Below are 54074 nucleotides of genomic sequence, written 5' to 3'. Positions count from 1 at the left end.
ATTTCGCCCACAGTCCTTCCACCCGCGCCAGGTGGTCGACCTTATCGCACCAGAATTCATCCGCAAAGGCCCAATCCATACATGCCTGCCACTGGGCCACGGTGGGGGCGTTCTCGCCGGCCAGCATCCGCCGGGCTATGGTCAGCTGCTTTAAGTGCCAGTCGGCGGGGTATTTGGTCACTCCAGCCTGGGTCAATTTGGCTTTCAGGTGCTTCATTAGGGCCTTCTCATCCTCCGTGTACGGCCTGTTCTTTTTGGCTGCCATCGTCTTGACCTCCCCGGACTAGCTCAATGGACTTGTTGTTCTTTATGAGATGTTTCTTCAGGCTTATAAACGACGTCCAGTAGAAGCGGTAATAAGTGTGCTTCGTATCCGGATCAGGCAGTCCCACACTCTTGCGCAGCTTTTTGGAGAACTTTTTAAGTCCTTCTCGCTGTTTCTTGGAGTATACGTATATTTCCATTGGACATAAGAAGCGGCGCCGCTCCTCGCAGTCTTCAAGCAGCCACCTTAATTCAAATACACCATTCACAAAGACCACTATGCCGTTTTTCATTTGACTGATGCGCCTTAAAACAAAAGTAACCTCGTATCCATCGCACTTGAGACTGACAGGTGACCAGAAATTTTCCAGGCTCTTTTCAACCTCTTTCCATTCTTGTGGATTCATAGATCAACCCCCATCAGGCCCGTTTTTTGCCATTGCGCAGTTCCTCCAGCTTATAGGCTGTGGAATAGATCAGCTTGGTGCTCTCCTGGTCGATAAGCTTGTTCAAAGCGTCCAGTTCCGCCTCGATGCCGTCCGACCGGGCCACCAGCTGCCGGCGCAAGGCCTGCTTTTCCTTAATCTTGCTCTCCAGACTTTTAATCTCCTGGTCCAGCGCTTCCGCTTCGGCCTTAATGGCCGCCTGGCACTGTAAGGCGCTTTCCGTTTTTTCGTGTAGCTCCTGCCGCAGCGCCCGCACCTTTTCCAGTAGATGCTGCACGATCTGGCGGTTCATATCTTCGTCGAAGCCGTAGTCGCTTTTAACCACGGTCACCACCGTCTGGCCGGCCGCCACTAGTAGGAATAAATCCATTAGGCGGTATTCCTTGCCGTCCTTCACCATGATAAGTTCCGCTTCGTCCAGCATGTTCAGCACTGCCTTTTCCACCTGGGCGCTATTCTCTTCCAGGTAGGCCTTTATCTCCTCCGGAGGAATGCCCAGCACCCGTTCACAATAGCGCTCCCGGGAATGAAGACTTGTCTGCACCCTATAAACCCACCTCCTTTTTTGGCCTGCCGCCGGACTGTCCCGGCCCGCTCTCGCGGTCATCAGGCGGGGGAGGCCATTCCCCGCGAACCCCGGGGCACCCCCGGGGGGTTCGGCTTTAGTTGGCTTTCAATTTTTCCCTGTTAATCTCGTACCAGAACGCATCCTCCACCTTCTTGGTGGCCCCGACGGAGACAATCATGTCCTCCGGGTAGTCTTTCAGCTTATCTTTCAGGATGGATTCCGTTATTTTCAGGCAGTCTGTCATGCCCTTGGCCTTCAAGGCGGCTATGGTGGACTTGATGTTCTTAATTAGGATTTTGGTGCTGCGCCTGAAGCCGGTAAAGCCGAAGTTCAATTCCTTGGTCTTGCCCTTGATTTCGTCCCGGTGCATCTCCACGAAGTCTTTAATCTGCAGCCCCAGGCGCTCGATCCGCTCCTGCAGGGGCTTGGCCTCCTTCTCGGCGGCCGCCTTGATGTCGTTGATCCGGCCATTCATCTCATTTTCAATGTCTTCCAGTGTCATTTGACACTCGCCAATTTCCCGCATACAGGCGTTTACATCGTCCCAGTTGTTCAGCCTGTTTTCTATGCGCACCCTTGCCATAGAATCAACCTCCTTTTTTAATGTCTTGCTTTTTCATCATCTTACAAGGAAAGCCTATCGGACATCTCCCTTTTAGGGTATCGAAGTAAAGATAATCTTCGTCTTGCGCCTCGATGGTAATTTCCTGCTCCGGCTCAAGTTTATATTCCTTTTGTCCACAACAAAACTCAATGGTGCTTAAAAGCTGGTTTTTAATATAAAGTTTCATTCACGACCCTCCATTATTTAAGCGTTCAGACTTAACACTGACCTGGCCAGAGCCTCGGACAGGACGTGCTCCTCGGTGATCTGGCCGCCGCCCACTGCACCCAGCAGGATGGCCATAACCTTTCTTAATACGCGGATGCCGCCCCGGCGCTTGTTCCTGGCGATGTTGATCAGCTGCTCCTTGGCCTTGGGTGTCAGGTTGTACCCTTCCAGCAGCTGCTCGGCCTCCTGGCGGCTCGGCATGTCCAGTTTCTGGTGCGCCCCGAACCGGTTGTGAATGCGGGACAGCTCTTCCCGGTCCACGGCGGCCTGGAGGATGAACCTGGAAAGATCTTCGTTGCCTATCAGCACGATGCCGATGGGGGAGCCGGCGCCGTCGCATTCGTCGTAAACGCTCCGCAGCAGCTCAAACTTGGCGATACTCTTCAGCTGGTCGGCCTCGTCGATGATAATCAGGCGCGGGTGGGTGGTCAGTTCGTCCCTCACAATCTCAATCAGTGTGTCGGTGTCGCCATATGAACGAATCTCCAGGGCCTTGGCAATGCGCTTGACAATCGCCTTGCAGGCCATGCGCCCGTTGGCGGTGATAAGTACCGCCCGGCCCGGATTGTCCTGCATCCATTGTTTGACGGCGTAGGTTTTCCCGCAGCCGCTGGGTCCGCAAATCATACCGAAGTCCTTCATTTCCATGGAGTTATTCATTACAAACCATGCCCGGCGGGCCGACTCAGTCTCAATGAAAGCCATCTCCTGTATGCTGGTCTTGTATTCCGCCGGCTCTTCGGAGCCGTCTTCCTCTTCCCAAAACCCGACGCCGATGAGGTATTCCCGGAGCTTGGCCAGGAATTCGGGCGATGCCTTATATCCCGGTTCATTCAGGTACCGCCGCACGGCGGAGCCGTCGTAACCTATCGCCCTGCCGATGGTGGTGGACTTGGTGCCGTTTTCCTTCGTCAACTTCCACAACATTCTCCGTTCCATCGCCCAGCCGGCCATGTCCGGCTGCTGGTCTTCGGTCCTTATAAGGGCCAGTTGTTCTGCCATCAAAAACCCCTCCTTATAGTTTGGTGAGAATTTTTGTTATCCGGCCTGTGTTAGGCCCTCGCCCCCTTGCGAAGGATGTATTCGTCTATGGGGTCGTGTTTTTTTGGCGCCGGCCGCATCTCGGTCACGTTGCTTTTGGCCGCCTTCTCCCTGAACTTCGCCACCTGCCTTGCCGCCTGGTCCAGGCCGGTAATGGCCGGCATCATGCCCTCCGCGGCGCCGGTGGGGGCGGATATGATGCTTTCCCCGGCGGCCCTGCGTTTTGCCGCGATTTCTTCCAGGGTCAGGCTGTTTTTCTGTAGTTTTTCCTTAATCGCTTTCCTCGCCATGCTCTGCTGCTTGGCCAGCTTGCGGTAATCGTCCCGGGTGGCGTTCCACGACATCAGGTTTTCGTCGGTGACGGTGCAGACATAGCCGTCCTCCAGGGTGAACACGTGCAGTTCTCCGATTTGCGCCGGGTCGTAGCGAATAATCACGTCACGGCCCACTAGCGGCCGGAGTTTGTCATGCCACCAGTACCGCGGCTTTGCCTTGGTGCCGAACTTCTTGATTCCCTGGTGGTAGACGTGGACCACTTCCTTGGTGGTGCGCAGGATGTCCAGGGTGCGCTGGTCCGGCCAGCCTTCCCGCAGCTTGGGACCGGCGAAGAACTTCTCCAGCGGCGCCATGCCGATGCCGCTATGAAAGGTATTGTGGTATTGGTGTACATACTCCGCGAAGGACTGGGCCAATGTTGTCATGGTATGTAGCAATCCCTTCGCCATGAGCTTGTGTTCATTGAACCCTGCCGGCCTTTCGTCCGGATTTGCGCCGCACCAGCCCGGCTGCTCCCGGCTGAACTGCTTGGCCACGGTGCCGAAAAACCTTTCAATATGCGCTTTGGAAGAAGGGCGGTAGGGCAGGGCGAAGGTTGTGTCCACGCCCAGCTTTTCGCAGATGTCCGTGGCCTCCTGGGATAGCTTGAATTCCGGGCGCTGCTGGCGCTTCTTCAGGGCTGATTTATAGTCTTCGCCGTTGTCGATGTAGAGCAGGCCCGGGATTCCACCCAGTTCAATGGTTTCCTCGGCCACACTGCCGTCCTCCCTGGTGACCGTCACTTTCTTGGGTGTCATCATGTTGACCAGGGCCAGGTTGATGGTCTGGCTGTTGGGCTGCAGGGATATGGTATAACCCACCAGGCAGCGGCTCATTACGTCCAGCCATCCCGTCACCCAGGGCCGCACCGGTTTCCCGTCGTGCTCAATGAAAAGGTCGAACTGATGGTGGTCGCCCATGACCACTTGCATGGCCATTTCAGGCTCTTCACGGACGGCGTGGGGGGCGTATTTCTCAAACCAGGCTTTTTCCCCTCTCCTGGCGTAACAGCACAGGTCAGGCTCCGTCTTTTCCATATACTCGGCATACCGGTAAATGGTCTGCCTTGACGGTGCCGCCAGTCCAAGCCTGGCGCATTCCTTTTCAGTTTTGCGGTAGCAGGAGGCCACTGTGGGTTCTCCCAGCTTCAGATAGAACTCTCTAAAGATCACTTTCACTTCTGGGGAAAGGGAGGTGAATTCTTTCCCCCGGGTCACCGTCGGGCGCTTGCGCAATTGTCCAAAGGCACCTCCTTTCTTACTCTTGGCGATCATCCGGTAGAGGGTCTTGTCTGACATCCCGTTTGCCTCGGCCAGTGCTTTCAGGCGCTGGGTGACGTTGTGCTTGCTCATCTGGATTTGAATGGCCTGGTTGACCAGGTCGTGCTTGCTCCTGGCCTTGGCCAGCTCTTCCTCGTAGACTTCCGCGCCCACCGCGTCCCGGTAAGCCGCCGGGTTGAGCACGTCTTCCTCGCCTTCAAGGGCGGTACCGGTCCGCTTCGCTTTCTCGGCCTCCGCGGGCGCCGACGCCTGGACAGCTGCCGCCTGCTCCTTGAAGGCTTCCTTTAGGAGGGCCGCCTGCTGCTTTTTCAACAGCCTTGCCCTGGCCGGAGCGGAGAGGGTGGAGGGGTCGATCAGCCATTGGCTGCCGGCAGCGCCGCCGCCGTTTTGGGACTTTACTTTTTTCGCCTTAACTTCCTTGGCCTTGATTTTTTCGCGCATGGTGCGTTCGGCAATACCTTCCGCCTCGGCCGCCTGGGCCACCGTCAGCCAGTCTGATGGGCCGCCCATTTTCTCCCTCCCCTCCGGATGTGTTTGATTCCCTTATCCCGCTTCTTTCCCGGTATACCGCTCAATCAAGTCCCGCACGACTTTTTCCTGCTTGAGCAGGTCCCGCTTGGCCTGGTCGATCCGGCCCAGTTCCGCCAGTAAAGCCTCTTCGCTCTCTAGTAGGTGACACTGGACCAGCCGCGCCATAATCCGCAGCGGCTCCTTGTGGCCGGTGGCCGCGCAGAATGCCGGAAGGTACTCCGCCGGGAACCGGTGGTACTCCTTGGACTCAGCCGTCCAACTGTCCAGCTGTGACTTGGTTATTTCGGTATCCATTAATTCCGACATCCGGCCGGCCACCTCATACCTGGAAAGGCCGGATTTCCTCAGTCCTTCCGACAGTTCCGCCCTTAATTGGTTTGAGATGTTGAAGCTTCCCGGCACGGGCGTCACCTCTTTCTGTGCCTCTGATTCTTTGATGAAGTCAAACAAACTTTGCTGTCCGGGTATAGGCACGTCTTTTTTCTTTTTAGCCAATTAAACCCGCCTCCGAAAACAGGAATCTTTTTCTTTATATAGGATTTTCCTCCCCCGGGTCGAATTTAGAGGTTACCAGCCAAACTAAACCGATAGGGGAGGTGATAACCAGATGAATAAAACCGAATTTGATACTATCTACCGAGAAGTATTAGCTGAAGTAAAGCCCATATTAATTAGAGAAATTCAACTACACGTGCATGATATAGTTCATAGACCTTATCCAGAGTTAATTCCTAAGACTCAAGTAATAGATGAATTACAAAAGCTTTTCTTAGATGTCGTTGATAAAATATTTACTGAGTCTGTAAGAGCTGCAAATATTACGGTACAGAAATATCATGAAAGAATAAATTTATGAAATTTCAGCTTTATGACCGTAATATATAAGCTCCGCTAATGAACGCATAAGCGCTTTTTTTTTAACAATGAAAGCATAGTGATTTACGTTTTTGCCGGTAGGAACGACCTCTGCAAGACAGGCTATATAAGCTACCCCACCAACATCTTCAAGCTTTCCTTGTTGTCTGAGATATTCAGAAACAGTTAAAATGTCTATTGGTATATCTTTCTTATTCATTTGATGGATAGCTTCAAAAACTATCCGATGCTTCTTTTTAAAAAACTCTTCTTGGTGTAGATATTCCATTACTAAAGATGCACTTTCCGAATCTAAGAGTATCCCGCCAAGGACAGACTGTTCGGCATCATTATTATGAAATAATGAAAAACGGTCGGACAACTAACATTCCCTCCTTTCCGCCCGGCCCGCGCCGGGCCGTTTCCATCGTGCCGCCCACGCCAGGGCGGCCTTTTTCCATTGACTGGTAAAATTCCCTTAATGTTATTTCCATTGCCACCCCCTTAGTGATCTGATAGAATTTGTGTAAACTTATTTACAGTAAAAATCCGGCCAAATACCTATTGGGCAAGCTTCTGCTTGCCCTCCGGCGGCCAGATTGCGTCAACCGGCAGGCCCAACGCCTCCGCGATAATGGGCCGCAGGCGATGGCCGTAGTAACGGTCACTGTCTTTTAGCGCTCTCGTCACAGCTGCCTGAGATACCCCGGCCAGGTCCGCGATTTCAACAAGCTTTATGCCCCGCCGGACCAGTTCGGCTTTGATCTCCAGGCCGGTCATGCCGGTCTTTTTTGACCTTGACTTGGCCATTACTAAGACCCCCTTCCTGTATGGGCATGGCCTTGTAAATAAATTAACCGCTCTTGGACATAATAATAATATGGCTAAGACATATTGTCAACGATACTTAATGCGATTTTCATAATTAAGGCGGTCCTTTTATGACAATTGGCGAGAGGATAAAATATTTAAGAAAATCACTAAATCTAACACAACAGCAATTTGCAAACGCTTTGGATGTTGACCAGGGACACATTGCGGGTATCGAAAAAGGCACAAAGAATCCCTCAAAGCCATTGCAAAAAGCTATTTGTCTTACTTTTCATGTCAGAGACATATGGCTAAAAACAGGAGAAGGGGAGATGTTCATCTCTCCCGAGGATGCCCTAAAAAGCTTAACGGCACGCTTCGGTGAGCAGGCCGTCCTGGATGCAGTGACTAATATAATGAAAGAACGCGGCCTGGTAATGGCAGCCGGCCGGCCGGCCCACCAGGCCGGCACCGGCGACCCCGACCTTGACCGCCTGCTGAATACCATTTACGACCTTTGGACCACCGGCGACAGCGACCTGAAAGGGTGGCTGAAAGTCCAGCTGCGCCGCGCCATCCCCGATGATGTCATTGAGGACGCCCAAAAAAAACAAAAAGCCACCCAGGGGCAAGCCTCCGCAGGTTAGCCTAACAGTTATTACCAATCCTAATTAGCTAATCAATTATTTATACAGGAGTGATTCTTATGGATGATGTAAAATTTAAAGAGGTTCTAGAAAAATAGCGCCCTGTAACCGACGAAGAAAGAGCTTGTCTGCGAGAAAAGTTTGATCCGTTATTCAAGAGAATGGAGGAGATATTAGAAAATCCAGATTTACAAACATATGAAAATATCGTACAGTTAAACAGGGAGCTTAGAAAAAACAAGGTTATGCTTCCCAAATATAGGTTATATAACGACCCTATTTATTCCAGATTTAAAGATTTAGCTCAAAATATAAGCTCATATGCGGCAATAAACAAACTTCAGTCTGTGATTAAGAAAAAAACCAATTCATAGGACTACCAAGAAAACCTTCTAATATTTCATAAGCTTGTTCAATCGATTCTTCTGGTATTTCTGTATCGTTATCTGCACAATCAATAAAATGCTCAAAAAATATAGAGCAGAGGGAATACTTGAGCGTTTTTTTTGCATCTTCATCAAGCCCTGCTTGAGTAAAGTCTGCCGCCGTTGCCAGGACCGCTATCACTGTAGCCAGCTTTAAATGTTTTGTCATCTTGTTTTTCATAGTCTTTCACCCTTTCTAAATATGGATTTCCAGGAGCCTGCCAAATTATTACCTATAAATTACCATATCCCTGGAAGCCTTGTCTGGTGCGGCTTTAAATATAGTGCCGCACCTCCGCACCTCCGCACTTGCGATGCCGCACCTGGCAACCTAAATTTACCATATAGCCCATTTGTATCAGGGTATTTTTCGCCCTTTTAACCGGACCTGTTACAAGCCGTTATCGCTTGTCATTACTGGAATCTGCGACCGGCCAGCCTTATCTGTAACATCTGTTAATAACAACTTTTATAAAACTGTTACCAGCCCACTCCAGGCCGCGCCGCCGAAAATTTTTCTCAAAATATGTGAGATCCCCAACAACTGGCCGCCCGCCGCCGAAAATCCCAAAACCCCTTTATATACCTGACTTCCCAGCCCCTCCCGATGTATCCCGACCTTTCCTCGTCTATCCCGTATTTTCTCAAAATATTTGAGAGGTGACAGATTTCAATGGAATACCCAACCATTGTTCACATTTGGGACAATATCCCGGGCGTGATCGCCACGTGAGAAGGGGGATATCATCTTGATTGCAATATGGACACTTAAGTTGTAAATACTGTCGGTGGTATGGACAGACCTTAATAACCTGAAGGGTCCAGAGGAGCGGATCGTAGATAGGTTGTTCGGCCATCCGCCACTCTTCGAAGCAGGTTGGGCACCAAGCTTTCCATTTGCGCGTTAGACCGACAGCAGGTAGAACTTCGGCCCAGGTTAACATTGTAAGAAATCTCAGGTCATTGCGAAGTGTTAATGATTCCAAAGCAGAAACCCAACTCGTAGCCATGTTAATTAATCCGTTAATTGCAGAAGAGCGGTCAAAGCCGGTATATATGGGTTGACTTGATGCCTTCGCAAGTTCCCTTAACACCAGCGTAGATGTATATAAGCTGTGAGCATCCGCCAACCGTGAAATATAACTCGTCAAACTCTCAACGTACGGCGTTCCGATTCCGACAGGCTCAAGGTGGTAGAGGCGGCTTCGCGGGGGAATGGTCGGCAGGGTTAAACTCCAGGACTCATAAGTATTCAAAGGTTCAGCCAGCATGATCCTTTACCCCCACCGGATCACGCTCCGGCTTGCGTTCACCTACACGGTTGGATTTGCGTTTCGAGGCGGCGGCTTTTTGCTTGTTAGAGTTAGCAGTCCCGGCGTTGCCGGTCTTGGATACGATTTCTGCCATCCCCAGAATCCTGAGGAGTTTTCCATTTGCCTCATCATCTTCTTTCAGTTTCGCTTCTCCCTCCAGTGCTTCCGTGGCCATTTTCTCACATTGGGAGATCGACAGAGCATGTTGTTTGAGATGGGTCAAGGACAAGGTACTTGCGCCCTCCTCCAGTGCGGATACCAAGGCCCTGGTCAACCAGTCCTTGAGCACGCCGACAGAACCGATAGAGCGTTCATAACAGTATTCCCAGTTTTGTACAAGATTCGGTTTTTCCTGGAGAGGCAGATGATGTTCGAAAGTATGCAGCACGTTGATAAACGCCTGGATATCTTCTTTATATTCAGCACGGTAGCGGGGAAAATGGATGTCTACCTTACGCCTGCTCAATTGCCCGCTTAGCTCTCGAAAGGCCAGGAGTTCATAGGTTCCAACGAGTACATGCAAAATACCGCTTAAGTTCGCTAATGATTTAATGCTGTCCAACTGATCTTGCAGTCTGCGTCCACTGGCCATTTTGGTCAGATGTTGTGCTTCGTCGATGATGAAGGCATCCGGTCGGCGGTGCCGCAAGGCCTGCTCCAGCGCCCGGCGCAATTCATCCGTTGTAACCCGGCTGCGGGTTGGAATATGCTTCCCTTCACCACTATAGCTGGCAGTACGCAAGGCCACATCCGCCTTTTTGTTTATCAGTGGTTCGTTAAAGGCTTCTAAAGCGCGTATATAATAGTCCTTCCAGTTGAAATTGCCGCTATCCGGCGCTATTGCCTCGACACAAACGACCGGTATGCGTCCACGGTTCTTTTCCAGATCGGGTAATGCTTGTACGATCAATTCCTTTTGAACCCGGCGAAGAAGAGTAGTCTTACCAACCCCGGTCGGTCCGCACACAGATATTAGCGAGGCTCCCGCTGGCTCGCGGATGACATGCATTAGAGCACTATACGCTGTCCTGAGCAGTGGATGCGCCAGAGCATAGTCCTTGAAATAGGCCAACCGTTCCTCGGGGGGCCGGTCAAGTAGTTCTCGTGGAAATCCTCTGATTGACATTTGAATTAGAACTCCTCGTACAGTTCAATGGTTTCCGGCTTTTTAGCTGTAATCTGGACAGGTTGTGGCTCTGGGGTAGCGTCTTCGGAGATGTTCCAACCAACCGGCTTATTCTTGTCCGCCCGGCTGCCCTGGATGACCTCGAATAATTGCCTGGTTTCAGCATCGCGCAAGCGCTGCGATAATAACTTCTCATTTGCCTCGGCGGACATTAGGAAGTCGGCGATAGTCTTGGCGGTGATCGTCAGGTTCTTTGTGTGTTTCTGATTACGCCTCCGTAACTCTGTGGTGGCGATCATCAGTTCTTTTTCTGAGCGCCCGCGAAAGTAACTGTAGTGTTCGGAAATACACCTAACCCATTGACCACCGGCGAAGGCGTAGGCGACACCCGCATTAAATGGGTCGTAGCGTACGGGCACCTGCTTTTTCTCGATTTCCGGATCGCGGAAAGCATCAGACCAGTAACGGATATAGTTAATCTTTACGCCCCGGCTGGGTTCGACCTTGGCAGTTCCCTTGCTCGTGGTGGGCAGGGTGAACATGCGGAAATCCTCGTCGTATGGAATTAGCCGGTGATTTCGAGTGCCGCTTTGAGCCAGCCCGGTGTCGAAGGCTTCACACGGACTTTGCCCGAGAGCGGGATGATCAATGATATCGTAGACCTCATAAGCCCACCGGCACAGGTAGTCGTAAAACTCGCCCAACGTCCAACAGGCGTGTGCCCGCGGATTAACCTCTTTGGTAACCTGGCGCACGTTACGCATAATCTGCGTGTTCCCAGCAAGATTGTGTACAAACTGCGTATTTGCCGTTCCGAAAAGACGCTCACATACGGAACCGAAGCGCGGCTTAGCCCCGGGCCGTGTTTTCTTGGTGCATTCGTAACGCGCCAAAAGAGTCTCAAAATAGGTACTCTTGAACTCCTGGCCACCGTCTACCACCAGGATCTGCGGCAGGCGGCCGTGCCGGCGCACGCACTCGCGCAAAAGCATCATGCACGAGCGATAAGATGGGGCGTCAAAAGTGAGGTAGAGCGCCAACAGTCGCCGGGAATAGGCGTCGGTCAAGAACGTCACCCAGGGGCGCCCCAAGATATGACCGGTACGGGAACAGACCAGTTCGATATCAAATAGCGTGTGATCAATGTGGCCGATCTCAAAGGGACGATCCCCGTGCCGGGGCGTGGTGAGGTCCAGCTCCCAATAGAAAGTCTCGTACTTATAGGCGGCCCGGCACCCCTTGCGCTTCAAAGTCAGTTCGTAGGTTGAACGCCGCTTGATTTCCGCACAGAAAGTCCGATAACTCGGCGACATAATACCCCGTTTCTCACATTCCCGCATCAGGACGCCATAGACCTCAACCCTGCCCTTCTGCTTAATCGTTTCAAAATCGTTTCTGAAGAAATGGTCCATAAGTTCCAAAGTGCTTTGGGGCAGTTTCCGCTCACGGTTTCCCCTTTTGCCCCAGTGCGGCAAAAGCCCGACATACCCGCAATCATAACTTTGCTCGGCATCCCTGAACCGTTTAAGCCAGCGCCGGATAGAACGATTGGGCTTCTTACCGGCAACAGACTGCCCGGTTAGAAGGGGCGCAATAATTTCATAGCGTCGATTGGCCTCTTTAAGGTCTTTGGGGCTCGCTTTGGCGATAAGCTCCTGAACTGTGCTGGTAGTAGGTGATTGCCCCTGAGTATTTACGCCGGTTATCTCACCCTGCTTCACGAGCATCTCGAATTGTTCCTTTGGTAAACTTATAACTGCGCCATCACCAGTTTTTAGCACCGTCTTGGTTTCGCCCGAGTTAAGAATCGTGAAGAGTCTACCATCCCATGCAAATTGGGATCCGGTGTTTACGCTCACCATCTGTGGTCCGGTGATGCGGTCACGGGCGGAAGTTTCGGCGATCACTGCAAAACTACGGGCCGTCTCCTGATCGCGGAAAACGAGCACGCGTTCGGGTTCGGCTAGAGGTGTGGTATGTAGGTCTACATATATTTGATCAGTAGCCACCATCGTATAGACGACATCACTATCGCCTCCGGTCATCTGGAGCAGCTCACTTAAAGTGCTCCCCGGTTTGGACACCACCAGGGAAAGAACCTTATCTTCAATTCCTTCAGGTATCTTCGGTAAGTCTGCACGGAAATAATCTTCCAGAAATAAAACATTGCGCTGGTATACCCAGTCAATCTCCGCTGACGACCGTACCCGGTAGTAGAGACCAAGCTTGCCGGCATATTCTTCTCCCGGCGGGCAACGCCACCGACCCTCATCTTTTTGATATCGGTTGGGCATCCGGTCGGCCAGCTTGCGCAGTTCATCTTTCCTTTTCCATTCCTCCCAGCCAGCGGCGTTATGCCTTATCACAAAGAAATCCGGAATGTGCAGAACACCGATTTGCCGTTCATTCTTTGCCCGGTAATTAAGTTTGATGGGCAAGGGCTGATCGTAATACTCCAGTACGTCGTCATCGTGTTCCATTTCGTAAATGGCGGCCAGTTCGATCCGGTGGCTCTCGAATTGAATGGTTAACCCCATCTTCTTGCTGGGATAGCGGCCGCTGACGTTTTTGGTCCCACTGTGCACCTGGCGGGAAGGTGGTGATGAGCGGATCTGTTCAATGTGTCTTCGGGTGGATTCCAATAGTCCGAGACGCCGGCACCATAAATCAAACTCAATGTCCGATAGCATACGGCTTTCCTCATTTCCCAGTATAGTAATATCTACGGGCTAGGACATGCTGTCGCAAGGTAATAGGTACCATCAGAAGAGGTTCTTGGTATCAATTATAACATATGTTATATCTGCATACAAGCCATACGGGGGTGTTTTATAACAAGTGCTATATTCGTTATTTGACAAAGGGCCTTGCATGTCATAGAATTAATCATACAGGTATTTGATGGAAACATGATAAAGGTGATGCTGGATGATCTATGCCTCAAAACAAGGGATACCTTCCGACTATCCCATGCGCATCAAGCGGTTACGTATAGAACTGGGTTTGACCCAGGGACGGTTGGCCGAACTGATGGGCGTTTCCTTTGCCTCCGTGAACCGGTGGGAAAACGGTCAGTCCCGGCCGTCCCCCTTGGCCTGGCAGCAGATCGTGCGGGCAGAAAAATGGGGCATTGAGGCTCTGGGTTCGGGTTATGCCGGGGAACCCGAGGTGCGTGAGTCTGTAGAAACTTACGCCGGTAAACCGGGAACCCCGCCGGAGATCGATTTCTCCGCCGACCCCGGAATCGTCCAGGTGGTGGCCGAAGGCCGGCGCCTGACCTATGACGAAGCAGCAGCGACGATGACCGAATTGTCCGGGTGGCTTCTGGTACCGGGGGTACTCCCGGAATTGTGGAGGAATCCCGAAATCACGTTGGGGGAACTGTATCAATACTTTTCCGGCAACCACGTTGTCAAGGTGCAAAAAAATGGTTACGAAGAACCAATAACCATTCCCAAGGTTGAGCGGCCGGTAATGGACACCGCGGTTCACGCGGCGGTGAAAAACGGCAAACTCTGGTTGACTTCTAGTACGGCGAGCATCTATGCCGAAGATATACCCACCGGTATACTCACAGAAGATGCTGTGCTTCAGGCACCGCCTCAGCCGATCCCGGCTGCAGACATCCTGCCCGCAAAACTACCCGAAGCCTGGGGCGAAGAGACTACTACCGCTTTGGTCATTTCCATCGCCCTCTGCAAGAGAGCCGGGAAAACACTTCCCTGGGGAACTGTCCGTGAGGCCATCGACGGGGCCATCCGGGCCCGTTTTCTGGAACGCACCCCTGATTCGGGACCCTGGCCCTGTGACTATACCGGGGCACAGACGGTCGAATTACGAGTACCGGCCGAGCAGGTATCCCCACCGTCGCCTGGCCGACCACCCGAACCCCAACCGCGCGTGATGGTGGCAGAAGCTGAACTGCGGCCGAATGAGATTCAGGATCTGGCCGACCAAATCGGCGTGATCAGAAAAGCGGCGGCCGGTCTGGACCTCAAGTTCCACCTTCGGATCGAACTAGGCAGCTCACCCCCGCCGCCACCCGAGGATACTGTGGCGAAAATTAACCAAATGCTCCAGAAGATTTCGAGTGGTTTAAAACTTCGCTGAGTCGAAACCTTACACAATTGCCCAATTACCAGGGTATAGTGAGGGGTTCAGTTGTCGAATACAATCGAAATATGGCAACAAATTATATTAAAGACAAGAAGGAACTATAATAATTTGTCGAGAATTGTTATGGCAATCTAAAGTATTATGCTGATCCGTATAATACCCTGCCTCGATACATTTGTGGAAGTGAAAAGCGCTGCAAATACGTTACTTACGTAAGGACTTTAGCTGATGTGGTCAAATTCTTAATTAATTGTTAAGAAAATTGGTACTGATCTTCATTTCTCGTTACGGTTACGGTTAAGGGAACGTCATCTGGGGTGCATACCCCATCCTTGAGGCTAGAGGACATTCAACTACTATTTAGAGCGCTTAGCGACTAAGGGGGCCGTAAACCCAAAGCTTGACCGGACTAGAACTCCGCTTTACTCAGTTCTTACCGGTAAGTCTAGAACCGTTCGCATAGGGAGAGCACGATAAATGATCAGGATGCTATTGGTCGGAAACCGAGGCGGTCGAATCCGGGAAGGCCATTGCTAGCCCCGCCTACAGCTTTTTGGCATGGTAGTCTATTCTTCCTTGGCGTAGAATTCCGAATACACACCAAATATCAAGTATAGTTTCGATAAACAACTAGCCAATGAAAGTTGATTGTATGTCACAACAAGGAAGCGATCAGAAGTTGCAGGATTCCTTCTGTGACAAACTTGGTTTGTTCGACTTGTTGAAGGTCTATGGCTATGGGATGATGTCGAGGCCGTGATCTAAACCCTCAGAAGCCTGCGTTCTTGCCGGTTGGGTTTCGGCAGAAGGCACACTTCTCCAATACATATCCGGTCTCAGGACTGCATTCTCATCGGCAAGGAGAAGAACGAGTATGTTCGGCATCAGGGTGACAAGGAATGCGAATAAGCGTGTGAACGCGGGTGGGATTACGCTAGCGCTTCATCCCTATCGGTAATGTGTAGCGTTTGACACGCCGGAGTACATCAGAGAAAGGAATATGCCCGATACTATGCTACAGCGTTCATACCGTCTCGAAGTTCTTGGTGGCCTCCATCCCAAGATCAGAGCTGACGATTGGCGTTCTCCTATCGTCATTCGGCTCCTGGATGGCGGTTCCTACATAGATGGCTCAGCTACAATAAGCCTTAGTTATCGTCGACAGGCCGTCGAGGTTAATGCGGAAGCTAACGAACGTTGCGTTGAACTACGTTGGTCAAATCTTCGAAGCGACTACGAAAAGTGTAAGAATACATATCAGGCGCCGGTTTTAACCGAGTTCGCAGCCCTAGGCATTGCATGTGTTGTCACGGCGGACTGCCCAAAGGCTCAAATCACCGAGGTGACACAGCGTGGCGACAAGGCTGATTTTTGGTTAAATGACGGGCAGTGGCTACTCGAGGTGAGCGGCCAGGAGTCCGGCGATCTAGTAGCACTGCGGGACAAAAAGAGAGACCAGTTGCTTGCTAACCCATTCGAAAGGCCGGGCTTTGTTTGCGTATCTAACTTCCAACAGAGAAAGACGTATCTCTGGTACTATGATTACCGCGCGGAGGCCCGCGATGAATCTTGACGAACTACGTTCCAAAAAATCTGTAAAACTTCTTGAGCTCCAGCGGCTCAATGCGGACAATGACCGGCGTACCGTGAAACGGCGTCGTGAACTAGCGAGCGAGGTTGCTTCACTTGAAGGACTTATCGTGACCCTACTGAAACAGGAGGGCCGCCACGAGGACGCGACCACTAACCAAGTCAGTCAAGCTAGCTGTTTAGAGATGGCCCAGTGTCACGAAGAAGCTCGTCGTATCTACATACAAGTTCGCGATACAACGTCAAAGAACCGACTACGCGCCTGGATTAATGATCGCTTGAATTACCTTGAATCAACACCTACATTCGGAGAGTGGTCAGTAATGCACGCCTTCGACCTTCGTGATCGGTTGATTGAGGACTATTCACGTTTTGTCCGGAGCTTCATCAACATCCGTGACGAAAAGATAGCAAATAATGTCAACCGCGAACTCCAAAATGGTGCGTTGTGGCCAGAGCCACTTGTCCAGTTGAACCCAGCTTTCGAGCCTGGAGAAACAGTTGATGAACTCGTAAATTTAGGTGTTATCCACCCAGAATGTAGCAGAATATTTCGGATCAAGGATACTCCCAGCGGACAGGCTCGACCGCTCCGCCTCCATCGGCATCAGGCAGATGCAGTAAAGATTGCAATACTAGGTCGTGACTATGTCTTAACGACTGGTACAGGATCTGGAAAGAGCTTGGCGTACCTCATACCGGCTGTCAACCATGTGCTTCAGAATGGTCCAAGAAGAGGCATTCAGGTAATTATTGTATACCCAATGAATGCCTTAGCAAATAGCCAGGTTGGCGAGCTGGAGAAATTCATCAACTTCGGCTATCCTGACCAACGAGGTCCTATCACGTTCAGGAGATATACCGGACAAGAATCTGAGGATGAGAAGAACGAGATCATAGCTAACCCACCGGATATCCTGCTCACAAACTATGTGATGCTCGAACTCCTTCTAACTCGGCCTCAGGAAGCAAATCTTGTGAGGGCTGCGCGAGGATTGAGGTTTCTTGTTCTCGACGAGTTGCATACCTACCGAGGCCGACAGGGTGCAGATGTGGCAATGCTCGTTCGACGAACACGTGAAGCGTTGGGAGCGTACAACCTGCAGTGTGTGGGTACTTCAGCCACGTTGGCCAGTACCGGATCGTGGGAGGATCAACGAGTTGAGGTCAGCAAAGCTGCTTCATTACTTTTCGGATCTACGGTGCCTCCAGAGAATATCATTGGTGAAAGCCTGAGGCGCATTACGGCCGACGAAAACGTCGAGACACCTGAATTCATCGACCGGTTGCGGACTCGCCTCGGTAACAATCCACCAAACAACTTCAATGATTTCAAGTACGATCCACTTGCCATTTGGATAGAAACTACCCTGGGGGTTAAACGGGAACAGTCAAGTGGGCGACTTGTGCGCCAAATTCCGTCCAGTATTCGGGGGGCGAAGGGCGTGGCGGCTAGATTGGCCGAGAAGACCGGCATCGATCATGATTGCTGTGTAGGTTCTATCCAAGACACTCTTATCGCTGGGTTCAAACTACCACATCCTGACACGGGTTTACCAGCATTTGCCTTTCGTATTCACCAATTCATCAGTCGAGGCGATACTGTTTACGCCTCACCCGAATCGGAAACCTCGCGATATATTACGTTACAAGGACAGCAATTTGTCCCGGACGACCGAAATAAAGTCCTGCTACCTTTGGTTTTTTGCCGTGAGTGCGGCCAAGAATACTACTCGGTCTGGAAGAAAGATGTCTCAGAGCGCGGCACAGTGCAGTTTATCCCTCGAGACTTTAGTGATAGGGCTAATGAGGGGGATGTCAAAGCCGGATATATCTACATCAGTGAAGGAAGTTCGTGGCCCGAGGAGGGATCGGAGGAGTTCCTCCGGCGTTTGCCCGATGACTGGGTAGATGAAACGGGCCGCGTGGTGCAGCGCAGAAGAGAGTACCTTCCTCAAACAATTCGGGTGCAACCCAATGGTGAACTGGGCGGGACCGGTATAAACGCATGGTTCGTCCCGGCACCGTTTCGGTTTTGTTTGCATTGTGGTGTATCCTACGGGTTCAGACAGCGTAGCGACTTTCAGAAACTATCTGCTCTGGGAAGCGAGGGCCGAAGCACGGCAACAACCATTCTTTCGTTATCTGCTATTCGCAACCTCAAGGAGTTTCCTGTTCATGAGACCGCGAAGAAATTGTTAAGTTTCACGGACAATCGGCAGGACGCATCGTTGCAGGCCGGACACTTCAACGATTTTGTCGAGGTGGGTTTACTCCGTTCCGCATTGTATCGTGCCGCTCAGGCCTCCGGTGATTCTGGCCTTTCTCATGATCAACTTGCCCAGAGAGTCTTCGATGCTTTGGCATTGCCCTTTGATCAGTACGCTCAGGATGCAACGTTGAGGGGGCTAGCTCGGGAAGAAACGCATCGAGTTTTGAGGGATGTTCTCGGATACCGAATCTATCGCGACCTCAAGCGTGGCTGGCGTATTATGGCTCCAAATCTTGAGCAAGTGGGCCTGCTTAAGATCGAGTACCCTTATCTTTTCGGAGCATGTCACGATACCGAAATATGGTCCAACTGCCATCCCGCTCTTGCTGATGCATCTCCGGAAAGTAGATACGATATTGCCTCGGTGTTGCTTGACTTCATGCGTCGTGAACTTGCTGTGAAAGTTGATTACCTCACCCAGTCTTATCAGGAGGGTTTGTTGCAGCGTAGCCGCCAACGGCTCCAGCCTCCTTGGGGTCTGGATGAAAATGAACAAGTGCGGGACATGGTTCACTCCTCAGTCTTGTTTCCCCGAGCGCGGCGACAGAATGATTATGGTGGCGACATCTTCCTATCGCCGCAAAGTGGCTATGGACAGTATTTGCGACGTTCCCCCATCGCCCATGAACACGGCTATCGACTTACTTTGGTCGATACCGGACGGATTCTCCGGGAACTACTTGACCGGCTGCGGCTTCATGGCTTGGTTGAGGTCATTCGGGAGGCAGCTCTCGATAGCGATGATCCCCCCGGTTACCAAATCAATGCTGCCGCGATGGTATGGAAAGCGGGTGATGGGATGCAAGGATACCATGACCCTATACGTCGTCCCACACAGTCGGACCAGGGTACGCAGGCAAACGAGTTTTTCGTTGATTATTACCGTTCTCTTGCCCAAGAGACGCTGGGGATTGAGGCGCGTGAGCACACGGCTCAAGTTCCTTATGCGCAGAGAGAAGAGCGTGAGGCCAAGTTCAGAGAAGGGTCGCTGCCCATTCTATTCTGTTCTCCCACCATGGAATTAGGCATTGATATTGCGCAGCTCAACACCGTGAATATGCGGAATGTTCCGCCCACGCCGGCAAATTACGCGCAGCGGAGCGGTCGTGCTGGGCGGAGTGGTCAGCCGGCATTAGTTTTCACGTATTGTTCAGCCGGCAGTCCTCATGATCAGTATTTTTTCAAACGGCCTGAGCGGATGGTGGCTGGGGCTGTCTCTCCACCGCAAGTTGACCTGACCAATGAAGATCTCATCCGTGCCCATGTTCACGCGGTCTGGCTTGCGCAGGCAGGATTAAGCCTTCGTACTTCCCTAAAGGACCTGCTTGATGTCAGAGGCGATGACCCGCCGATGACGCTTCTTGATCAGGTGCGTGATGCGGTCAACACTGACGCTCCGAAGCGGCGAACAGAGGAGCGGGCTTTGACAATCTTGGAATCAATCCAAGATCAGCTCGCGCAGTCGGATTGGTACACCCCGGATTGGCTGCATGAGGTGGTGTCGCATATCCCGATCCGTTTCGAACAGGCGTGTGACCGTTGGCGTAACCTTTATCTATCTGCACTACGGCAGGCTCAGAAGCAGGATCGTGTCATCCGTGATGCCTCTCGTCCGGCGGCAGACCGCGCTCAAGCGGAACAGCTTCGAAGGAACGCTGAAGCTCAACTTCGCCTGCTCACGGAAAGCCAAAACCTGATTCAATCCGATTTTTACTCGTATCGTTATTTCGCCAGTGAGGGATTCCTCCCGGGGTACAACTTCCCGCGCCTTCCGCTATCGGCTTACGTTCCGGGCCGTCGGTTCCGACGTGGTAAGGATGAATTTCTTTCACGGCCACGATTCCTGGCAATCTCCGAGTTTGGGCCTCGCTCGATCATTTATCATGAAGGATCACGTTATATTATCAATCAAGTCATATTGCCCGCCCGCGATACCGAGGAGTTGCAAACCTCTGCAGCTAAAGTTTGCCCAACCTGCGGCTATCTGCATCCGTATGTCGATAGCCAGCCCCGAGACCTATGTGAGCGTTGCGGCACTCAGCTTCCAGCTCCAATTCGGCAACTCTTCCGGCTTGAGAATGTCGTAACCAAAAGGCGTGACCAGATTAACTGTGACGAAGAAGAACGACTCCGACTTGGCTACGAGATCAAGACGGTAGTGCGGTTTGCCGAACGGGGTGGCCAACCGTCCTATCGTATCGCCAAGGTCAAATGCGGGGATCAAGACGTGGCGTCGCTCTATTTTGGAAACGCCGCGACCCTGTGGCGAATCAACCTTGGTTGGGCGCGACGTCTACGGGATCACGGCCAGGACGGTTTCGTCCTCGACATTGAGCGGGGCTACTGGCAGCGTCACCAAGCCGATTTAGATGACGACGGCGATCCCATGACACCGAAGACGGCTAGAGTTATCCCATACGTTGAGGATCGCAAGAACTGCCTGATCATCGAGTTCTCGCGTCGTCTGGATGAAAGTGTAATGGCCACGCTTCAGGCTGCGATCAAGAACGCAATCCAAACGTGCTATGAATTGGAGAACAGCGAACTGGCAGCCGAACCGCTCCCTGATCGTGACAATCGCCGAGCAATTCTTTTGTATGAAGCGGCCGAAGGCGGGGCGGGCGTTCTCCGAAGAGTCGTTGATGATCATAGCGCCGTGCCCCGTATCGCTCGAACTGCCTTAGATCTGTGCCATTTCAATCCGGATACGGGTGAAGATCTCCGGCGTGCACCGAATGCCAAAGAGAATTGCGAAGCGGCATGCTACGACTGCCTGATGTCCTACACGAACCAATTAGATCACCAATTATTGGATCGCCACCTGATCAGAGACCTGCTGATGGATCTGTCTGCCTGTAGTGTAGAGACATCGCCTGCGCCTCGCCCCCGAACGGCGCACCTTCAAGGCCTATTCAATTTGACTAACTCACAAATGGAGTGCGATTGGTTACAGTTCCTTGAAGATCGCAATTTGCGTCTACCGTCGCATTCCCAGACCCTGGTCGCGGAATGCCGCACGCGTCCTGATTTTCTTTATAAAGACCAACAGGTAGCGGTTTATGTGGATGGTCCTCCTCACGACTATCCGGATCGTCAGGAACGAGATCGGGAGCAGACGAACTGTATGGAAGATGCGGGATGGACCGTTATCCGGTTCAGATATTACGATGATTGGGAATCCATTGTAGAAAGTTTTCCAAACATATTTGGGGATGGATCATGAATTTTGCGGTTGGTTCACTGATCACAGCTAGAGGGCGGGAATGGGTAGTGATGCCCGATTCGTGCGACGACCTGATCATCGCGCGCCCGCTGGGAGGCACTGACAAGGAGATCGCCGGCATTTGTACTGCCCTTGAGGAGGTTAAGCCGGCATCCTTTTCCTTACCCGATCCGGAAAAGATCGGCGACTACCATTCCTGTAGAATCCTCCGAGATGCCCTCCGTTTGGGCTTTCGTTCGAGTGCCGGGCCGTTTCGCTGTTTTGGCAAGATTGCAGTTGAGCCTCGGCCATACCAGCTCGTCCCCTTGCTAATGGCTTTGAAACTCGATCCTGTTCGGTTGCTGGTGGCTGACGACGTCGGCGTTGGCAAAACGATTGAAGCGCTGCTAATAGCCCGGGAACTGCTCGACCGGGGCGAATGCCAGCGACTGACTGTGTTATGTCCGCCACATTTAGCCGAACAGTGGCAAAAGGAACTCAGCGACAAGTTTCATATTCAGGCTGAATTGGTGCTGTCCGGGACGGTCCGGCGGCTGGAGCGACAGTGCGGTATCGGGCAGTCTTTGTACGAGGTCTATCCGTTCACCGTTACTTCCATCGACTACATCAAGTCCGACCGGCGGCGGAACGAGTTTATCCGTACTTGTCCGGAGTTGGTCATCGTTGATGAGGCACACGGCTGCGCTTATGAAGAACGCCAACATCGCAGTCGGCATCAACGGTATGAACTTATCCGTGAACTGGCCTCAAATGCTGCGCGACACATGATCTTCGTGACAGCCACACCCCATAGCGGCAAGGAAGCCGCCTTTCGCTCGTTGCTCAGCTTTCTCAATTCGGATTTCGCCAAGCTTCCCGAGGATCTTGCCGGAAAGGAGAACGAGGCAGTTCGAAGAAGGGTGGCTGCTCATTTTATCCAGCGGCGGCGCGCGGATATCAGGTATTTCCTTAAGGAAACGGTCTTTCCGGAGCGGGAAGACAAGGAAGACACATACAACCTTTCGCCCGAATACAAACGGTTGTTCATCCGGGTCCTGAACTATGCACGCGAAATCGTCCGAGACGAATCAGGGGGACACCATAGGATGCGGGTACGGTGGTGGTCGGCCCTCTCCCTTTTACGCGCTCTGTCATCCAGTCCGGCAGCCGCTGCGGCAACGCTCAGAAGTCGGAGCGCCACGGCCGATACAAACACCGCCGAGGAAGCAGACGAGGTAGGCCGCCGGCAGGTCATGGACCAAGATGATGTTGACTCTCCCGATGCCAGCGATATTACCCCAGGAGCAGGTCTGTCCGAAGGTGAGGGCGAAGGGACTGATCTGACCCGCCGCCAGCTTCTCGATCTGGCCAATGAGGCGGATAAGCTCCGGGGACAAGGCGACGCAAAACTTCAAAAGGCCGTAACTTTATTGAGGGCTCTTCTCAATGAAGGCTATCGGCCTATCGTATTCTGTCGTTTCATTCAGACAGCCGAATACGTGGCGGAACATCTGCGTGAGTTGCTTCCCAATAGAGTAGCTGTGGCTGCGGTCACGGGTACGCTGCCGCCGGAGGAACGCGAGAACCGGGTGCTTGAACTTGCGCAGTCAGATCCGCGAGTTCTTGTCTGTACTGACTGCTTGAGCGAGGGCATCAATTTACAGGATCATTTTGATGCGGTATTTCATTATGATCTCAGTTGGAACCCCACCCGCCACGAGCAGCGGGAAGGTCGGGTAGACCGTTTTGGCCAGCCGAGGCCGACTGTTCGCTGTCTGACATATTACGGCATCGATAACCAAATAGACGGGATTGTTTTAGATGTACTTCTCAGGAAGCATCGCAGGATTCGCAGTTCGCTCGGCATTTCCGTACCGGTTCCCGCAGACAGCAATGCGGTTGTTGAGGCTATTTTCGAAGGCCTTTTACTCCGGGAACAATCGGCACGGATAGGTCCATATCAGTTAAGTCTATTCCCTGACCTTGATGAATACCTTCTTCAAGATGAAGCCAACCGCCGGTTTCAGGATGAGTGGGACAACGCCACTACGCGTGAGAAGCGGTCCCGAACGATGTTTGCGCAGGAAGCCTTGCAGGCACGAGTGGAAGAGGTGGCTCGTGAAGTTGAAGCCGTTAGAGAGGCCGTCGGCACAGGCAGAGACGTTGAAGCCTTTACCCTACAAGTGCTGAAAGACTATGGCGCATCAATCTCAGATAATACAAACTGCACGGTCTTCGAACTATCAGCAGTTCCACTGGCGCTACGCGAACTCTGTGGCAATATTAAGAGATTCAAGGCGCGCTTTGAATTGCCGGTGAACGACGGCGTGCTATACCTTACGCGCACCCATCCAATTGTGGAGGGTCTGGCCACATATGTTCTGAACGCTGCTCTTGACGGTGATGAAAACGCCATTGGCCGTCGTTGTGGCGTGATTTATACCGAAGCGGTTCAGCGCAGAACAACCTTGCTGTTGTTGCGCTATCGCTACCATGTCATTATGCGCGATGGAGAAAAGGAAAAACAGCTCCTTGCTGAAGATAGTCAGGTTATCGGCTTCGCCGGGGCACCAACGGAAGCTGAGTGGATCGACTCATGCCAAGTTGCTGACTTGTTAGATGCTAAACCGTCTCGGAACATCGATCGCGAGCGGGCCACCCTTTTCGTTCAACGTGTGATTGATGGCATTGAGGCATTAAAGCCAAATTTGGAGCGCTTCGTTACCGAACGAGGACAGCAGCTTCTCAATGCCCACCGCCGCGTGCGGTCCGCTACCCGATGGAGTGGTGTTCGTCACGAGATTCGGCCCGAATTGCCACCCGACATTATCGGTATCTACGTCTATTTGCCGGAGAAGGTAGGTGCCGTATGAAACGCACACAGAATACCTTTCAGACTGTTAAAACAGAGGGAGCCATCCTCCCGGTTGATCTACTGCGCCGTATCCTCGAAGGCGACCGCGATATTCCAGGGCTTCGGCCCGAAGATTATCATTTGGCCAAATCCGAACGCCTCAATGAGGCGGCAACCCGCGCATGGCACCGCCTCCAGGGCGCTTGGGAAGGCTTTAAAAAGGCCATGGAGGCACTGCCCGAGTACGACGCGGGCACCAGTCTAACCCGCGAACGCTGGCTTCTCATTCTTTTCCAGGAACTCGAGTATGGCCGTCTCACCACCCGCAAAGCTTACGAAGTCGAGGGCAAAACGTATCCGATCAGTCACGAGTGGCAGAACACGCCCATCCACCTGGTCAGCTTTCGTCAGGACCTCGACAAGCGGACACCCGGCCGAGCCGGTGCCGCACGGGTCAGCCCGCACAGCCTCGTCCAGGAACTGCTCAACCGTTCGGGAAACCATATCTGGGGCTTTGTCTCCAACGGGCTGAATCTGCGTCTTTTGCGCGATAATGTTTCGCTCACCCGCCAAGCCTACGTCGAGTTCGACCTCCAGGCCATGATGGACTCGGAGGCATACAGCGATTTCTTCCTGCTTTTTTTACTCTGCCATCAGTCCCGCGTCGAAGTACCCGAAGGAAAAGGTTCCGAGCATTGCTGGTTGGAGAAATGGTACAACACCGCCGCCCGGCAAGGCGTCCGCGCTCTTGACCAACTCCGCGACGGAGTCCGGAGGGCTATTGAAGCCCTGGGTGGTGGCTTTCTGGCTTATCCCGGCAATATGGCGTTACGCGAAAAACTCCGCTCCGGCACCCTCAGCACGCAGGACTATTACCGCCAGGTTCTCCGCCAGGTTTACCGGCTTTTATTTATTTTCGTCGCTGAAGATCGAGAGTTGCTATCTGACCCCAACGCTCAGGCCGAGGCCCGTAAGCTCTACCTCGACCACTACTCGACCCTGCGGCTGCGATCCCTCGCGGGAAAAACACGTGGAACGCGGCATCCCGATCTCTGGCGGGCCTTGCGGCTCGTTCTTGATAAGCTTCACGGCGGCTGTCCGGAACTGGCCCTGCCCGCCCTGGGCGGCTATATGTTCTCGGCCGGTGCGACTGCCGACCTAAACGATCAGGATATCGCCAATACGGACCTGCTCAAGGCCTTTCACGCTCTGACCTATACAGTGGACCGCAATGTGCTGCGTCCTATCAACTACCGCAACCTTGGCCCGGAGGAACTCGGCAGCGTATACGAATCACTGCTGGAAATGCAACCGTCCATCCACATGGAAGCATCCAGCCCGGAAGACAGATTCAAGCTTACTGTTGCCGCGGGGTCGGAACGCAAGACCACCGGCTCCTATTATACGCCGTCCAGCCTGGTGAACTGCCTCCTTGATTCGGCTCTCGGTCCGGTTTTGAACGAGGCCTGCAAAAAGGCGGACCCAGAAAAGGCCCTACTCGACCTTAAGATCTGCGACCCGGCCTGTGGCTCCGGCCATTTCCTCATCGCGGCTGCCCACCGTATCGCCAAAAGGCTGGCTGCCATTCGTACGGGAGAGGATGAACCTGCGCCCAAACAATACCAACGCGCCCTGCGTAACGTAATCGGCCGCTGCATCTACGGCGTGGACATCAACCCTATGTCCGTTGAGCTTTGCAAAGTCAGCTTGTGGATGGAGGCCGTGGAACCGGGCAAGCCATTAGCTTTTCTGGATCACCACATCAAGTGCGGCAACAGCCTGCTTGGCTCCACACCGGCCTTGATTAGACGAGGAATCCCTGACGATGCCTTCAAGCCCATCGAAGGGGACGACAAGGACTTCTGCAAGGAATACCGTAAGAGAAACCGGGAGGAAAGACTAGGTAGCCGTTCGCTTTTTGCTCCGGATGGATCACCCTGGGAACAACTTGGTGATCTAGGGCCCGCCTTGCTGAGAATTGACGCCTTTGACGATTCCACCCTGGACGGACTGCAGCGCAAAGAGGACGCCTATTCCCAGTTCGTGCGTTCAAACGGTTACCTCTTCGGAAAACTCCTATACGACGCATGGTGCGCCGCATTTATTTGGGTAAAACGCTATTCCGATGAACTGCCTTATCCAATTACCCAAGAAATCCTTGACAGAATAAGGCACTATCCTCACGCCTGCCCGCATTGGATGCGCGAGGAAATCATCCGCCTGTCCCTGGAATACCAGTTCTTTCATTGGCATCTGGAATTCCCGGATCTGTTCAGGCCCAAACCCAGTGTTGAAATCGCAGAGGATGAGGTGACCGGTTGGTCGGGCGGGTTTGATTGCGTGTTGGGGAATCCGCCGTGGGAACGGATCAAGCTCCAGGAGAAAGAGTTTTTCGCTTCACGCAGTCCTAAAGTTGCCAATGCACCTAATGCAGCCATACGCCGACGCAAGATCGCGGAGCTATGGAAGACCGACCCGCTTCTTTACCAGGCGTTTCAGGATGCGTTGCATAGAGCTGAGGGCGAAAGTCGTCTCGTCCGAGACACTGGAAAATATCCGCTCTGCGGTAGGGGTGACGTGAACACATACTCCATTTTCGCAGAGTTGAAGCGGAGCCTTCTGAACACGCAAGGCCGGGTTGGATGCATCGTGCCCTCCGGCATCGCCACTGATGACACGACTAAGTTCTTTTTCCGTGACCTGATAGACAGTAGGGCTTTACAATCAATCTACATGTTCGAGAACGAAGGCAAACTGTTCCCTGGTATTGACCATCGGAATAAATTCGCCCTCTTGGTGATGTTGGGGCGTAACTTAGAATCGCTTGGCGTGGACATAGTTTTCGGGGTCAATGCAGTTACTGAGCTCGCTGAGGAGGAACGGCACTTCACCTTGTCTTTCGAAGACATCGCGCTGATAAACCCCAACACGCGTACGTGCCCTATCTTCCGTTACAAACAGGATGCAGAGTTGACCAAATATATCTACCGGCGCATCCCAGTTCTCGTCAGAGAAGCCACGGAGGAGCAGAGTGAAGAGAACCAATGGGGCATCAAATTCGCTACAATGTTCCACATGGCCAACGACTCAGGGCTGTTCCGTACCCGAGAGCAGCTTGAAGCAGAGGGGTTCGTTCTCAACGGGAACGTCTTTACCCGGGACGATGACATCTACCTGCCTCTTTACGAGGGTAAGATGTTCTGGCATTTCGACCATCGATTCGGTACCTACGAGGGTCAGACCGAGGCACAGGCCAACCAGGGCAAGCTTCCGGAATTGACCCCGAAACAGCATCGCGATCCGAACCTCCTGCCATTGCCGCGCTATTGGTTAGCTGAGGAAGAAGTGAAGGCACGAATTCCGAAGCGGCCGGAATTGCTGGCCTCCGCGCTGGAACTCCCGCAGAAGTGGCGGAATGAGGCAATCATAAAAGCTTTCTGTTACTGGGCTGCTGGGTACTATCGAAAGGCAGGTGATGAGGAGCAGGCTCAGAAGCTTCTTGCTGTTGCTTTACGTGTTTCGGTGACCGATAGCCAAATCGATACGCTGAATAAATGGCTCTTTGATATGCGGTGTGAGCGGATGCAGGAACGTTTTCCACTGACGCGAGCCGACGTGGAGCGAATTACCGCGTTTCCCTCCGACCCCGTGCCGCTCGCGGAGGAACTGCTGGAACGGTTCTCGCCGCACTGGTTCGTGGCCTTCCGGGACGTGACCAGCGCGGCGGTGCTGCGAACAGCGGTGTTTTCGATAATTCCAAAGGTTGGCATTGGTCATAAAGCACCATTGGCTTTTACAGATCTCAGACCACAGGATACCTACTGTTTCCTAGCTGCAATGAACAGTTTTGCTCTCGACTACATTGCGAGGCAGAGCGTTGGCGGAAGCTCAATGAGCTACTTTGTTCTGAAACAGCTTCCGGTAATCCCCCCTTCATCTCTTATCCTCCGCCCTGTCTGGGACAATAAAAGCATTTTGCGCACATGGATGGCTGCGCGAGTTCTTGAACTCAGCCAGACGGCATGGGATTTAGATGCACTATCAGAAGATTGTGAGTGTAAGTGTCCTCCCTTTGTTTGGGATGAAGATCGTAGATTTCTCATCCGCGCAGAACTGGACGCTGCGTTTTTCCATCTATATCTCGGCAGCGACCAAGAATGGAAGGAGACTGGCTCCAGGGAACTGATAGAGTATTTCCCGACGCCGCGCCATGCGGTCAAATATATTATGAACACGTTTCGCATCCTGCGTAAGCGAGATGAGACGGCATATGGAAACTACCGTACCAAGGAAATGATCCTTGAAATCTACGACGAGATGGCGCGAGTGTCGGTCGAGAACGTTGCTGCCTTGGCCGCCGGTCAGGAGGCTACTGTCCGCTACCAGACGCGACTGAATCCTCCACCTGGTCCGCCTATGGACGCCGATGGCAACTTCATTCCCATAGCCCATTGGGATCGCTCCAACTGGCCGTCTCACATTCACTTGCCCAAGAAAGAGGTAGTTTTGAGACCGGAAGAAATCCCGCTGGAGGAATTCGAAGCTATGATCTATCCTGCCAATAATGTCGATAGAGCTATTTGCGCGGCGGCACTGGCTATTGTGGAGCAGTCTCCCGGACTTTCCAGTGCAGATCATCTTGATGCGCTTTTACTAGCCACTCACCCCGATTGGTGCAAGATATTTCTGGATCACAGTGAACATCACGCTTTTGAGGTTGTTTGTAACTCCACCCCGAGAGATTTGTTTGTGAGTGATAATAAGTCAATCAAATGGAAAGAGTGTAGGGATTATCTCGAACAGCAGCAGGCGATCTCTGTTGAACATGGGAATGAAGGCCAGAAAATCAGCTTAGGAGTTAATTTCGTAACCGCCAAGAATAACCTGAACGGTGTAGATGAGGTTGTTGGGTACGCAATAAAGGCTATAAAACGAGTCGGTGAGCTTCGCAAGAACCTGTCTTCGGTTCCACAGGATCAATTGCGGATCATACAGGCATTTCATGAACAGCACAGGTTTTATCAGTCTATCGCATAGGAGGCTGACGAAATGGAGTTTTTCAAGGAGCTCAACCTAAAGCCCGTTCGATCTGAACCGGATGTCTGGGTGAGTCGCCTCGTGATCTTCGATCAGATTGCACCTGATCCCGTCGTGATTCGGGATGTTCCCCTGACTCGTGGACTGAACATCATTTGGGCGGAAGAGGCAGAAGATGATAGCTCACCGGCCGAGATCACAGGGCACAGCGCTGGTAAGACGACTTTCTGTCGGCTACTACGGTACGTCCTTGGAGAAAAGACCTTTGGAACAAAGGCTACTATGGAGCTTATCCGCAGTGCATTCCCGAATGGATACGTGGCCGCTGAACTTCATGTTCGTGGTCAAAGATGGGCTGTTCGACGCCCGTTCGGCAGTGGTCGAATGTCGTACATCAAGGAGGACGCCTCTATTGAGGACTTACTTATGCAGCGTGGGCGCTCTGTAACTCAGGAATCATACACACAAAAGATTGGCCTGGAGAACTTGCTTGACCAGCTTGAAACAGGCGGGATTGTGCAAACAGGGGAGCTCATTCAGTGGCTTCATATCCTTGCCTGGTGCACACGGGATCAGGAAACGCGTTTCCAGAACATCCATGACTGGCGCTCTCCACGCAGTGAAGCGGATACACCCTCCTTCAGGTTTCCAAAGGCAGGACCGCTCTTCTTAATGCGGACGGTTCTAGGGCTTTTTTTGCCGGGTGAACTCAAGGGCGAGGAAAGGGTTGCGGAACTTCAGCGGAAAAAGGATAGGTTGACTAAGGAGCTCGAGGATAAGCGGCGAGAACCCCAATTCCGTGTAAACCTTTATGATTACCAGCTACGTCAATCCCTGAAGTCTCTTTTACCAAATGAGGCCGATATTGATTCCCAGCCTTTTCGGTCTGGAGTTCTGTTTCCTGATGATTTAGAGCGATTGACAGCCAGAGTCAGAAAGAAACTTAAGGAGAGTTTCGAAAAAACCGAGCAAGAAATTATCGCTCTTCAGATGCAGATTGATGATCTTGGTTCAGATTTTCGACGGCAAGAAGAGACACTTGCTAGATTGGAAGCCCTCTTCGCTCAGGACACTGCTAAAAGTCTGGAACTTGATGACGGCCTATCCAAACGAGCAGAACAGCGCAAAAATATAGAAAAGTTCAAAGATGGAAAATGTCCTTTTGGTGATGTTTTGATCCGTGAGTGCAGGTATATTCAAGAACGTCAACGTATCCTGCAATTAACTGAACTCCAGGATGCCCGTGCAATGGAACAGGCTGAAGCCAGATGTGTCGAGGAGCGCAGGAGGATTGACGAGGAGAAGGCACACCTTCAAGAGTCCATTAAACTAATTAGCGAGGAGCGACAAAGCGCCCTGAAAAAGCGTGACGCCTTGCAAGCCTATACCCGAGAACAACACGAGTTACTTCGAGATTTAGAGCGTACATATAGTGAACTTGCCGCCTGGATACAGAAACGTGACCGACTTGATGGTTACGAAGAACTTGACCTACTGCGCCGAGAACTCGATACCACGGGAAGTGAAATCGCCAAAATCGAAAAAGAACTGGCCGAACTTCTAAGGCAGCACGACCATAACCGCGGACTATTGGATTCGATTTTCTCTGGGATTGTGCGTTGTGTGCTTTCATCCGGCAACTACGATGGAAAAGTTGGCCTTGAAAACCGAGAATTGAGCTTTCGAATCACACATGGTCCAGCAATGACTGGTGAAGCCGTTGAAACGCTCTCCGTATTACTTGCCGATTTAAGTTGCTTGATTTACAGCTCTGTTATTAGAACGGCGCATTTACCGGGATTCCTTATGCACGATAGTCCTCGCGAAGCCGATCTCGGTATTCGGCTATACCGCAGTTTTATCCGCGCTGTCGCAAATCTTCAGGAAAACTTCGGCTCACCAGACTCTTGTCCTTTTCAGTATGTGATTACGACAACAACCTCTCCACCGCCGGAGCTAAATACAGACCAGTACGTCAAACTTCGTTTAAACGCGGCAAGAACCGAGGAACTTCTGCTCCGGGCTAACATAGCCATGCCACGCCAGCAGAATCAGAATGTGTCGCTTTGGGAGTAACATTTTGAAGCAGCTTCAAAAAACCCTTGACCTGATTGAAGGCCGAACACCGAACACCCAATTGTATTAGGAAAACGCCCGCACCGTTGAACTACGCGAGAACATTGAACGGAAGCATGATGAATTGCGAAGACTGCAGGAGTCCTATCACAAACATCTGGAATCCATCAACGAAATATATGATGCCTTAATCAAGAATGCGCTTTCAGACACCTACTCCGGAACCCTTCGCATGCCGAAGGGCGAACTGCAGTTTCACATCGAGGAGGCGACTGGTCTGTCGGGCGAGGCAGTCGAGACTCTGGCTTTAGTTTTGGCTGATGTGGCTGCGATGATGTGTTCATGCCGGGGAATTGGCCACCATCCGCGTTTCCTTTTACACGACAGCCCCCGCGAGGCCGACCTCGACCGGCACATTTATAGTCGCTACCTGCGATCCATGTGGATTTTGACCAATGAATATGGCGGTCAAGATAAAGCGCCCTTCCAATATATTGTGACTACGACTAGCAAGCCGCCTAAGGATCTGGAAGCGGCTATTTGCCTACGTCTCGAAGCTCACCCGGAAACCAAGATGCTATTTGGACGCCTTCTGCCCAATCCACCTACTAAAGAACAATTTGAACTTTTCGGTGAGGAAGATAAGATGTGATGAGAGAATTTCCGTTCTATCAGAGAACTGGATTTCCTCATAACATATATTTGGGCGCTATGATTATAACCTAACCACCGCTTGCACTTTAAGCAATAGCCGGGCCGCTGCCATTGCCAAATAAAGAGATCGGTTGTCGAAACAATCGAAAAGTGACGATTGATTATAGCAAAAACAAGAAGGAACCATAATAATTTACCGAGAAATGGTATGCAAATCTAATGTCTTATATTGATCCGCATAATATCCTGGCTGATGGAATATGGAAGCGCAAAGCGTGTTTACGGTAGAGCCTTTGACCGGTGTGTCGGCGTCTTATGTCGACAACATAGGGTTGCTCGGGGTGTTATGCTGACCAGTATAATCATTGTTAGACTACCATGAAAAAGTCGCCTCATAATGGCTTAGTGCACAAAACCTTTACGAATAAGAGAATAAGAAAAGAGGGTAGCTATGGACTTTACGATTTATGCGTTAAAGGGCAGTTCTGATTGGTTTGATATCATGCCTTCATTGAAGCTCGGAGAGGGGAGATTTGGATGGAGCTACATTGAATCCGCCGACCTGAGAAAACTGAAGCACAGGGTGGAGGCGATTAGCTGGGACAGCTTGTCAGATGAAGAGAAAGACTGTTATCAGTCATTTCTGCTTGATTTTAAATCCGACGATTATGTTGTTTACATCAATGTTCCCGAATGGGGTAAATGCACGATTGCACAAGTAACAGGCGAGTATCAATGGAAATTTGAGGATGAGGATTTTAACCATCGGTTTCCTGTCGACCCCAATACCATCTATGTTTTTAATAGAAACGACGCTTTAGTTCATCCTGCCCTACGTTCACGGCTCAAGCTTCAAGGACGTTGGTGGCGGATTTATTTGAAAGATGAATTCAATCAATTATTAGAGGCTTTAAAAAAAGGATTTACACCAACCCAGCGAACACCAGAAGCCAATCTTCGATTCTTGTCAAATGAAATACAGCCGTTTCTGCTAAATATCACACAGCACATTCATCATACTCACCCAAATTATGATTTTGAATGCTTGGTTGCTGAGGTATTCAAGAGAGTTCCAGGTGTTATAGATGTCCGGTGGCAAGGCGGTGCAGGCGACCATGGAGCTGATATTCTTGTAACCTTTGAAGATGGGTTGCCAATTCCTGGTTTAGAAAAACAATCGCTTTTAGTTGTGCAGGTCAAATCCTATAAAGGGGAACACTGGGATACCAAAACTGTTGAGGATATAAAGCGTGCATTTGAGCATTACCCGGAAGCAAATATGGGATTGATTATCTCGACGGCTAATTCGGTCACCACTGTAGTCGAAGAGGCATTGGACAAATTGAGGGAAGAATGCGGTAAACCAGTTGCTCTTTTGGTTGGACCTGAGGTTGCAGCGTTCTTGTTAAGATATGGAGCAAAATTACTGGCCTAAAAACCGCATTCACCGGGCTTAACAGCGCCAGTGATGCTGACGTTAGGTAGCAACACGACCGAGGTAGGATCTGTTGCCATATGAGGAGGTAGATGACCATCATGACACCAGCCTGGGAGATCCTTACAGGCGACCCAAATTTACTACTGCTAAAAGCCTTGATTTATGAGGTCGCCGAACTCTCATTAGCTGTAAAGCTTGATCTGTCGCGATACCCTTTTCTAGCCGATCTCGACTGGTTTGAGCGGGTCCTCCACCGTGTTTCCTCCACGTTCACGCTGATCGTTATCGGCCAAGTATCGGTGGGGAAGTCGTCCTTCATCAACTCCCTATTTGGTCGGAAGCTGCTGCTTCTTTCGGATAGGCCGACCGATGAAGTGTTGTCTGTTTTGCTTGCTGCGGATCAAGGTGAGCCTGAACATGCAGAGAAGATCCTGCGTGACGGTTTAGTTGAGCGCTTTGTGTCGCTTGACAAGGCGATGAGGTTCTTGCGCCAGCAGGACACCCCATCTGAGCAGCAGTTCAATTGCAGTGACGTACAGTTATACCTTCATAAGCTGGCCTTGTTTGCGACACATCCGGATCATTAACACACCAGGACTTGGTGACCGTCTCCAGGCGTTCGAGAAAGCTGCACTGCAGTAACTCCACGAAGATGAACTATCCCACCTGGTGTGTGTTACGACCATCGGATGTAAGCCTGAAAGCAGTAAAGTGTTGACATTGGAGAATCAATTTACCAGAAGTTTTCAATTCCGAGATTTGTTACAAGGTTTCGAAGATTAAATGGAACAGGCTAATGTTTGACACATGGCATTGAACTCCTGGCCACTTTATGCTTCTATTTTGAACTTCCGGCCAAGTTATGCTCCTAGGTAGCTAGGAAGAGGACCTAAAAAACGACCCCCAAAAAGGGTCGTTTTGGCCAAGTTATGCTTTAGGCCGTGGCCAAGTTATGGATAAAGTCACAATCAAGGCTTTTTGCATTTTTATATCACATGGAAGGACTAGACAGGGTTCCGCAAGGAACCCTTAGTTTTCGGGCGTTGCCCCACCTCGACACACCAATCGGCACACCAGCAGGCACACCAAAATAAAGACCCCGAAGCTCCGGATGATAAGGCTTAGGAGTCTTTTTTTTCGCCGAGGAGGTGGTAACGCTGTAATGGCACGGTCTGGTGGTCCCTGCGAGCTAAAATCGACTATAAGCCCAGGGGCCAAACATTTGTTTTTTTAATACGAAAATGAGAGTCGAAACCAAATACGTCTTTTATTTTTATGTTTTCAACGACAGCAAAACTTATTGCGTCAACATATGATAGCTTCTGGTCTTGAAATTGGCGCAAGATTACTTGCGCTTGAGTATCCAAAACTGGATCAGGGTAGATAATATTTAACCATTTAGAGGCAATGGAATCCTGAATAACATCTAAGAATTCTATAGCTGTTCTATAGTTAACATGGTATCTGAACCACGTATAGGTCTCTGATATTACAAGTAATGTTGTAATTAGTGTTGTTTTCTTGGTTAAAGAACTATAGTAATCAACGGCAATATCATGGTACTGGTCGTTTTTGCTAAATATAGCAATTAATGCAGCAGAATCGATAAAAAGTTTAGAGGGGGTCCTTGCCACCATATAAATCCTCCTTATACCGCTGAGAACCATTTTTAGGACCATTAACCTTTCCAATCAACCGAGAAAAAGGGTCGTTTGGACCGCCTCTTTTTTCATATTCAGGAACAGGAACGTTAAACATTTTAAATAGTTCTTCACGCTGACTGGGGGTTAGTTTACGTATTTCTTCAGCCAGGCGTTCAATGGCCATGTTGTATCACCTCAATGTTTTAATGATATTATACCATATCCTGTCAGCAGGAGCAATCCACTGCGGTGGGCTTCAATGCTGGCCGTTTTTTGTTTGTGAAAAAGTTTAGATTGGAGGGAAATAATGGATAAAGAAATGATATTCAAGATAAAGCCTAATAAGCCCAGGCGTGAGTTGTCACTACCGGCACTGGTTTTCCACCACGCGGACCACTGGATGAAGGTGCTGGGGCTTGAAGTATTTTCCGCCTGGTTGATGATTTACACCTGGTGTGACCGGCAAAAGTATCCTGAGGATAATATGTCGCATCACAAGGACATAAAAGAAGTGGCTACGGCTTTTAAGTGTGGGGTCAACAAAGCCCAAGAGATCATTAAAAAACTTTATGAATACGGGCTAGTTGACATTGTATAAGTTAAAAACAAATACGGCGGGTTTAAGAATATCTATTACTGGTATGAAATTCCTGTTTATGCTGACAGTATGTATTCTGAACTTCGAAAAGCACGCTCTTGGGAAGAAAGAAATTGGCACGGACAGGAACTGGCCAGGCTAAGGAAAGTCAAATCTGATTATCAGGTGGATGAGATCCTGTCCGGGAACGCAACGGAAGAAATCAAGAACCGTGCCGCGAAGGCACGGTTCGATGAAAGACTGGCCTTGCTCGGCCTGCTGTTGGAAAAGATAACGGAAGAGACGCGCGTCAGGATCGAGAAGGAAGATATGATCCTGGACTTGCTTGGTATCCTGAAAAATGTCAAAGCGGAGATGCTCGAAACCGCCGCCGAGCCCGTTGAGGTATTGGACGGATGGATCCGGCAGCAGAAAGGGGCGCTGGATTCCGGCAAAAAGGCGAAGTTCTTCTCTGACAGCAAGCTGTACGCGCTGAACCGGATCATTGTGATTCTCGGGGAAGAAATGAAGCAACTGCTGGAATCCGGCAAAAAGACGGACGGCGCGGCCGCTTTTCAGGTGCTCAGGAAAGATTTTGAGCAGCGAGTTGCGGATATGAAGAAAGAGTCGGAGCTCACGGGGAAGCGGCTCGATCATCTGTTCGTTTTCTGCGAGGAAGTCTTTTCCGAGGGACAGGAATTGCTGATTTTGGTAACTGAATTGACGATCAATGAATATGCAGCCAAATTCATCAGTCGGCATGGCTGCAGCCGATACTTCGCTCACAACAAAGAGTTGCTGTTCTATGAACGAAATCAGGAGATCATTTCCAAGTTGGATGAATTGGAATTTGTTTAGGCAGCGTATTCCCAGGAGAAAACCTGTTGGAGAATATATGCAAAATATATACGAAAGGACATGAGTGGAATGAAAGAGTTGTTTCAGAAAATGTATGAACAAATTTCATCAGGTCAAAGCGTTGTATTGGCCAACATAATTGCCAGCTCCGGCTCAACGCCGAGAGGCGCGGGAGCAATGATGATTGTATGCTCCAATGGAGAATCCTTTGGCACGATAGGCGGCGGAGCCGTAGAATATAAATCACAGCAGCTTGCAAGAGAAGTCATTTCCAACAAACAATCCTATTCCAAAGGTTTTATTCTTTCACCGAATCAAGTTGCCGACTTGGGGATGATTTGTGGCGGGAATGTCACTGTATATTTCCAATATTTTGAAGGCGGAGATGAGAAAAATATCGCTCTTCTGCAAAAAATTATAACGCTTTTTGATTTGAACTTAGATTCCTGGATCATTACGGATATCACGGATGAGGTGGCATGGAGTTTAGCTGTATATGTACAAAGCGAAGGGCTTTTCGGTTCCGAAAGTATAAAGACTGAGGAGATCTTGCCGTTGCTGGACAGCAAAAGTGTTTTGGCTGTAAAAAACGGCAGGAAATATTATATAGAACCTTTAGTCCGGGCAGGCAAGGTTTGCATATTTGGCGGTGGACATGTAGCGCAAGAACTGGTTCCTGTATTAGCCCATGTCGGGTTCCGTTGCGTGGTTATGGAAGACCGGCCGGAATTCGCGGATAAAAAAATATTCCCGCAGGCAGAAGCTACTTATCTGGGCGATTTTAACAATATCGGGGCAAGTGTTCAAATCGATCCAAAAGATTATGTCGTAATCATGACTAGAGGACATAAGCATGATTATACGGTGCTTGTACAGGCTTTACGTACGGATGCTTCCTATATAGGCATGATAGGAAGCAAAACAAAAGTAGCGGAGACGTGCAAAAGACTGGCTGTCGAGGAAAATTTTTCGCAAGACGATATTCAAAGGATCTATTCGCCGATTGGTTTGTATATTAAGGCGGAATCTCCGGCTGAAATTGCCATCAGTATTGCCGGCCAATTGATTGAAGTTCGTGCCGGCAAAAAATAAATACTTTGCTCCGGATACCGTCCACTCTTGGCTGTGGCGGCTATACCCTGAAAGGTTGTTGAGGGCTCCTGTTGCGGAGTTGTGATACCGCGCCGTAAGAAATAAACGAAATTAATGACAGCTAGGAAGAGGCTGCGAAATGGCCCAGACTCCGCCATTTTCACGGGAGCTTATATTTACATTACTGCCAAACACGCCAAAGTTAACCGCTTAATACTGCGGGTTTTTTAATTTCTTAGGCCGGGTAAAGCTTGACGTTAGTTCGATATCTAACTACAATATAAATATGAAACTTCTATCTGGAGGTAAAGAAAATGATTAAATTAGAGATTTCCAAAGAAGCCAGGGACTATATTCTAAATAACATTGATGCCATTACCGTGGAATCGATATCTATGGCCAGCTGCTGCGGCTACAGCAACGAGCCCGTTGTGTTTGAGTATAAGCCGTCCGCACCTGAGCATTATGAAGAAGTTATTGCCGGCGGGATTAAGGTCTATGTTTTTAAGGAGGGAGCTGTTGTTGCTCCAGGCGGGGCCAGGATCTGCCTGGCGGATAATAACTCCCCGTTTAAATGGCTGAATATCGAAGGGTTGAGATACAAGGATTATTTTGGGGGTATACCGGAATCTGATTAAAATTTAAAATGTATATTAAATACGGGGATATTAATTGGGGGCACCTGGCTAACCTGGCCGGCTGCCCCTTTTTTAGTCTGCATAAGGCGCTAAATTATAAGAGGGAGAATGAAAATAAAAATTTATCAAACATTGGAGGAGAATTGGTGTAATGGTTTAAAATAATTACCAAGACTATTAATTATGGGGGTAAATATGAAAACACCTCAGTGGATTAAAAAGCTTGGAGGTCATGCCGGTGAATTGTATGTAGCGGCAGAGCTGTCAAAAAGAGGCATTTCTAATTCTCTGCTTACCGAAAATTTTTCTCATGATGATATCCTGGCTGGAAACAAAGATGGTACAGAGTTATGTTATATTCAAGTTAAATCCTGTCATCCTGATCTGTCCCATGCGTTTATCCTAAAAGAATCCGAAGAAGGATGGGTTAATGCTCCGGACAATCAATTTGTAGTATTTGTTTGGTTGGGCTCGCCGAAAAAAAGTGAAAGCCCCAGGTTTTGGATAGCAACAAAAAAAGAGGTCGGGGAGGCTTGTATCAGGCAATATCACGGGACTAAAAATTGGGAGCGCAGGTTGACTATGGAGAAAGGCCTTAATCCTGCTTGGGAAAATAATTGGGATGTTTTTAAAAAGTACATGCCGTAGGTTTAAGGTGCCGGCAAGCACAGATTATTTTGCTGAAAGAGGAAATTCTGTAGAGATGTGATCCGCAGTTTTTATCTGGTTAATCCAAGTGAGCCGAATTAAAGATAAATTTTAGAAAAGGCAGAAACCACCCGGCAGGGCGGATTTTTAATAATTGAGGATAAATCTCAATATACTAATGACGATATGCAAAATATCCCCATGGGGATATTAAATCAGCTGTTGATAAAAAACACTTAGTAGTGATTTTTACTCATTAGAAATCATTAAAATGATAGAGCAAAACGACCCTGAGGACATAGTTCAAAGTGTGCTTGCGGCAAATCAACATTATTTTTATTACTATATTTGTTGTAACAAGCGCCTTGCTCTCCGGAGCAGGGCTTTTTTGTGAAGTTGCTTTTCTTAGATGGCTCTCTACTGCTTAAGCATAACATTGTCCTCTCCCGCCCGGCACCTTGGGCAGAGGGACCTGTTTTCTTCCCTGTCTCCTTCCGGCAGCGGCATGCCGCACAAAACACATTCACTTTGGCTTTTCCGCCTTTCCTGGGCGATCATCTCCTGTTGCCTTTTCAGGATTCTTCTTACGATATAATCCTGGTCACCCCTCCGTATGTTGATAAACCGGATGCCTACCAGAAAGCGCCCGCAGGCATTATTGGACGGGTTTTCCGACACCCATACGGCCTCACCAATAAGGTTCACTTTTTTACCGGGCGATACTTCAATATTGATGTTTATTTTATCCTTCTTCTTAAATTCCTGATCGGTGGCAAAAAGCAGTCCCCCGCCGCTGATGTTTATGGTCCTGGACCTTTTATATCGTTCAGTTTCATCCCTGGCGTAAAGAAAATACTGGTTGATGGGCAGGCGGATCCAGGCCCTTTGTTGTTCACCCCGGCTGCCGGCAGGCCTGAAATCGCTAATACCCCACGCTCCTTTAGGGTTTTGCTTTTCGGATCTTTTTTGGGCAAGCGCCCAAAAGATGACCAGTCCAAGCAGCAAGATGGTCAGCGCCAGGAAGGGCAGGAGGACCTGACGGTTGCTGGATTCCTGGTTAAGGATGGTTTCTTTAAAAGCCTGGGTAAGGTCCCACGCAGTATTGTCGGTATCACCAAAAGAAGGGACCGCCGGCAGCATTAGCGCCATCAGGATTAAAAAAACTGAGGCTGTGATGTAAAATATTCTTCTGTTTGAATACATACACTATCCCTGCCAATAATTTAATGTATAGTTATAGAATACTACGTTAAAGATTTTTTTGCATAAAAAGATTATTTTATAAACTAAAATGAAGGTGTATCAAATTAATTCATGGAAAATCTATGATAGTGAATTGTGAAGCAAACATAAAGGTGGTTTAATCATGGGCAAACCTCATAAAATCTGCGAACGGGTGTATATGGTGGGCGGTCCGGAGATAACGGACGGGAGGGATTGCTGTGTTTACCTGGTTGACGGAGCCAGCGAACTGGCGCTGGTAGACGCGGGGCTCGGCTATTCCTGTGAGAAAATAATGAATAACATAGAGAAACTCGGCCTGGATAAATCGTTGTTAAAAATTTTGGTCGCCACCCACGGACATATCGACCATATCGGTGGTCTTGGTTATTTTAAAGACACCGGCCTTAAAGTCGCCTGTCATGAACTGGAGCTGAATGCTGTTGCCGGGGGCAGGCCGGAACTGACGGCGGAGCGGTACTATGGTGTGAAATACAGGCCCGTGTCAGTCGATATAGTATTAAAAGGGGAGCTGCAGGAGATTGCTGTCGGGGACCTTACCCTGCGCTGCGTGCTCACTCCCGGCCATACTCCCGGCGGCATCAGCCCATACGTTGACGCCGGAGGAACCAGGGTTTTATTTGGCCAGGATATTCACGGGCCGTTTGACTCATCCTGGGGTTCAGACCGGAAAAAGTGGAAGAATTCGATGCAGTCCCTGCTTGCCTTGAAGGCCGACATACTTTGTGAAGGGCACTACGGTGTATACCAGCCTGCCGGGGAAGTGAAAGGGTACATAGAAACATACCTGAGACGCTACACCAGGTAGAAAACAAAACCCCATGGCTTTTCTGCCATGAGGTATTCCAAAAGGCTTTTTATAGAACTTCGCCCCTGAAAACCCACGGGCTTGTCCTGTGGGATGAAAAGGGCGGTCGCCCGTTTAGGGCGATAAGTGTCTTTACAAACAGACGTTCCCATGGTATAATATTCCTGTGCTCTTTGACAATCAGTATGGGGTTGCAGCAGGTCAAATGGTTTGCTGCATAAAACTGATTCCCGAAAGAGACTGGTGCTTTCAAGTAAGCACGTATCTACGTAGCCGCATGGTGAAGTAGTAGATGCCCATGGACCGGGCCAGGGCCAAGGCCCTGTAGCTCACGAGAGAGCGTAAGACCTTGCTTTGGCAGGGCAGCTTTCGTTGAAATGAGAAACCTTCGTGGAGAAGCCTCCGGGCTTGTCCCGGAGGAGGTTCACAAAAGCGCCGGTATGAATTTTGCCAGCAGGTACACATCACCGCTGCCGGCCACAATCCTGTGTTTCACGTTTTCAGGTACAACCAGGGAAACGCCGAGCTCACAGACTGTCTCTTTGCCGGCTATTTCGCCTTTCCCCACTCCGCCGACAATATTGATGAATTCCCATTTGCCGTCGTGGACATGCTCACCTATCTCAAAACCGTCTTGGATCCTGATCAAATGACAGCTGAACTTGCCGTCAGTCGAATCCCCCTTTACCAGGTGCTTCAAAAAGACACCTGTAAAGCTGGGATGCGGGTTCCACACAAGATCTGTAACGTTTAATTCTTTATCAGTGTACACTATTTTGCCTTCACTCAGTCCCTTGACAGTTTCGTTCACATTTAATACCTCCCGGTCTTATTTTTAACCACTTTTAAATTATATCACTTTTCACTCACGACTTGCTTTTTATTTCCTTTATATTTCTCAGCCCGGCTAAGGCCACCTGGCAGACGTAGTTTTGCGGCGGCCATTCCAGTTTAAAGCCGGCGCCGGCGAGAGTTTTGGTGATATCCACTCCCATTGCCTCAGGGCAGGTTGTGACATGATAACCCCGGTGTTCTCTCAAAAACGATGTGATTTCCTCCTTAAAGCTCTTTTTTTCTAATGCATGGCTGGAAAAAGCGTCGCTGCCGGCATGCAGAGGTATAACGTTAATAATCGCATACACCGGCTTGGTGAGGTCCATGAAATCTGAGAAGAGTGGCGCTCCGGGCGGGCAGCCCTTTTTCCTGCCGTAGTTGGGACAGCCGCCGGGGTGGCCGTGGTAAGGTTTTAAGCAATTGGCGCTGATTTGCCTGTCAATAACCGGATCAACCTTTAAGATCATATTATCACCTCACAACAGGCTGGTTTTTATCTTTTCTTTTTTAAAGATTATAACACTAAAAAGTCTATTGATTGCTTTGCCCGGAGACTGAAGTGAAAAAATGAAATAATTAAAATCGAATGATGTAAAAATGCCGGGCTATACTAAGGAAAAACACGGGGGTGTTGACATGCAACTAGAGCCCGGCGAGCGCTCCATCCTTTCTTATTTTCCTTCCAGCGAACAGGCCCAAAAGGCTGCAGCAGCCCTGAAAAGCGCGGGTGTGGGTGTGGTTCAGGTGGACCGGGTCTCACGCTACGGCGTGGAAATTGACGGGTACTATAACAATCCCATCAACAGGGCGGAGACCATCACCGGCCCGGTGCTGTACTCCACCAACAACAGGCTTGAGCAGAGCGCCGACAACAGGGTGCTACTGGGCGCCGACCCTTCAGTGAGCGGTTATGGCGCTGAAGAATACGGAGTGGGCGGCGGCAGGTCCTTTATGGTAACCGTGGTAACCAATGAAGGAAAACTGGACCAGGCGGTAGATATTATCAAGCAGAACGGCGGCATGGTTTAAATTTAATTTGGGGACATAGCTCGCCGTCAGTGATAGGCTCCAAATAGAGACGTGTCCCCATTCCTTGAACCGCTGCGCAATGAAGCAGCTTGTTGCAACACTATGGACTCAGGTTATCCTATATGTTGACAGTCTGCGCCCTGCTCTGTGCAGGGTTTTTTGTTGGTGTTTTTTATGTGTAGGTGCGAATTTATTCGCACATCGTAGCAATATCCTCAAACATCCCGGCGCTTTATACCTAGTACGGTTAAAATCGAACCTGCCTGCGTTGATCGCTGCCATTTGTTTTGCGCCAGTGAGGGGCGAGCCTTGCGGAGAGCTTGTATTTATAGCTTTTTTTGGATACAATGGTAGGGTACTAAAGACTTTGGTAAACACCCCCTGATGATTGGAGGTTTTAAATTTGAAGCGGGTGGTCAGCGTAAGCCTTGGCTCAACCAAACGTGACCATAAGGTGACTGTCGAACTCCTGGGGGAGGAGTTTGAGATTGCCAGGATGGGCACGGATGGTGATTTTAACCGGGCGCTGGAGTTATTGAGGGATCTTGACGGTAAGGTTGACGCGATCGGCCTGGGCGGCATTGATGTCTATCTTTTTGTCAAAGAGAAACGTTACGCCATCCAGGATGGCCTGAAATTGATGGATGCTGTGAAAACCACCCCGGTTGTTGACGGCAGCGGGCTGAAAAACACCCTGGAGCGGGAAGTGGTGCGGATTCTTGCCGCTGAAACCGGGTTGCTTAAAAAGGGCGCCAAGGTGCTGATGGTCAGTTCGGTGGACCGGTTTGGCATGGCTGAAGCCCTCGCGGAAATAGGCTGCGCCATGACTTTTGGCGACCTTATTTTTACCGCAGGCATTCCCTACCCGATTATGACCGTGGAGGAACTCGAAGAGATCGCCAACAAGCTCCTGCCCGAAATTACCAAGATGCCTTTTCACCTGGTTTACCCCACGGGTAAAAAGCAGGAGAGCCAGGATGAGGCCAAGGTCCAGAAATTCGCCCATTTTTATCACAACGCAGAGGTTATAGCGGGAGACTTCCACCTGATCCGCCGCTTTATGCCCTCCGGCATGCAGGGGCAAATTATTTTAACCAACACCACAACCAGTGATGATATTGAGTTCTTGAAGGAAAAAGGTGTGGGTACATTGGTGACCACTACCCCCGAGTATGGAGGGAGATCATTCGGCACCAACGTGATGGAAGCCGCGCTGGTGGCTATCCTGGGCAAGCAGTGGGACCAGATCTCCGCTCAGGACTACCTGGACCTTTTGCACAGGTTGAATTTCCGCCCGCGCGTAGTAACACTCCAAGCTTAAACTTTTTTCAGCAGCTTTATAGTCAGAAATTAGATAAAAGCCGCCAGGGAGGGTAAAGAATTGGCCACACAACAGGAGATTAAAGAAAGTCTAGAGACTTTTACCGAAAACTATAATAACAATGACCGTTTAAAAATAATGAACAGGGACTGGAACCGGGTGGTTGTAGTCAAGGCTACCGATGTTGATTCAGTACACACCTGGGTCCTGCAGGACGGCGTGCTGAAGCTAAAAGAGGGTGAGGCAGACGCCCCCGATTTAACCGTGATCTCAGACAGTGAAACACTGGCTGACGTTTTTTATGGTGACATTACACCGATAGAGCCGTATAATGACGGAACCCTGCGCATTATGGGCTCTGAGGACGATATCACCAGGCTCGATTTTATCTGCCTGATGATTTGGGGTGAATAAGTTTGCAGCTTAAAAGGGTACTCACCCTGCGTACAGTGGTCGCTACCAGCGCCGGCCTGACCCTGGCCAGTTCGTCTTTTGTGGCGGCTGTGCTGGTAGCCAATTACGTTTTGGGTGACACCGCCTGGATTGCCATATTGATCGGCGGGGCATTATGTTTTTTAGCTGCCGCCTGTTTTTCCGAATTAAACGGCCTGCTGCCAACCGCCGCAGGCATCCGCCTTTATTTCAGCCGGGCCTTCAACGATCAGGTCTCGCTGGTAATCTCACTGCTGTACATGCTGATCGTGGTGATCGGGGTAGTAGGGGTGGAAAGCTTTATCCTGTCCCAAGTGCTGAGTGAGGCTTTTCCTGCCATCCCGCCTTATCTCTGGATTGTGGTGATGCTCCTGCTGGTTACCGGGATGAACCTCAGGGGGATCAAGATGGCCGGCGTGTTTCAGGATGTGGTTACCTACAGCCTGATTGCCGTGATGCTTTTCATAGGCTTCTTTGCCCTGTATAAAGTTGGCTTTAAATTAAACGCGCCGCTGTCACCCGGCGGCGCCACCGGAATGATCCAGGCTGTGGCTGTGGGTGTGTTCCTGTTTGTGGGATTTGAGTGGGTGACACCGCTGGTGGAAGAAGTCACCCAGGTTAAGCAGATTTCCAGGGGTATGATGATTGCGCTGGGGATATTAAGTGTGGTCTACGCCGTCTTCACCGTGGCCATGACCGCTGTTGTGCCCAAGGCAACCCTGGTTGCCTCGCCCGCCCCCCAGCTGGTATTGGCCAGGACTGTCCTGGGTGATCTGGGCGCGTCAGTGATGATCTTAGTAATCCTGGCCACCTCCCTGAAAACTTTTAACGCCGGTATAATCAGTGTTTCCCGTTTCATGTACGCCTCCGCCAGGGAGCATGTGCTGCCTGCGGTTTTCAGTAAAATCAGCATGCGCTTTTTCACACCCTATGTGGCGATCATTACCCTCTTTTTTATCGGCCTGCTTGCAGCCGCTTTAACCATGTTGACCGGCAACTACGTGGTGCTGGTGGGTCTTGCCGCCGCGATGGAGTCCATCGTCTACACCCTGGCCGGTCTGGCTGTAATCAGTCTGCGCCGCAAAATGTCCGACCGGGAACGTCCATATTTAATTAAGGGGGGCTATCTGGTCCCGCTTCTGACCGCTTTGGTTTTCACCCTGCTGGCTGTTGCCGTGCTGGCATCGGATATCTCTGCTCTTTTGTACATAGCCGCCGCTTTTGTTGTGGTCCTGGTTTATGTTAATACCGCCGTGCCGCGCCTCAAAAAGAAATATGAGGCCCGTAAACCAGCCGCCAGACGCCGCCCGGCGCGCGCCCCGGAAGGTCTGGAGAGTAAATAGCGACACTTTTCCCTCTTGCTTTTCATTTTCTTATCTTTCCTCAATGTAATTGTGCCAATCTAGTTCATGAAAACTTAATTTTTCCTGAAAATGCTGCTTTTGGGCGGTTCGGCGGGAACCGTTTGACCCAAACACCCGTCTAACAAAATAAGGGACAATCCTGCAAAATAATACAAGCTTTGGCCTGGCCGCCATTTATTCTTGCGTTTATTAAAGAGTGTAGATTTTTCCTTCGGTACTTTTTAATGAAACAAGAGGAATTGTCGGGTAGCTTGTAGAAATTTAAACTTAAGTTCCTTAAGTATTATATCCGTCAGTGGACGGAGGGGGGTTGAGAATGCACGTAAGATACCAATCATCTTTTGGCTTACCGGTAATACTGGCGTTTGCTCTGTTCCTTGGCTTCCTCCTGGCGTTTCCTCAACTTGTGTTTGCCGACACTGCCGTGGTGGCCTCCGATTCTGTCAATATCCGCACCGGCCCCGGCACGACTTATGACATTATTGCTCAGGCGAGTTCGGGCGACCGCCTCACTATTGTGTCTCAATCAGGCGACTGGTATTGTGTAAACCGGCCTTCCGGTCAAAATGGCTGGATCGCCGGCTGGCTGGTTAACGTTGAGCAGGCGGCCCAGGCTGCCGCGCCACAAAGCAGCGGCCAGGTTGCCGTGGTCAGCGGCAGTTCCGTAAATATCAGGAGCGGCCCTGATACCAGTTACGGCATAATTGCACAGGCTAACCTGGGGGACCGCCTGCCGGTCCTGGACAAATCAGGCGATTGGTATAAGGTGAGCCTCAGCAGCGGAGCTTCCGGTTGGGTAGCGGGTTGGCTGGTAGCTGTCGGCACACCTGTTGCAACAGCTCCCACACCAGTGAATACAACTCCTGCCGCGGGCTCGGGGTCAGCGGACAGCGGAAAAACAGCCGTCGTTACCGGCAGTGTTGTTAACGTAAGAAATGGGCCGGGTACCACCAACGCGGTGGTTGGCCAGGTAACACAGGGCCAAAGCCTGCCGGTGCTGGAACAGTCGGGTGACTGGGTCCGGGTCAAGCTGCCCGTCGGCAGCACAGGTTGGGTAGCCGGCTGGTTAGTTAGTGTCCAGTCTGCGCCTGTGACGACCCCGCAAACACCAACAACACCTGAGACGCCGGCCGGACAGACCGGCGGCGGAGCGTCCAGCGGGAGCAGCGGAAATACCAGCAGTCAATCAGCTCAGGCGCTTTCCTTGAAAGTCAACAACTCAGGCAACAAGACCAGCGCTGTTATTGAGGCCAACGCGCCGATAGTATACGACTCTTTCTCCCTCAATAACCCGTACCGCCTGGTCCTTGACTTAAAAGGGATTGCCATAGGGAATCTGCCGCTCAGCACCAGTGTTAATTCAAAAACTGTGCTTCAGGTGCGGACAGGCAGTTTCCAGAAGAACCCGGATGTCACCAGGGTGGTTTTTGACCTGTCCGGCGGAGCCCAGTACGTGGCCTCACTGTCCAGCGACAAGAAAACTTTAACCGTGGAGACCTATATTCCTGACATCAGCAACTCGTACACCGGCAAGGTTATAGCCATTGACCCCGGCCACGGCGGTCCAGACCCCGGAGCTGTGGGGAGTATGGGCACGAAGGAAAAAGACATTACAGTGGATATCGCCAAGAGGCTGGCGAAAATCCTGGAAGCCCGCGGAGCCAAGGTTATCTTGACCAGGACCGATGAAAAGACGGAAACTGATTTGTATCAAAGGACCGACAAGGCTAATAAAGCCAAAGCCGATGTTTTTGTGAGTATCCATATCAACGCCAATAACGACCGGTCTCTGGGCGGCACCAGCACCTATATTTACAGCGGCGCCGGCGATCCCAAACAGACCGCCAGGATTCAGGAAAGCAACAGGCTGGCGAACTACGTCCAGAAGGAACTGCTGAAAACCTTGGGCCTCAGGGATGTCGGCGTAAGGAGCGCTAACTTTGCGGTGCTGCGGACCAGCAATATGCCGGCGATACTGGCCGAACTGGCCTTTATCTCCAACTTGCCGGAAGAAAGGTATATGAACACCGACAATTTTAAAAACGGCGCCGCAGAGGCTATTGCCAGGGGCATCGGGCTCTATTTCTCTGAAAGAAGAAACGCGTAAGTTCATAATAACTTCAAAAGAGTACATCCCGTCTTTGTCAATGAGCAGAGGCGGGATTTTTTTGCGGGTAAAAAAGAGGAACACTTGTCCTGGCCAGGGAATATAAAGAAAATTGAACAGTATCATTTTTAAGATTTGTCCTCCCAAGGCGGGGGCATATTATAATTGCGGCTGTTTTGTATAGATGAATCTGGAAAGAAGTGAGAGATTGCTAAAGGTAGGTATTACCACAACCATACCGGTTGAAGTAATTTACGCCGCGGGCTGGACGCCTGTTGACCTGAACAATGTGTTTATCACAGATGAAAACCCCCAGGCGCTGGTAGAGGAAGCCGAGCTTGCCGGCTATCCCCGCAACCTGTGCGCCTGGATTAAGGGCATCTACAGCACCGTGTTGAAAAACAGCGACATACAGACCATTGTAGCGGTAACCCAGGGTGATTGCAGCAATACGCACGCCTTGATGGAAACCCTGCAAGAAGCTGGTATTAAAACAGTCCCCTTCGCTTTTCCCTACGACCGTGATTACGACCTGCTGCACCTGCAGATTGAAAAAATGATGAGTTTTTTCAATGTTTCCTGGCAGCAGGTGACAGAACAAAAAGAACGGTTAGACCGGGTCAGGCGAAAGGTGTGGGAACTGGACAGGCTGACCTGGGAGGAAAACCGGGTCGGGGGCTGGGAGAACCACCTGTACCAGATCTGCTGCAGTGACTTTAACAGCGACCCGGAAAAATTCGACGCGGAGCTGGATGAATTTTTGGCCGGAGCACGGCGCGCAGAGCCCCGCAGGGAAGACCTGCGGCTAGGGTATATCGGTGTGCCGCCGATCATGGGCGAAATATACGAATACCTGGAAGAGCGCGGCGCCCGGGTGGTATATAATGAGACTCAGAGGCAGTTTACCATGCCTTTTGAGACCGCTGACCTGGTGGAGCAATACCGCTTGTACACTTATCCCTACGGCATTTTCTTCCGTTTGGAGGATATCGGGCGGGAAATCGCCAGGCGGCAGCTCGACGGGATTATTCACTACGCCCAGAGCTTTTGCTACAGGCAGATTGAAGACCTGATTGTCAGGAACAGGCTCAGCCTGCCGGTGCTTACCCTGGAAGGCGACATGCCCAACAGGCTGGATGCCCGCACCAGGATGCGCCTGGATGTTTTTTTGGATATGTTGAGGTGACCTTGCAGATGTTTGCCGGAATTGACCTGGGCAGCCGCAGTGTGAAAGTTGCTTTAAGGGATGAACATAACACCCTGAAATTAGATAAGTTCGATACTATGGAGTTTTACCGTAAATACGGCGGGACATCAGGTGGGGAGTTCGCGCTGGATATTGAGGCCACAGGCCTGCCGGCTGCCGGTCAGACCATTACCGCGACCGGCTACGGCCGCCATACAGTGAAAGTAAAAGGGGCCAGGGTTATCCCGGAAATCAAGGCCCATGTGCTGGGCGCTATATGCCTCACCGGCCTGGCTGACTTCACCCTGCTGGACCTGGGCGGGCAGGACAGCAAGGTCGCCCTGGTGAGAGGAAACCGCATGGTGGATTTTATGACCAACGATAAATGTGCCGCAAGCACCGGCCGTTACCTGGAAAACATGGCGGCGGCTTTAAACATCAGCCTGGAAGAACTGAGCCGGCACCACCAGTCCCCGGCAGAACTGGTCTCGACCTGCGCCATCTTCGGGGAAAGCGAGCTGATCGGCAAGGTGGTGGAAGGTTATTCGGTTGCCTCTCTGGCTGCCGGGGTTAACCACAGTATTTTCAAGCGTATTTTACCCATGCTGGTTAAGCTGCCCAGTGAAAAAATCGTTTTCACAGGCGGGGTGGCTTACAACCAGGCCCTTGTGCAGATTATCAAAGATAACACGGCGGCCTCTGTGGTCGTTCCTGAAAACCCTGAATTTGCGGGAGCCATAGGCTGCTGCGCTGATGCCGGCGGCATCTGGCAGGCCGTTTAAAGAGTTTAAATGTTTGAGGTGAGTTTTCAGTGAAATTAACAGTTTTAGGGTGCTGGGCGCCATATCCCAGGGCCGGGGGCGCCTGCTCCGGCTACCTGATCCGGTCAGGCGGGCTGAATGTGCTTCTGGATGCCGGGAACGGTACACTGAGCGCGCTGATGCGTCTGATCGACTTCCGCATGCTGGATGCGGTGATTATCAGCCACTTGCACCATGACCACTACCTGGACCTGTTTTCCCTGCGGCACGCCATAGAAGGCGCCAGGCGTGACGGGAGCCGGGAAGCGCCTCTCAAACTGTTTGCCCCGTCTGAACCCGCGGCTGACTTCAAACTGCTGGCCGGTTATGAAAAGGCTTTTATTACCGCAGCGCTTGAAAGCCTGCCAGTTGAGAACACGCCAAAAGGTTTAAATGTACGGAGGCTTGAACTGGGAAGTTTGACTTTTCGCTTTGTGCCTGCGCTGCACCCCCTGCCGGGTTATTCAATTTCTATTGAGGACAATCACAAGCTGGTATTTTCCGGCGATAGCGCGCCTACCAAAGAGCTGACCGCCCTGGCTGAGGGTGCTGACCTTTTCCTTTGTGAGGCCAGCGGCCTGGACAGCGACACCGAAGCCATGCGGGGCATCCACCTGACCGCCCGCCAGGCGGGAGAAACAGCCCGTGAGGCGGGTGCTGAAAGGCTCCTGCTCACTCATTTCTGGCCTGAGTATGACCTTTCCCTGTTGAGCAAGCAAGCTGAGGAGGGTTTTAGCGGCGTAGTGTCGCTTGCCCGTGAAGGCGAAACACACCGGGTCTAGGTTCTGTGGAATTCACAGGAAATATTGCCGCCCGGGCGGTATTTATTATATAAATGAAAGGGGCCTGGATATGCCGAGAGTTGACGGAAGACAGCCGGACCAGCTGCGTCCGGTGCGCATAACCAGAAATTATATCAAACACGCCGAAGGCTCGGTGCTGATCGAGATGGGGGATACCAGAGTGATCTGCACCGCCTCGGTTGAAGAAAAGCCGCCGCTTTTTCTGAAAGGGGAGGGCAAGGGCTGGGTTACCGCTGAATACGGGATGCTTCCCCGCGCCACAGGTACCAGGACGCAAAGAGAGGCGGCCAGGGGCAAAGTTGGCGGCCGCACCTTCGAGATCCAGCGGCTGATCGGCCGTTCACTGCGGGCGGTGGTTGACCTTACAGCCCTGGGTGAGAGGACTGTCTGGCTTGATTGCGATGTAATCCAGGCTGACGGCGGCACCCGCACAGCGTCTATAACCGGCGCCTTTGTAGCGCTGGTGGACGCCCTGAACCATTTAAAGGGACAAGGCCTGCTCAGCCGCATACCTGTCACCGACTTTGTTGCGGCCACCAGTGTGGGCAGGCTGAAGGGCGGGTTGCTGCTGGACCTCTGCTACGTGGAGGATTCCTCCGCTGAAGTGGACATGAACATTGTAATGACGGGCTCGGGCCGGTTTGTCGAAGTGCAGGGCACAGGTGAGGAAGCTTCCTTTACCAGGCAGGAAATGAACATGATGATTGACCTGGCGGCACAGGGGATTAACCGGTTGATTTTTGCTCAAAAAGAAGCGCTTGGTGAAATTGCGTCATTTATTGGGGGGTGAGCGGAGTGAAGCTTGTACTGGCCACAAAAAACGAGGGTAAAATCAAGGAAATGACCGAATTGCTGGCCGGGCAGGATATTGAGATCCTATCACTGGCTGATTTTCCTGAGATAGAAGAGATCGTCGAGGACGGGGAAACCTTCAGAGAAAACGCCATTATCAAAGCTACCGAAGTATGTATGCAGACAGGACTGCCCACGCTGGCGGATGATTCAGGCCTTGAGGTTGATTGCCTGGAAGGCCTGCCGGGAGTCTATTCGGCCCGTTTTGCCGGCGAGGAAAGAGACAACAGCGCCAACAAGAAGAAGCTGCTGGAGCTTTTGGAGGGTGTCCCGGCCGAGGAGCGCACGGCCCGCTTCAAATGTATCATCGCTGTCGCCGACACCGACTGTTTTGTTTACATATCGGAGGGAACCTGTGAGGGGTTGATCACTTCCGAAGAGCGCGGTGACGGCGGCTTTGGCTATGACCCTCTTTTTTACCTGCCGGAGTATGATAAGACCTTTGCGGAGCTTGACCTCGAAACAAAAAATAAAATCAGCCACCGGGGCAAGGCGCTGGCCGGAGTCTTGGACATCCTGTCCGATTTGAAAAAGATGATGGAGGAAGAGGAAGAGTGACGCGGCCCTTCCGTGTAATAGTTTTCAGCGACAGCCACGGCCGTTTGGAGTATGCCTTCAAGGCGCTTCAAGAAACCGGGCGGGTAGACCTGGTGCTGCATGCCGGCGACCTTTACCGGGACGCTGTCGCACTGGCTGAGGCGACCGGACTGCCGGTCAAGGCTGTACTTGGCAACTGTGACAAAATAGATGTAGGGCCGGAAGAGCAGTTGATTGACCTGGCCGGGCGCCGCATCCTGCTTACCCACGGCCATATTGGCTGGGGCAAGCACTGGCCTGATAAAATACTTGAACGCGCCAGGGAAGCAGGAGCGGAAGCCATTGTTTTCGGCCACACCCACATGGCTGAAAACGTAAAAGAGGACGGTGTTTTGTTTTTCAACCCCGGCAGCATCGGCAAACCACGCGACCAGGCGCGGCCCAGCTACGGAGTCCTGGAAATCAGCGAGGATGGCATTGAGGCCGCAATCCACCGTGTTTAACAATAATTGGGCTCGCCTGCGGCTAAAATAACTTTGACTCCGGTCTCCTTTTTGGTTATAATATTAATTGCTTCAAAAAAGATAATTCTTAAGCGGGTGTAGCTCAATGGTAGAGCGTCGGCCTTCCAAGCCGATTACGAGGGTTCGATTCCCTTCACCCGCTCCATATTTGTCCCAGTAGCTCAGCCGGATAGAGCAACGGACTTCTAATCCGTAGGCCGGGGGTTCGAATCCCTCCTGGGACGCCAGTAATATCAACGCCTCCGGGGTTTAACCCGAAGGCGATTTTTGGTTAAAGGGGAACAAAGAGGGAATAAAAAATTTTATCTTACTTTCCTGATTGTTCTTTCTGCTTTTTAGTCCCTAATCCAGGGGCAGATGTATTTTCCTTGGAGGGAGATGAGCACGGTGCTGGCCAGAACAACCCTATTATTAAAAGCCTGGCCTGAACGGTACCTTGCCCTAGGTCGGAGCCGGTGCACGAAGCGGAGCGCACGAACGAAAGCCTAGTAACCAGGTGTAAGGCGGGAAAGGTGTGCAGCTGCACGCCCAGAACCTAAAGCTGGGTAGTTTAATAAGGCCGGGGGTTAAAATTTAAGCGCCCAAGGGCTAGCAGATCAGCTGCATCTGCAGCGATTACCGCCGGCGCGGCATGCACTGCAAACATATCTCGGCGGTGGCGCTGTGTGAACTTGGCGCAGCGGCGCAGACCCGCAGCGAAAGGGAGGATGTTGCCGAGGTGGAGCTGTGGCGGGTGCTGTAGCTCTTTTTGGTCGTTTAATAAAAGTATGATTTTGACATTACCCTATTCAATAGGGTATAATATAACAGAAGGTGTTTTCATGACTAGAGAATTTGTGGTTTTGCCGGAGTTCGAAAAGTGCTGGCGCCAATGCGGCTTAGACGATGAAGATTTAAGAGAACTTGAAGTTTACCTGTGTTTAAATCCTGAGAGCGGAGAAGTCATACCGGGAACCGGTGCGGTTCAAACCCCTAATTTTAGAGTCTACTCCCTTATTCTCTTGTTTACATAGAATTAAAGGTATTTTTGACTAGAACAATCTCTCCACTTTAACCTGTTGCCACGACCTGTCCGGCAAGCCTTGAC

General features: G+C 51.0%; 48 protein-coding genes and 2 tRNA genes. 30 read left to right on the top strand and 20 right to left on the bottom strand.

The features are described from left to right. The 8 genes from Pmgp_RS11190 to Pmgp_RS11155 form a co-directional block, all read right to left on the bottom strand. A partial coding sequence (locus Pmgp_RS11190) for a hypothetical protein (protein WP_134214069.1) occupies positions 1 to 265 on the bottom strand: 265 nt, incomplete at its 3' end. Next, a complete protein-coding gene (locus Pmgp_RS11185) occupies positions 228 to 671 on the bottom strand; it encodes a hypothetical protein (protein WP_134214068.1) in 444 nt (147 codons plus the stop codon). The genes Pmgp_RS11185 and Pmgp_RS11190, both read right to left, overlap by 38 nt. A gap of 13 nt (positions 672 to 684) precedes the next feature. Then, positions 685 to 1254 (bottom strand): hypothetical protein, encoded by a 570-nt coding sequence (locus Pmgp_RS11180; protein ID WP_134214067.1) that lies wholly within the window; start codon positions 1252 to 1254, stop codon positions 685 to 687. A gap of 118 nt (positions 1255 to 1372) precedes the next feature. Further along, positions 1373 to 1861, bottom strand: a complete 489-nt coding sequence (locus Pmgp_RS11175; protein ID WP_134214066.1) for a host-nuclease inhibitor Gam family protein — start codon at positions 1859 to 1861, stop codon at positions 1373 to 1375. Positions 1862 to 1865: 4 nt separating this feature from the next. After that, positions 1866 to 2069 carry a hypothetical protein gene (locus tag Pmgp_RS11170; protein ID WP_134214065.1) on the bottom strand — a complete coding sequence of 68 codons (204 nt, stop codon included), beginning with the start codon at positions 2067 to 2069 and terminating at the stop codon, positions 1866 to 1868. Positions 2070 to 2086: 17 nt separating this feature from the next. Further along, positions 2087 to 3112 carry an AAA family ATPase gene (locus Pmgp_RS11165; protein ID WP_134214064.1) on the bottom strand — a complete coding sequence of 342 codons (1026 nt, stop codon included), beginning with the start codon at positions 3110 to 3112 and terminating at the stop codon, positions 2087 to 2089. Between the two features lie 50 nt (positions 3113 to 3162). Beyond that, entirely contained in the window at positions 3163 to 5256 is a 2094-nt protein-coding gene (locus Pmgp_RS11160) for a Mu transposase C-terminal domain-containing protein (protein ID WP_134214063.1), read from the bottom strand. Between the two features lie 33 nt (positions 5257 to 5289). Beyond that, a complete protein-coding gene (locus tag Pmgp_RS11155) occupies positions 5290 to 5772 on the bottom strand; it encodes a hypothetical protein (protein WP_134214062.1) in 483 nt (160 codons plus the stop codon). A 112-nt stretch (positions 5773 to 5884) separates the two neighbouring features. On the opposite strand from Pmgp_RS11155, the gene Pmgp_RS11150 reads away from it, so the two are divergent. After that, positions 5885 to 6133, top strand: a complete 249-nt coding sequence (locus tag Pmgp_RS11150) for a hypothetical protein (protein ID WP_134214061.1) — start codon at positions 5885 to 5887, stop codon at positions 6131 to 6133. On the opposite strand, the gene Pmgp_RS11145 is transcribed toward Pmgp_RS11150, so the two are convergent. From Pmgp_RS11145 to Pmgp_RS11140, 3 genes are all read right to left on the bottom strand, one after another. Next, complete coding sequence (locus Pmgp_RS11145; RefSeq protein ID WP_134214060.1) at positions 6128 to 6514, bottom strand: DnaB-like helicase N-terminal domain-containing protein; 387 nt, start codon at positions 6512 to 6514, stop codon at positions 6128 to 6130. The genes Pmgp_RS11150 and Pmgp_RS11145 overlap by 6 nt on opposite strands. Continuing rightward, entirely contained in the window at positions 6486 to 6626 is a 141-nt protein-coding gene (locus Pmgp_RS19745; protein WP_192902902.1) for a hypothetical protein, read from the bottom strand. Before Pmgp_RS19745 ends, Pmgp_RS11145 begins: the two co-directional genes overlap by 29 nt. A 67-nt stretch (positions 6627 to 6693) precedes the next feature. Continuing rightward, positions 6694 to 6942: a helix-turn-helix domain-containing protein gene (locus tag Pmgp_RS11140; protein WP_134214059.1), complete on the bottom strand. Its 249-nt coding sequence runs from the start codon at positions 6940 to 6942 to the stop codon at positions 6694 to 6696. Between the two features lie 131 nt (positions 6943 to 7073). Between Pmgp_RS11140 and Pmgp_RS11135 the strand changes: the two genes are divergently transcribed. After that, a complete protein-coding gene (locus Pmgp_RS11135) occupies positions 7074 to 7589 on the top strand; it encodes a helix-turn-helix transcriptional regulator (protein ID WP_134214058.1) in 516 nt (171 codons plus the stop codon). 351 nt (positions 7590 to 7940) lie between these two features. On the opposite strand, the gene Pmgp_RS11130 is transcribed toward Pmgp_RS11135, so the two are convergent. The 4 genes from Pmgp_RS11130 to Pmgp_RS11115 form a co-directional block, all read right to left on the bottom strand. Then, entirely contained in the window at positions 7941 to 8195 is a 255-nt protein-coding gene (locus Pmgp_RS11130) for a hypothetical protein (RefSeq protein WP_134214057.1), read from the bottom strand. Positions 8196 to 8658: 463 nt separating this feature from the next. Next, positions 8659 to 9285 (bottom strand): TniQ family protein, encoded by a 627-nt coding sequence (locus Pmgp_RS20905; protein WP_134214056.1) that lies wholly within the window; start codon positions 9283 to 9285, stop codon positions 8659 to 8661. Beyond that, entirely contained in the window at positions 9275 to 10453 is a 1179-nt protein-coding gene (locus Pmgp_RS11120; protein ID WP_134214055.1) for an ATP-binding protein, read from the bottom strand. The genes Pmgp_RS20905 and Pmgp_RS11120 overlap by 11 nt, the downstream gene beginning before the upstream one ends. A 5-nt stretch (positions 10454 to 10458) precedes the next feature. After that, entirely contained in the window at positions 10459 to 13143 is a 2685-nt protein-coding gene (locus Pmgp_RS11115) for a TnsA endonuclease N-terminal domain-containing protein (protein WP_134214054.1), read from the bottom strand. A 238-nt stretch (positions 13144 to 13381) separates the two neighbouring features. Between Pmgp_RS11115 and Pmgp_RS11110 the strand changes: the two genes are divergently transcribed. The 8 genes from Pmgp_RS11110 to Pmgp_RS11075 all read left to right on the top strand — a co-directional run bounded on the left by Pmgp_RS11110 (position 13382) and on the right by Pmgp_RS11075 (position 34279). Beyond that, entirely contained in the window at positions 13382 to 14563 is a 1182-nt protein-coding gene (locus tag Pmgp_RS11110) for a helix-turn-helix domain-containing protein (protein WP_243119812.1), read from the top strand. Between the two features lie 1568 nt (positions 14564 to 16131). Continuing rightward, a complete protein-coding gene (locus tag Pmgp_RS11105; RefSeq protein ID WP_192902901.1) occupies positions 16132 to 21654 on the top strand; it encodes a DEAD/DEAH box helicase in 5523 nt (1840 codons plus the stop codon). Further along, positions 21651 to 24506 carry a helicase-related protein gene (locus Pmgp_RS11100; protein WP_134214052.1) on the top strand — a complete coding sequence of 952 codons (2856 nt, stop codon included), beginning with the start codon at positions 21651 to 21653 and terminating at the stop codon, positions 24504 to 24506. The genes Pmgp_RS11105 and Pmgp_RS11100 overlap by 4 nt, the downstream gene beginning before the upstream one ends. Further along, positions 24503 to 29524: an Eco57I restriction-modification methylase domain-containing protein gene (locus tag Pmgp_RS11095; RefSeq protein WP_192902900.1), complete on the top strand. Its 5022-nt coding sequence runs from the start codon at positions 24503 to 24505 to the stop codon at positions 29522 to 29524. The genes Pmgp_RS11100 and Pmgp_RS11095 overlap by 4 nt, the downstream gene beginning before the upstream one ends. A 12-nt stretch (positions 29525 to 29536) precedes the next feature. Beyond that, on the top strand, positions 29537 to 31600 hold the full coding sequence (locus tag Pmgp_RS11090) for a coiled-coil domain-containing protein (RefSeq protein ID WP_134214050.1): 2064 nt from the start codon (positions 29537 to 29539) through the stop codon (positions 31598 to 31600). Positions 31601 to 31724: 124 nt separating this feature from the next. After that, positions 31725 to 32252 (top strand): hypothetical protein, encoded by a 528-nt coding sequence (locus Pmgp_RS11085; protein ID WP_134214049.1) that lies wholly within the window; start codon positions 31725 to 31727, stop codon positions 32250 to 32252. A gap of 453 nt (positions 32253 to 32705) precedes the next feature. Beyond that, entirely contained in the window at positions 32706 to 33689 is a 984-nt protein-coding gene (locus Pmgp_RS11080) for a restriction endonuclease (RefSeq protein WP_134214048.1), read from the top strand. Positions 33690 to 33790: 101 nt separating this feature from the next. Continuing rightward, positions 33791 to 34279, top strand: coding sequence for a dynamin family protein (locus Pmgp_RS11075; protein ID WP_192902899.1), 489 nt, complete (start codon positions 33791 to 33793; stop codon positions 34277 to 34279). Positions 34280 to 34891: 612 nt separating this feature from the next. On the opposite strand, the gene Pmgp_RS11070 is transcribed toward Pmgp_RS11075, so the two are convergent. Together Pmgp_RS11070 and Pmgp_RS11065 are read right to left on the bottom strand one after the other, a co-directional pair. Continuing rightward, positions 34892 to 35329: a type II toxin-antitoxin system VapC family toxin gene (locus tag Pmgp_RS11070; protein WP_192902898.1), complete on the bottom strand. Its 438-nt coding sequence runs from the start codon at positions 35327 to 35329 to the stop codon at positions 34892 to 34894. After that, positions 35307 to 35519 (bottom strand): hypothetical protein, encoded by a 213-nt coding sequence (locus Pmgp_RS11065; protein ID WP_134214045.1) that lies wholly within the window; start codon positions 35517 to 35519, stop codon positions 35307 to 35309. Before Pmgp_RS11065 ends, Pmgp_RS11070 begins: the two co-directional genes overlap by 23 nt. 123 nt (positions 35520 to 35642) lie before the next feature. Here Pmgp_RS11065 and Pmgp_RS11060 point away from each other — a divergent pair, with 123 nt between their 5' ends. The 5 genes from Pmgp_RS11060 (at position 35643) to Pmgp_RS11040 (ending at position 39148) form a co-directional block, all read left to right on the top strand. Then, positions 35643 to 35933: a hypothetical protein gene (locus tag Pmgp_RS11060; RefSeq protein WP_134214044.1), complete on the top strand. Its 291-nt coding sequence runs from the start codon at positions 35643 to 35645 to the stop codon at positions 35931 to 35933. A 69-nt stretch (positions 35934 to 36002) separates the two neighbouring features. Beyond that, complete coding sequence (locus tag Pmgp_RS11055) at positions 36003 to 36770, top strand: hypothetical protein (protein ID WP_134214043.1); 768 nt, start codon at positions 36003 to 36005, stop codon at positions 36768 to 36770. A gap of 69 nt (positions 36771 to 36839) precedes the next feature. Continuing rightward, entirely contained in the window at positions 36840 to 37862 is a 1023-nt protein-coding gene (locus Pmgp_RS11050) for an XdhC family protein (protein WP_134214042.1), read from the top strand. Positions 37863 to 38176: 314 nt separating this feature from the next. Continuing rightward, positions 38177 to 38500 carry a CC/Se motif family (seleno)protein gene (locus tag Pmgp_RS11045; protein ID WP_134214041.1) on the top strand — a complete coding sequence of 108 codons (324 nt, stop codon included), beginning with the start codon at positions 38177 to 38179 and terminating at the stop codon, positions 38498 to 38500. Positions 38501 to 38695: 195 nt separating this feature from the next. Beyond that, positions 38696 to 39148 carry a hypothetical protein gene (locus Pmgp_RS11040; protein WP_134214040.1) on the top strand — a complete coding sequence of 151 codons (453 nt, stop codon included), beginning with the start codon at positions 38696 to 38698 and terminating at the stop codon, positions 39146 to 39148. Between the two features lie 417 nt (positions 39149 to 39565). On the opposite strand, the gene Pmgp_RS11035 is transcribed toward Pmgp_RS11040, so the two are convergent. After that, on the bottom strand, positions 39566 to 40351 hold the full coding sequence (locus Pmgp_RS11035; protein ID WP_134214039.1) for a PilZ domain-containing protein: 786 nt from the start codon (positions 40349 to 40351) through the stop codon (positions 39566 to 39568). Between the two features lie 163 nt (positions 40352 to 40514). Between Pmgp_RS11035 and Pmgp_RS11030 the strand changes: the two genes are divergently transcribed. Beyond that, a complete protein-coding gene (locus Pmgp_RS11030) occupies positions 40515 to 41198 on the top strand; it encodes an MBL fold metallo-hydrolase (RefSeq protein WP_134214038.1) in 684 nt (227 codons plus the stop codon). A gap of 424 nt (positions 41199 to 41622) precedes the next feature. Here Pmgp_RS11030 and Pmgp_RS11025 read toward each other — a convergent pair whose 3' ends face one another. After that, a complete protein-coding gene (locus tag Pmgp_RS11025) occupies positions 41623 to 42009 on the bottom strand; it encodes a cupin domain-containing protein (RefSeq protein WP_134214037.1) in 387 nt (128 codons plus the stop codon). 55 nt (positions 42010 to 42064) lie between these two features. Then, positions 42065 to 42499, bottom strand: coding sequence for a hypothetical protein (locus tag Pmgp_RS11020; RefSeq protein ID WP_134214036.1), 435 nt, complete (start codon positions 42497 to 42499; stop codon positions 42065 to 42067). Positions 42500 to 42668: 169 nt separating this feature from the next. Between Pmgp_RS11020 and Pmgp_RS11015 the strand changes: the two genes are divergently transcribed. The 14 genes from Pmgp_RS11015 (at position 42669) to Pmgp_RS10950 (ending at position 54000) form a co-directional block, all read left to right on the top strand. After that, positions 42669 to 43061, top strand: coding sequence for a hypothetical protein (locus Pmgp_RS11015; protein WP_134214035.1), 393 nt, complete (start codon positions 42669 to 42671; stop codon positions 43059 to 43061). 403 nt (positions 43062 to 43464) lie between these two features. Then, positions 43465 to 44382: a quinate 5-dehydrogenase gene (locus Pmgp_RS11010; RefSeq protein ID WP_134214034.1), complete on the top strand. Its 918-nt coding sequence runs from the start codon at positions 43465 to 43467 to the stop codon at positions 44380 to 44382. Between the two features lie 60 nt (positions 44383 to 44442). Further along, complete coding sequence (locus Pmgp_RS11005; RefSeq protein WP_134214033.1) at positions 44443 to 44796, top strand: alkyl sulfatase C-terminal domain-containing protein; 354 nt, start codon at positions 44443 to 44445, stop codon at positions 44794 to 44796. A gap of 2 nt (positions 44797 to 44798) precedes the next feature. Continuing rightward, on the top strand, positions 44799 to 46157 hold the full coding sequence (locus Pmgp_RS11000; protein WP_134214032.1) for an APC family permease: 1359 nt from the start codon (positions 44799 to 44801) through the stop codon (positions 46155 to 46157). 337 nt (positions 46158 to 46494) lie between these two features. Next, positions 46495 to 48285: an N-acetylmuramoyl-L-alanine amidase gene (locus Pmgp_RS10995; RefSeq protein ID WP_134214031.1), complete on the top strand. Its 1791-nt coding sequence runs from the start codon at positions 46495 to 46497 to the stop codon at positions 48283 to 48285. A 208-nt stretch (positions 48286 to 48493) separates the two neighbouring features. Beyond that, on the top strand, positions 48494 to 49471 hold the full coding sequence (locus Pmgp_RS10990; protein ID WP_134214070.1) for a 2-hydroxyacyl-CoA dehydratase family protein: 978 nt from the start codon (positions 48494 to 48496) through the stop codon (positions 49469 to 49471). Positions 49472 to 49479: 8 nt separating this feature from the next. Next, on the top strand, positions 49480 to 50253 hold the full coding sequence (locus tag Pmgp_RS10985) for an acyl-CoA dehydratase activase (protein WP_134214030.1): 774 nt from the start codon (positions 49480 to 49482) through the stop codon (positions 50251 to 50253). A 29-nt stretch (positions 50254 to 50282) separates the two neighbouring features. After that, on the top strand, positions 50283 to 51053 hold the full coding sequence (locus tag Pmgp_RS10980) for an MBL fold metallo-hydrolase (protein ID WP_134214029.1): 771 nt from the start codon (positions 50283 to 50285) through the stop codon (positions 51051 to 51053). 70 nt (positions 51054 to 51123) lie between these two features. After that, positions 51124 to 51864 carry a ribonuclease PH gene (rph, locus tag Pmgp_RS10975; protein ID WP_134214028.1) on the top strand — a complete coding sequence of 247 codons (741 nt, stop codon included), beginning with the start codon at positions 51124 to 51126 and terminating at the stop codon, positions 51862 to 51864. Between the two features lie 5 nt (positions 51865 to 51869). Next, positions 51870 to 52484: an XTP/dITP diphosphatase gene (locus Pmgp_RS10970; protein WP_134214027.1), complete on the top strand. Its 615-nt coding sequence runs from the start codon at positions 51870 to 51872 to the stop codon at positions 52482 to 52484. Beyond that, complete coding sequence (locus Pmgp_RS10965) at positions 52481 to 52966, top strand: metallophosphoesterase family protein (RefSeq protein WP_134214026.1); 486 nt, start codon at positions 52481 to 52483, stop codon at positions 52964 to 52966. The genes Pmgp_RS10970 and Pmgp_RS10965 overlap by 4 nt, the downstream gene beginning before the upstream one ends. 92 nt (positions 52967 to 53058) lie before the next feature. After that, positions 53059 to 53132: transfer RNA gene (locus Pmgp_RS10960), tRNA-Gly, on the top strand. A 5-nt stretch (positions 53133 to 53137) separates the two neighbouring features. Continuing rightward, a tRNA-Arg gene (locus Pmgp_RS10955) sits at positions 53138 to 53214 on the top strand. 594 nt (positions 53215 to 53808) lie between these two features. Further along, entirely contained in the window at positions 53809 to 54000 is a 192-nt protein-coding gene (locus tag Pmgp_RS10950) for a hypothetical protein (RefSeq protein ID WP_134214025.1), read from the top strand. The last annotated feature ends 74 nt before the right edge of the window (positions 54001 to 54074 follow it).

This window comes from Pelotomaculum propionicicum (assembly GCF_004369225.1).
GTDB lineage: Bacteria > Bacillota > Desulfotomaculia > Desulfotomaculales > Pelotomaculaceae > Pelotomaculum_B > Pelotomaculum_B propionicicum.
This window is presented reverse-complemented; position numbering and strand designations above follow the sequence as displayed.

Bases quoted from the DNA above. Each gene is read 5' to 3' on its own strand.
- Pmgp_RS11185 (WP_134214068.1), bottom strand. From the start codon at position 671: ATGAATCCACAAGAATGGAAAGAGGTTGAAAAGAGCCTGGAAAATTTC.
- Pmgp_RS11175 (WP_134214066.1), bottom strand. From the start codon at position 1,861: ATGGCAAGGGTGCGCATAGAAAACAGGCTGAACAACTGGGACGATGTA.
- Pmgp_RS11170 (WP_134214065.1), bottom strand. From the start codon at position 2,069: ATGAAACTTTATATTAAAAACCAGCTTTTAAGCACCATTGAGTTTTGT.
- Pmgp_RS11165 (WP_134214064.1), bottom strand. From the start codon at position 3,112: ATGGCAGAACAACTGGCCCTTATAAGGACCGAAGACCAGCAGCCGGAC.
- Pmgp_RS11160 (WP_134214063.1), bottom strand. From the start codon at position 5,256: ATGGGCGGCCCATCAGACTGGCTGACGGTGGCCCAGGCGGCCGAGGCG.
- Pmgp_RS11150 (WP_134214061.1), top strand. From the start codon at position 5,885: ATGAATAAAACCGAATTTGATACTATCTACCGAGAAGTATTAGCTGAA.
- Pmgp_RS19745 (WP_192902902.1), bottom strand. From the start codon at position 6,626: ATGGAAATAACATTAAGGGAATTTTACCAGTCAATGGAAAAAGGCCGC.
- Pmgp_RS11140 (WP_134214059.1), bottom strand. From the start codon at position 6,942: ATGGCCAAGTCAAGGTCAAAAAAGACCGGCATGACCGGCCTGGAGATC.
- Pmgp_RS11135 (WP_134214058.1), top strand. From the start codon at position 7,074: ATGACAATTGGCGAGAGGATAAAATATTTAAGAAAATCACTAAATCTA.
- Pmgp_RS11130 (WP_134214057.1), bottom strand. From the start codon at position 8,195: ATGAAAAACAAGATGACAAAACATTTAAAGCTGGCTACAGTGATAGCG.
- Pmgp_RS20905 (WP_134214056.1), bottom strand. From the start codon at position 9,285: ATGCTGGCTGAACCTTTGAATACTTATGAGTCCTGGAGTTTAACCCTG.
- Pmgp_RS11120 (WP_134214055.1), bottom strand. From the start codon at position 10,453: ATGTCAATCAGAGGATTTCCACGAGAACTACTTGACCGGCCCCCCGAG.
- Pmgp_RS11115 (WP_134214054.1), bottom strand. From the start codon at position 13,143: ATGCTATCGGACATTGAGTTTGATTTATGGTGCCGGCGTCTCGGACTA.
- Pmgp_RS11110 (WP_243119812.1), top strand. From the start codon at position 13,382: ATGATCTATGCCTCAAAACAAGGGATACCTTCCGACTATCCCATGCGC.
- Pmgp_RS11105 (WP_192902901.1), top strand. From the start codon at position 16,132: ATGAATCTTGACGAACTACGTTCCAAAAAATCTGTAAAACTTCTTGAG.
- Pmgp_RS11100 (WP_134214052.1), top strand. From the start codon at position 21,651: ATGAATTTTGCGGTTGGTTCACTGATCACAGCTAGAGGGCGGGAATGG.
- Pmgp_RS11095 (WP_192902900.1), top strand. From the start codon at position 24,503: ATGAAACGCACACAGAATACCTTTCAGACTGTTAAAACAGAGGGAGCC.
- Pmgp_RS11090 (WP_134214050.1), top strand. From the start codon at position 29,537: ATGGAGTTTTTCAAGGAGCTCAACCTAAAGCCCGTTCGATCTGAACCG.
- Pmgp_RS11080 (WP_134214048.1), top strand. From the start codon at position 32,706: ATGGACTTTACGATTTATGCGTTAAAGGGCAGTTCTGATTGGTTTGAT.
- Pmgp_RS11075 (WP_192902899.1), top strand. From the start codon at position 33,791: ATGACACCAGCCTGGGAGATCCTTACAGGCGACCCAAATTTACTACTG.
- Pmgp_RS11070 (WP_192902898.1), bottom strand. From the start codon at position 35,329: ATGGTGGCAAGGACCCCCTCTAAACTTTTTATCGATTCTGCTGCATTA.
- Pmgp_RS11065 (WP_134214045.1), bottom strand. From the start codon at position 35,519: ATGGCCATTGAACGCCTGGCTGAAGAAATACGTAAACTAACCCCCAGT.
- Pmgp_RS11060 (WP_134214044.1), top strand. From the start codon at position 35,643: ATGGATAAAGAAATGATATTCAAGATAAAGCCTAATAAGCCCAGGCGT.
- Pmgp_RS11055 (WP_134214043.1), top strand. From the start codon at position 36,003: ATGTATTCTGAACTTCGAAAAGCACGCTCTTGGGAAGAAAGAAATTGG.
- Pmgp_RS11050 (WP_134214042.1), top strand. From the start codon at position 36,840: ATGAAAGAGTTGTTTCAGAAAATGTATGAACAAATTTCATCAGGTCAA.
- Pmgp_RS11045 (WP_134214041.1), top strand. From the start codon at position 38,177: ATGATTAAATTAGAGATTTCCAAAGAAGCCAGGGACTATATTCTAAAT.
- Pmgp_RS11040 (WP_134214040.1), top strand. From the start codon at position 38,696: ATGAAAACACCTCAGTGGATTAAAAAGCTTGGAGGTCATGCCGGTGAA.
- Pmgp_RS11035 (WP_134214039.1), bottom strand. From the start codon at position 40,351: ATGTATTCAAACAGAAGAATATTTTACATCACAGCCTCAGTTTTTTTA.
- Pmgp_RS11030 (WP_134214038.1), top strand. From the start codon at position 40,515: ATGGGCAAACCTCATAAAATCTGCGAACGGGTGTATATGGTGGGCGGT.
- Pmgp_RS11020 (WP_134214036.1), bottom strand. From the start codon at position 42,499: ATGATCTTAAAGGTTGATCCGGTTATTGACAGGCAAATCAGCGCCAAT.
- Pmgp_RS11015 (WP_134214035.1), top strand. From the start codon at position 42,669: ATGCAACTAGAGCCCGGCGAGCGCTCCATCCTTTCTTATTTTCCTTCC.
- Pmgp_RS10995 (WP_134214031.1), top strand. From the start codon at position 46,495: ATGCACGTAAGATACCAATCATCTTTTGGCTTACCGGTAATACTGGCG.
- Pmgp_RS10985 (WP_134214030.1), top strand. From the start codon at position 49,480: ATGTTTGCCGGAATTGACCTGGGCAGCCGCAGTGTGAAAGTTGCTTTA.
- rph (WP_134214028.1), top strand. From the start codon at position 51,124: ATGCCGAGAGTTGACGGAAGACAGCCGGACCAGCTGCGTCCGGTGCGC.
- Pmgp_RS10950 (WP_134214025.1), top strand. From the start codon at position 53,809: ATGACTAGAGAATTTGTGGTTTTGCCGGAGTTCGAAAAGTGCTGGCGC.